Source organism: [Phormidium] sp. LEGE 05292 (assembly GCF_015207735.1).
Classification (GTDB): domain Bacteria; phylum Cyanobacteriota; class Cyanobacteriia; order Cyanobacteriales; family Aerosakkonemataceae; genus Floridanema.
Genome location: NZ_JADEWG010000020.1, coordinates 1 through 57671 on the forward strand (window position 1 = coordinate 1; position 57671 = coordinate 57671).

The 57671-nt window shown below is 40.6% G+C and carries 50 protein-coding genes, 2 pseudogenes and 1 CRISPR repeat array (1 of these 53 running past the window's edge); of the genes and pseudogenes, 18 read left to right on the forward strand and 34 right to left on the reverse strand.

The genetic code is table 11. From position 1 onward, the window contains the following. Positions 1-153: 153 nt before the first annotated feature. A CRISPR array of direct repeats spans positions 154-2090; the repeat unit is 37 nt; unit sequence GTTTCAATCCCATTACTAGGATTCATTAATTTGAAAG. A gap of 206 nt (positions 2091-2296) precedes the next feature. The 9 genes from cas2 to IQ264_RS08200 all read right to left on the reverse strand — a co-directional run bounded on the left by cas2 (position 2297) and on the right by IQ264_RS08200 (position 12448). Next, positions 2297-2596: a CRISPR-associated endonuclease Cas2 gene (gene cas2, locus IQ264_RS08160; RefSeq protein WP_193980263.1), complete on the reverse strand. Its 300-nt coding sequence runs from the start codon at positions 2594-2596 to the stop codon at positions 2297-2299. Beyond that, positions 2593-3570: a type I-D CRISPR-associated endonuclease Cas1d gene (gene cas1d / locus IQ264_RS08165; protein WP_193980264.1), complete on the reverse strand. Its 978-nt coding sequence runs from the start codon at positions 3568-3570 to the stop codon at positions 2593-2595. Before cas1d ends, cas2 begins: the two co-directional genes overlap by 4 nt. Positions 3571-3579: 9 nt before the next feature. Further along, on the reverse strand, positions 3580-4158 hold the full coding sequence (gene cas4 / locus IQ264_RS08170; RefSeq protein ID WP_193980265.1) for a CRISPR-associated protein Cas4: 579 nt from the start codon (positions 4156-4158) through the stop codon (positions 3580-3582). A gap of 20 nt (positions 4159-4178) precedes the next feature. Next, positions 4179-5003: a CRISPR system precrRNA processing endoribonuclease RAMP protein Cas6 gene (cas6, locus tag IQ264_RS08175; RefSeq protein WP_228061368.1), complete on the reverse strand. Its 825-nt coding sequence runs from the start codon at positions 5001-5003 to the stop codon at positions 4179-4181. After that, on the reverse strand, positions 4984-5760 hold the full coding sequence (gene cas5d / locus IQ264_RS08180) for a type I-D CRISPR-associated protein Cas5/Csc1 (protein ID WP_193980267.1): 777 nt from the start codon (positions 5758-5760) through the stop codon (positions 4984-4986). Before cas5d ends, cas6 begins: the two co-directional genes overlap by 20 nt. A 120-nt stretch (positions 5761-5880) precedes the next feature. Beyond that, complete coding sequence (cas7d, locus tag IQ264_RS08185; RefSeq protein ID WP_193980268.1) at positions 5881-6867, reverse strand: type I-D CRISPR-associated protein Cas7/Csc2; 987 nt, start codon at positions 6865-6867, stop codon at positions 5881-5883. Then, the gene (cas10d, locus tag IQ264_RS08190; protein WP_193980269.1) at positions 6864-9794 is read right to left on the reverse strand and encodes a type I-D CRISPR-associated protein Cas10d/Csc3; all 2931 of its coding nucleotides are present in this window, start codon (positions 9792-9794) and stop codon (positions 6864-6866) included. Before cas10d ends, cas7d begins: the two co-directional genes overlap by 4 nt. 2 nt (positions 9795-9796) lie before the next feature. Further along, on the reverse strand, positions 9797-11974 hold the full coding sequence (gene cas3 / locus IQ264_RS08195; protein WP_193980270.1) for a type I-D CRISPR-associated helicase Cas3': 2178 nt from the start codon (positions 11972-11974) through the stop codon (positions 9797-9799). Between the two features lie 186 nt (positions 11975-12160). Further along, positions 12161-12448, reverse strand: coding sequence for a hypothetical protein (locus tag IQ264_RS08200; protein ID WP_193980271.1), 288 nt, complete (start codon positions 12446-12448; stop codon positions 12161-12163). A 397-nt stretch (positions 12449-12845) separates the two neighbouring features. On the opposite strand from IQ264_RS08200, the gene IQ264_RS08205 reads away from it, so the two are divergent. After that, positions 12846-13826 (forward strand): helix-turn-helix transcriptional regulator, encoded by a 981-nt coding sequence (locus IQ264_RS08205; RefSeq protein WP_193980272.1) that lies wholly within the window; start codon positions 12846-12848, stop codon positions 13824-13826. A gap of 60 nt (positions 13827-13886) precedes the next feature. Here IQ264_RS08205 and IQ264_RS08210 read toward each other — a convergent pair whose 3' ends face one another. Further along, positions 13887-14396 carry an HAD-IIIA family hydrolase gene (locus IQ264_RS08210; RefSeq protein ID WP_193980273.1) on the reverse strand — a complete coding sequence of 170 codons (510 nt, stop codon included), beginning with the start codon at positions 14394-14396 and terminating at the stop codon, positions 13887-13889. Positions 14397-14551: 155 nt separating this feature from the next. After that, on the reverse strand, positions 14552-15157 hold the full coding sequence (locus IQ264_RS08215; RefSeq protein WP_193980274.1) for a helix-turn-helix domain-containing protein: 606 nt from the start codon (positions 15155-15157) through the stop codon (positions 14552-14554). 97 nt (positions 15158-15254) lie between these two features. On the opposite strand from IQ264_RS08215, the gene IQ264_RS08220 reads away from it, so the two are divergent. The 14 genes from IQ264_RS08220 (at position 15255) to IQ264_RS08285 (ending at position 23975) form a co-directional block, all read left to right on the forward strand. Beyond that, complete coding sequence (locus IQ264_RS08220) at positions 15255-15503, forward strand: hypothetical protein (protein WP_193980275.1); 249 nt, start codon at positions 15255-15257, stop codon at positions 15501-15503. Beyond that, a complete protein-coding gene (locus tag IQ264_RS08225) occupies positions 15475-16644 on the forward strand; it encodes a hypothetical protein (RefSeq protein ID WP_193980276.1) in 1170 nt (389 codons plus the stop codon). Before IQ264_RS08220 ends, IQ264_RS08225 begins: the two co-directional genes overlap by 29 nt. A gap of 39 nt (positions 16645-16683) precedes the next feature. Then, positions 16684-17496, forward strand: coding sequence for a hypothetical protein (locus tag IQ264_RS08230; RefSeq protein ID WP_193980277.1), 813 nt, complete (start codon positions 16684-16686; stop codon positions 17494-17496). 8 nt (positions 17497-17504) lie between these two features. After that, entirely contained in the window at positions 17505-17858 is a 354-nt protein-coding gene (locus IQ264_RS08235) for a hypothetical protein (protein WP_193980278.1), read from the forward strand. A 31-nt stretch (positions 17859-17889) separates the two neighbouring features. Further along, positions 17890-18189 (forward strand): hypothetical protein, encoded by a 300-nt coding sequence (locus IQ264_RS08240; protein WP_193980279.1) that lies wholly within the window; start codon positions 17890-17892, stop codon positions 18187-18189. A 70-nt stretch (positions 18190-18259) separates the two neighbouring features. Beyond that, a complete protein-coding gene (locus IQ264_RS08245) occupies positions 18260-18523 on the forward strand; it encodes a hypothetical protein (protein ID WP_193980280.1) in 264 nt (87 codons plus the stop codon). A gap of 1 nt (position 18524) precedes the next feature. Then, the gene (locus tag IQ264_RS08250) at positions 18525-19130 is read left to right on the forward strand and encodes a hypothetical protein (RefSeq protein ID WP_193980281.1); all 606 of its coding nucleotides are present in this window, start codon (positions 18525-18527) and stop codon (positions 19128-19130) included. Then, entirely contained in the window at positions 19114-19530 is a 417-nt protein-coding gene (locus IQ264_RS08255) for a hypothetical protein (protein ID WP_193980282.1), read from the forward strand. Before IQ264_RS08250 ends, IQ264_RS08255 begins: the two co-directional genes overlap by 17 nt. Positions 19531-19537: 7 nt before the next feature. Then, entirely contained in the window at positions 19538-19723 is a 186-nt protein-coding gene (locus IQ264_RS08260; RefSeq protein WP_193980283.1) for a hypothetical protein, read from the forward strand. A 20-nt stretch (positions 19724-19743) separates the two neighbouring features. Continuing rightward, the gene (locus tag IQ264_RS08265; protein WP_193980284.1) at positions 19744-20037 is read left to right on the forward strand and encodes a hypothetical protein; all 294 of its coding nucleotides are present in this window, start codon (positions 19744-19746) and stop codon (positions 20035-20037) included. 6 nt (positions 20038-20043) lie between these two features. Continuing rightward, entirely contained in the window at positions 20044-21102 is a 1059-nt protein-coding gene (locus IQ264_RS08270) for a hypothetical protein (RefSeq protein ID WP_193980285.1), read from the forward strand. Beyond that, positions 21062-21463, forward strand: coding sequence for a hypothetical protein (locus IQ264_RS08275; protein WP_193980286.1), 402 nt, complete (start codon positions 21062-21064; stop codon positions 21461-21463). Before IQ264_RS08270 ends, IQ264_RS08275 begins: the two co-directional genes overlap by 41 nt. Before the next feature lie 7 nt (positions 21464-21470). Continuing rightward, entirely contained in the window at positions 21471-21749 is a 279-nt protein-coding gene (locus IQ264_RS08280; protein ID WP_193980287.1) for a hypothetical protein, read from the forward strand. 36 nt (positions 21750-21785) lie between these two features. Then, complete coding sequence (locus IQ264_RS08285) at positions 21786-23975, forward strand: FtsK/SpoIIIE domain-containing protein (protein ID WP_193980288.1); 2190 nt, start codon at positions 21786-21788, stop codon at positions 23973-23975. A 315-nt stretch (positions 23976-24290) separates the two neighbouring features. Here the strand turns inward: IQ264_RS08285 and IQ264_RS33845 are convergent, their stop codons facing one another. The 22 genes and pseudogenes from IQ264_RS33845 to IQ264_RS08390 form a co-directional block, all read right to left on the reverse strand. Further along, positions 24291-24890 carry a class I tRNA ligase family protein gene (locus tag IQ264_RS33845; protein ID WP_413470338.1) on the reverse strand — a complete coding sequence of 200 codons (600 nt, stop codon included), beginning with the start codon at positions 24888-24890 and terminating at the stop codon, positions 24291-24293. Beyond that, positions 24867-25976 (reverse strand): annotated as a pseudogene (locus tag IQ264_RS33850) (class I tRNA ligase family protein); the annotation flags it as partial. The pseudogene IQ264_RS33850 and the gene IQ264_RS33845, both read right to left, overlap by 24 nt. A 47-nt stretch (positions 25977-26023) precedes the next feature. Beyond that, positions 26024-26713 (reverse strand): annotated as a pseudogene (locus tag IQ264_RS08295) (IS4 family transposase); the annotation flags it as partial. A 289-nt stretch (positions 26714-27002) separates the two neighbouring features. After that, the gene (locus tag IQ264_RS08300; RefSeq protein ID WP_193980289.1) at positions 27003-28019 is read right to left on the reverse strand and encodes a phage tail protein; all 1017 of its coding nucleotides are present in this window, start codon (positions 28017-28019) and stop codon (positions 27003-27005) included. A gap of 26 nt (positions 28020-28045) precedes the next feature. Next, on the reverse strand, positions 28046-30280 hold the full coding sequence (locus IQ264_RS08305; protein WP_193980290.1) for a putative baseplate assembly protein: 2235 nt from the start codon (positions 30278-30280) through the stop codon (positions 28046-28048). Then, entirely contained in the window at positions 30270-30701 is a 432-nt protein-coding gene (locus IQ264_RS08310) for a GPW/gp25 family protein (RefSeq protein WP_193980291.1), read from the reverse strand. Before IQ264_RS08310 ends, IQ264_RS08305 begins: the two co-directional genes overlap by 11 nt. A 58-nt stretch (positions 30702-30759) precedes the next feature. After that, on the reverse strand, positions 30760-31869 hold the full coding sequence (locus IQ264_RS08315; protein WP_193980292.1) for a YbjN domain-containing protein: 1110 nt from the start codon (positions 31867-31869) through the stop codon (positions 30760-30762). Between the two features lie 59 nt (positions 31870-31928). Continuing rightward, complete coding sequence (locus IQ264_RS08320; RefSeq protein ID WP_193980293.1) at positions 31929-32162, reverse strand: HEAT repeat domain-containing protein; 234 nt, start codon at positions 32160-32162, stop codon at positions 31929-31931. Then, positions 32134-32277, reverse strand: a complete 144-nt coding sequence (locus IQ264_RS08325) for a hypothetical protein (protein ID WP_193980294.1) — start codon at positions 32275-32277, stop codon at positions 32134-32136. The genes IQ264_RS08320 and IQ264_RS08325 overlap by 29 nt, the downstream gene beginning before the upstream one ends. A gap of 26 nt (positions 32278-32303) precedes the next feature. Next, positions 32304-32696, reverse strand: a complete 393-nt coding sequence (locus IQ264_RS08330) for a hypothetical protein (RefSeq protein ID WP_193980295.1) — start codon at positions 32694-32696, stop codon at positions 32304-32306. A gap of 13 nt (positions 32697-32709) precedes the next feature. Next, on the reverse strand, positions 32710-38088 hold the full coding sequence (locus IQ264_RS08335) for an eCIS core domain-containing protein (RefSeq protein WP_228061371.1): 5379 nt from the start codon (positions 38086-38088) through the stop codon (positions 32710-32712). Positions 38089-38131: 43 nt separating this feature from the next. After that, positions 38132-38629 (reverse strand): PAAR domain-containing protein, encoded by a 498-nt coding sequence (locus IQ264_RS08340; protein ID WP_193980296.1) that lies wholly within the window; start codon positions 38627-38629, stop codon positions 38132-38134. 18 nt (positions 38630-38647) lie between these two features. After that, positions 38648-40375 (reverse strand): VgrG-related protein, encoded by a 1728-nt coding sequence (locus IQ264_RS08345; protein ID WP_193980297.1) that lies wholly within the window; start codon positions 40373-40375, stop codon positions 38648-38650. Positions 40376-40484: 109 nt separating this feature from the next. Continuing rightward, a complete protein-coding gene (locus IQ264_RS08350) occupies positions 40485-41072 on the reverse strand; it encodes a hypothetical protein (RefSeq protein WP_193980298.1) in 588 nt (195 codons plus the stop codon). Between the two features lie 27 nt (positions 41073-41099). After that, a complete protein-coding gene (locus tag IQ264_RS08355) occupies positions 41100-45539 on the reverse strand; it encodes a hypothetical protein (RefSeq protein WP_193980299.1) in 4440 nt (1479 codons plus the stop codon). A gap of 32 nt (positions 45540-45571) precedes the next feature. Next, entirely contained in the window at positions 45572-46084 is a 513-nt protein-coding gene (locus tag IQ264_RS08360; protein ID WP_193980300.1) for a phage tail protein, read from the reverse strand. Further along, entirely contained in the window at positions 46084-46242 is a 159-nt protein-coding gene (locus tag IQ264_RS08365; protein WP_193980301.1) for a hypothetical protein, read from the reverse strand. The genes IQ264_RS08360 and IQ264_RS08365 overlap by 1 nt, the downstream gene beginning before the upstream one ends. After that, the gene (locus IQ264_RS33665; protein ID WP_193980302.1) at positions 46239-48701 is read right to left on the reverse strand and encodes a substrate-binding domain-containing protein; all 2463 of its coding nucleotides are present in this window, start codon (positions 48699-48701) and stop codon (positions 46239-46241) included. Before IQ264_RS33665 ends, IQ264_RS08365 begins: the two co-directional genes overlap by 4 nt. A 39-nt stretch (positions 48702-48740) precedes the next feature. After that, on the reverse strand, positions 48741-49070 hold the full coding sequence (locus IQ264_RS08375; protein WP_193980303.1) for a hypothetical protein: 330 nt from the start codon (positions 49068-49070) through the stop codon (positions 48741-48743). A 6-nt stretch (positions 49071-49076) separates the two neighbouring features. Continuing rightward, complete coding sequence (locus IQ264_RS08380; protein ID WP_193980304.1) at positions 49077-49568, reverse strand: phage tail protein; 492 nt, start codon at positions 49566-49568, stop codon at positions 49077-49079. Positions 49569-49728: 160 nt separating this feature from the next. After that, complete coding sequence (locus tag IQ264_RS08385; protein WP_193980305.1) at positions 49729-50190, reverse strand: phage tail protein; 462 nt, start codon at positions 50188-50190, stop codon at positions 49729-49731. 42 nt (positions 50191-50232) lie between these two features. Next, positions 50233-51888 (reverse strand): phage tail sheath family protein, encoded by a 1656-nt coding sequence (locus tag IQ264_RS08390; protein ID WP_193980306.1) that lies wholly within the window; start codon positions 51886-51888, stop codon positions 50233-50235. A gap of 306 nt (positions 51889-52194) precedes the next feature. On the opposite strand from IQ264_RS08390, the gene IQ264_RS08395 reads away from it, so the two are divergent. The 3 genes from IQ264_RS08395 (at position 52195) to IQ264_RS08405 (ending at position 56942) form a co-directional block, all read left to right on the forward strand. Further along, positions 52195-53466, forward strand: coding sequence for a DUF4255 domain-containing protein (locus IQ264_RS08395; RefSeq protein ID WP_193980307.1), 1272 nt, complete (start codon positions 52195-52197; stop codon positions 53464-53466). Further along, positions 53463-55415, forward strand: a complete 1953-nt coding sequence (locus IQ264_RS08400; RefSeq protein WP_193980308.1) for an ATP-binding protein — start codon at positions 53463-53465, stop codon at positions 55413-55415. Before IQ264_RS08395 ends, IQ264_RS08400 begins: the two co-directional genes overlap by 4 nt. 111 nt (positions 55416-55526) lie before the next feature. Beyond that, a complete protein-coding gene (locus tag IQ264_RS08405; protein ID WP_228061372.1) occupies positions 55527-56942 on the forward strand; it encodes a DUF4157 domain-containing protein in 1416 nt (471 codons plus the stop codon). Positions 56943-56990: 48 nt separating this feature from the next. On the opposite strand, the gene IQ264_RS08410 is transcribed toward IQ264_RS08405, so the two are convergent. Beyond that, on the reverse strand, positions 56991-57671 hold the end of the coding sequence (locus tag IQ264_RS08410; RefSeq protein WP_193980309.1) for a hypothetical protein. 2508 nt of this gene lie beyond the right edge of the window; 681 of the gene's 3189 nt are visible here — the last part of the coding sequence; the start codon falls outside the window, past its right edge; the stop codon is at positions 56991-56993.

A 57671-nucleotide genomic window follows, 5' to 3' on the forward strand; every position in this document is an offset into this window, starting at 1 on the left:
TTAATTTTCCCTAATCAGGAATATCAAAAATGAATTTACACCTAAAATAAGGCGGATAAAATAATTTTTTATAGTAAGTTTTTCAAAAATATTAGTAAATCTGAGTCATTTCTGCGGAATGTGGGTTAAAAAATAGATGCTGACTGTTCCTTAGTTTCAATCCCATTACTAGGATTCATTAATTTGAAAGCTTGCTTCTCAACCTTGTTTACACTTTAACCCCAAATGTTTCAATCCCATTACTAGGATTCATTAATTTGAAAGCTAACTGAAGTTGCAAGGAATTATTGGTTTTGTAAACGTTTCAATCCCATTACTAGGATTCATTAATTTGAAAGCTTTGAAGGTTAGTTATAGTTAGTTCCAACCATAAAAAGTTTCAATCCCATTACTAGGATTCATTAATTTGAAAGCTACAGAAACCCCAGCATCGAAAATATAGCTCTGTTTCAATCCCATTACTAGGATTCATTAATTTGAAAGCAGAAGATTTTTAAAAATGTTGCAGCTATAAAATGTTTCAATCCCATTACTAGGATTCATTAATTTGAAAGCGTTGTCGATAAATTTACTCAGCCTCGGATTCAATGTTTCAATCCCATTACTAGGATTCATTAATTTGAAAGTTTAATAAAGTAGCTTTGCCGTTGGTGTTAGGAATGTTTCAATCCCATTACTAGGATTCATTAATTTGAAAGTTAAAGAAAGCCTTACAACAACAGCAATTAGATGTTTCAATCCCATTACTAGGATTCATTAATTTGAAAGATTCTAGTTCTCTGATTTTATGAAGTAATGGGTCGTTTCAATCCCATTACTAGGATTCATTAATTTGAAAGCCGAAAATTTCCCCAGCGCCAAATGGCTTTATGCTGTTTCAATCCCATTACTAGGATTCATTAATTTGAAAGAACTAAGAAAGATGTTAGTCAATTAAAAAGTTTGTTTCAATCCCATTACTAGGATTCATTAATTTGAAAGGAAATGGGAAGAAATCACCAACAATCAAAGTTGGCAGTTTCAATCCCATTACTAGGATTCATTAATTTGAAAGTTTACACCTCAGAGTGAATTGAGGTGATAATATTTAGTTTCAATCCCATTACTAGGATTCATTAATTTGAAAGAAGTCAAACAGTTCTAGCTGCATTAATCTTTTAATGTTTCAATCCCATTACTAGGATTCATTAATTTGAAAGCTTTATGTTATGGCAGGTTCTATAGGTTCGGTATTTATGTTTCAATCCCATTACTAGGATTCATTAATTTGAAAGGAGAAGTCTGGACAGTAAAACGAGCACCTGACGGAGAGTTTCAATCCCATTACTAGGATTCATTAATTTGAAAGCAGGAAAGAGAGGAAAGGATACGATCGCGAGTAGATGTTTCAATCCCATTACTAGGATTCATTAATTTGAAAGTCGTCGATCGCGATGCAGGAATCTTTAGTAATGGCTAATGTTTCAATCCCATTACTAGGATTCATTAATTTGAAAGACGGACTAGGGGACATAAACAGAGAAGATATCCCTGTTGTTTCAATCCCATTACTAGGATTCATTAATTTGAAAGCCCTTTGCAATAGCTTTTCTTGTTCTGTCGCACAAAGTTTCAATCCCATTACTAGGATTCATTAATTTGAAAGTATCAATTACATCGCTAGTTGGGTGATTCAAGTACGTTTCAATCCCATTACTAGGATTCATTAATTTGAAAGAACCATCAAGAGGTATATTTAGTTCGTCGTAAACACCACCAAGTTTCAATCCCATTACTAGGATTCATTAATTTGAAAGTTCTGCACAAGTTATCGACTAGGGTGATTTGCGTGAGGTTTCAATCCCATTACTAGGATTCATTAATTTGAAAGAGTAGCCGTCATCGTCAATCGGGGAAGAAGTTGGGTCGTTTCAATCCCATTACTAGGATTCATTAATTTGAAAGTCCTTTTATATCGGAGAACGAATCATAATAAAAGTTTCAATCCCATTACTAGGATTCATTAATTTGAAAGGAGTACCTATTGGGGCGTGACTGGTCGTAACATTCATGCGTTTCAATCCCATTACTAGGATTCATTAATTTGAAAGCCTGCCTTCTGAAATAACCTGTATAAGAGATTTCCAGAACTGATTCTGACGGTTCCCAAATTTAGGAGGCTGAAATAGGGTAATGAGCAAAAGTTAAGAATTTCCCTAAAATGCTCAAATCTTTAATTTTCAAGGTTCTTAGCATTTTGACGGCTCTCCAGGATTTTCGCCCACGCTTTGACCCATCAAATTAACCCTACCTCCAATCATAAAACGATCGCCTGATCCTGTCGAGGCTTATTTCCGCCATAAGTAATTGTTTTGGGCACTGCACCTGCATCTAAGACATAAATACGCACGGAGTCTTCTGTTGGCTTAATTAATTCCTCAATCTTGACTTTGAGTTTAGCAAACTGCATCCCGGTTAAAAAACACTCAAAAATACTATATTGAGTCCAATTTCCATAACCACAGAGCAGATCGTGCAATCGTTTCCGTCGTTTATTTGCTGCTTTATTGTTAGGTAGGTCATAAACGATCAAATAAAATAGAGTTTGGCTGCTCATCGTAAACTCAGTGGTTTGTAAACTACACCTTCCTGTAAATGGCGACTTAACAATCGAGCTTGTAGCTCAACTGCACGACGATAGGTACAACGATAGCCAAAAACTGGATGCGTCAATTCAGAGTTCATTTTCCGCTCAAAGGCTTCCAGAAAGGTTTTACGCCCTGTCTCAGAAAGACGGTATGCGCCTAAACTCTCAGTAAAATCCTTTGGCTTCAACTCTTTGTGGCTGAATACCGAAAATACAAGACTATCTGCAATTAAAGGCCGAAATTCTTCCATCAAATCTAATACCATTGCTGGCTGACCGCGTGTTGTTTCGTGTAAGTAACCAATGTAGGGATCTAAACCAGCTATATGTACTGCTGCTGTCACCTGCACTCGCAACAATCCATATCCAAAACTCAATAAGGCGTTTACTGGGTCTGTAGGTGGACGGCGATTTCGACCAGTAAATGTCCAGTTGTCACCCAAAATAGCTGACCAACAGGCGAAGTATTCTCTAGCAGCTAATCCCTCAACTCCCCGAATTTCATCAAGAGTGGTCTGTTCTTTAACTAATTGTTTTCTTTGTTTAAGCGGGCTGTCCTTTTGACCGTAACGATAAAGAATTTGGTACTGATTGTGAATCTTAGTGGTAACGATCGCCTTAACTAATTCCAGCCTCCGTAAGCTATCCCCATAAACTTGATACTGAGCCAGTCTAAGCTGTCCATTACGAGAATAGCCGGGAAGGGCTGAACCCAAATACTTGCCAAAACAGGAAAGATAATGCACGGGCATCCCTAATTCCAAGGCATAAGCAAGAGCATCTCCCGTAATTTGAGGATTGCCCATCAAAACGATCTGGTCTACCGTTTGAGCAGGTATAGATTGTTTTTTCCACGAACCATCTGGCTGTTTCAAAGCCACTTTAAATGCTTCATGAGTTTTACTCAAAACTGCATCAGGTTGGGTAACATAAAGAACGGTCATAAATCCTCCTTAAGCACGTAATTGTTTCATTTCTTTGGGCAAACAAATATTCTGCAAACTGCAATCTCGACATTTTTTTGGATGGTCAATGGGTGCAGGCATAGAATTCATCACAGCAGCATGGGCAGCTAGAATTGATTGTTCCGTTGCTTGACGCAACTGTGGGGTAAAAGCAACTTTTTCACGACGGCGGTTAGCATGGTAAAAAATTTCTCCGTGAGAAATTGTTTTTCCCGTGCGTTCCTCCAAACACAAAGCTGCACCGCAAAGCTGGAAATGGTCGCTCAAATGTTGAGCCATTCGACCCTTTTTGTATTCCAGAGGGACAAGTTGACCGTTGCGTTCTTCAACCGCATCAATAATACCGTTGATTAAAAGCCGATCGCTCCACACCCACTGCTGACGATAAACTAAAGTATCGCCTTCCTGAGATTGACCCTCACAGTCCACATTCCGATGCAAGTGACGACCAATAATAATGTGTTCGTTATCGGCAGATTCTCCTAACTGATACTCCAAATAAAAGCGACGCGGACAATATTCCCAGGCATTCAAATAAGCCAGGGGGAGATAGTATTGTTCGTTCATATTAAGTAACGTGAATGAAACTATTTCCGAAATTTAGTGGGATGAGTAGTTAGCTGAGTCTGTCCCATTCCCATCGATGTTTTCCGACCCACTCCTGAAAAAAAGGCAAAATGCGCTAAAACTGTTGCTAACTTGGCTTGTTCGGCATCGGGAAAGTAATAGCGCACCCAACCTTGTGCGCCAATTTCTGAACCACCCTCCATTTTGAGCGCGTATGTTTTCAGTTCGTAGGCAGAAACTAATCCTTCCCATTCAACAGATGGAAAGTTAAGTTCTTCAAGAGCAAAAGCATTCCAACGTCGAAGCAAGCTGCCAAATACTAATTCCGGTAAAGGAAAAGGCTGGATGCCTCGACTTTGCTTAAAACTTGTGGGTGAAACAAAATTTAGTTCAATCTCTGCCGTCGTCTGAGTCGTCTGAGGTGTATTAGCAAGGAGCGTGTAATCAGCCGAGCCCGCAAAACGATGTGTACCAGGTAGAGTGTAAATGCTGCGGAGTGCAAAAGGAAATCGGCCTAAAACCAAGGGTTGCGTTCCCCATTTCTCTACACCCATCAACAAAGGTTCCATCAGACTACCATTGAGAAGACCGACTCGGAAGCAGAAGTTATCTCCGGCCTGAGTTCCTTTTGGGCGACGGTTTCCCAGCAAACCTGATAAACTCAAAGGTGATTCGTGGCTGGCGTGAATAGCTTCGGATAGCTGAGGGTCTCCCAGTTTTAACCAGTTCATTACCAAACCGTGAATTGCTCTGGAAAGAGTGGCTGGAATATTTCCTCGCTCGGCAGCAGCTAGCTCAACAACTAAGGAATAAAGTGTCTGGGATTTATGAGGCTGTAGCGACATGACTAGCTCCATAGAATGCCCCTCTGGGTAAACAAATACTTTCTGGTAACTCTGGAAATTGAGATTTAAAAGATTTCCACTCTTTGTCCTTCGATTGCCAAAACTCGCCCCTCAATTGAGCCTGACTGACTAAACTTACAGGCGGCATCACAATACGGTTGTACAGGAGTAGTCTGGTGTCTCTCGGTAAATCTAAAGGATTCAACGGATGTTGACAGATGTACTCTCCTGAACTGGGAGAAAGTACCGACTCAGGTATCGGTATCACTTCAACTTGAACTTTCGCTGCCCATTTTCCCAGCCGTATCCAACGGGGAATTTTTATCGTTTCAGGAGCAATAATATAAGTTCGATATTGACTGCCAACAGCCAGTTCTTTTGCTCGTCCGTAATTGATTGGATAATTGCGGTCTGCTCCCTTATCTCCAAACTGTTTTGATTTGCCGTAATAGGCTACTTGAGCAGCCTTAAAAGTATTAACCTGATAAGACCAATGCAAAGGTTGTGCGGGAAAAACGTAGATTTCTGCTTGATTAAGGTACAACAGATTTTGTTCGGAATTAGCATCTAAATAGCTGGGCTTTTGTGTTGCCTCTCCCTGTAAGCGATAAGGAACGGGGATATAGTCAACATTAAATAGTGCGTAGCTGATAGCCCAATTGTGCAGATATTTCTCCGTTTCATAGAGTATACCCATTTCCCTTGTGGCAAAAAATACATTATCGTGGAGTGTTAGCGTACAATGGTGAAGCGTCATTCGTTATTTCCTCAGAAAGAATTTCTGGAAGACATCTCCATGAATTTGTTTTTATTAGATTCAATGAATCCTATATAAAATTTCTTTGGAAATGTCTGCATTCAAGTAAAAAAACTGTGACTATTTCTTCCCTTTTTTCTTCAGAGCTCCGTATGTTTCGGAATAGGTTGTTGTTTGGTTGTAAAGGGTATTCATCATTGATAGTAATTGAGCTTCATCTTGATAGAGAGAGTTAACTTCATTAAGTAACTCTTCCAACTGCTCGCCAAGGATAACTTGAGTTTTACGAACAGGTTCGTTATTAAGTAAATTGTTAACCACTGTGCTTGCTTGAATCCGAATATCAGAGATAGGTGCATTGATGTCATCTTTTAAGGCATCATAAAGCACTTGGGTAAATTGTAAGTTACTGAAAATTTCCCCATCACACATAGCAATAGCTATTAAATGATTTTTCATTGTCCCCGTGCGAGATTCCTGTGCGCCGTAACGTCGAGTACGTAGCAAGTTTCCCAGCACGTAAATGAAACTTTCATAAGTAGGATCGCGCAGCGTTTCGACCGCAGGAAATGTTACTTCTGGCAAAACGTGATCGAGTTCATTAATTGCACTTCGCATCTCACCGCCTTCGCTCATCGTTCCTCCTTCAAAAGGAGCATTGAAGGTAAAACTGCGATGGGATTGCTCGTAAGATGAAAGCGAGAATGTTGAGTCTGAATATACTTTCGATCGCTCTGAACCACTATCACCAATAGCAAAACCATAAATGATGCAATCTGGGCATTTCTTACAAGAACCTTCGCCGTTATATTCGCAGAATTTATCCTTATTTTCAGCATCAGCACTGGTCAAATTTAATGAGCGCAGTAATTCTCGTCCAGTCAATCGTTCTGGTGTAGTTTGCTTGCGTTTAAACATTACCAAACGGCTCATATATTCGCGGTTTTCTAAACCTGCTTGAGTTCGTGCTGTGTTGAGAACTCCGTCTGTTTGAAAAACTGGAAAAGATTGGCTATTACGCAACATGATGAAGTGAACGTATTTGCCAGAAGCTAAACGAGGGAAAGCGGGTTGAAATTGTGGTTTTAATATATTTAAAACGCTCATGCGGCTTCTCCTTCTTTGTTAGTTTGATTGGATTTTTGTTGTTCGGATGAGGCTTGTTTTTCTTGCAAAGCTAACCAGCGATAAGCAAATTCAGCCCCAGATTTAATGCGGTTGCGATTTTCTTGGAGAAGGGCGCGATCGCCTTTACACATTCCGCCAAATAGTTCCTTAACACAGGTAGTCATAAAGGTGTGAATTGCTTCAAATTCTTGAGCTTGGCGAATTTCGTAAGGAACGGATTTATCCTTAATTAAGGGGCGCTTATAAACCTCTTGACGGTCTAAAGCCGCTTGTAGTTGTCCGGCACCTTGGAAAATCAACTCCTCCTCATCCCAATGTTCTGGGACGGAAAGAATTTCTTCTAAAGCTTTAGAAAGCGGTAGTAAAATAGCATGACTAGAATCATTCATGCCAACTTGATAAAATCTGCGATATTCGCTAACCAACCGTTTAGTAATTTTCAATTTGTCTTGCATATTAGGTTCTCCGTCTGACCAAATTTGAGCATAATTCCAGTAGAGTTGAATTTCTTCTGTGGTTGCTTCCCGTTTTTCCTCTCGTAATTTTTCATTAGCTAAAGCGAAAATATTTAAAACATCAGTCATCACCTCTCTCACAGTGCCATTAAATGCTTGCCAACGGGCATCAGGTCGATTACTACGAGTATCTAAATGCAGACTATAAGCGACTAAGACGTGCTTTAGCGCCCAATCTAATTCCTGCAATCGTAAATCGGTCTTCAATCCTAAGAAATTCCAAAATCCCGCAGTCCCATCTAACCTGACTGACTCTAAAAACTCTTTATCGCTGGCGTAGATGGGATCGGAGCTTGGTGTTGCTACCACTTTGACTCCCAGCAACATTGGTAAAATTAAAGCTAAAAATGCAGGTTCGACCCAGGCATCGGTATAGCTTTTACCTCGTGTTTCTGTATGAGTCATTGCCATGAATGGCAAATCCTTAGTCGAGTAATCTCTACCATACCGTTCTGTTTTTGGTTCTTTTTCATCCATCAGTAAATCTTGTAATGCTCGATAATTCATTTCTGCTTTTAACCATTGCTTACGAACCTCCCAAAGATTGATTTTTTTAAGTTTTTTCACCAATTGGCTGATGGCTCTAGCAATTTGAGGAGAATAAACATAAGCAGGAAATATGTAGAGAAATATGGGCTGCTTTTCCTCTAACTTACCCGCAGGAACTGCCCAGTAAGCTTGTCTAAGAATCATTTCTAATGACCAGAGTTTTGAAATCCCTCGCTTAATACGTCTTCCTCCCAAAGTGTTTTTGTTGCTATATTGCTGTGGTTTGAATAAAACAACCGAATCAAACTGGTCTTCGGCTGGAAATTCACCAGAACTCAAAGAACAAATCGCCTTATTTTTTACCTTTGATTCAGCATAAGCAGATAGTTCATTTGCAAATGGTGAAGAATCTTTATTCGATCCAGAAATCTCAAAATATTGGCACAGGTAATCACAAAAAACCTCATAAGTTTCGCTTTGATGACTGAGGAGGAAATTATTCTCGTCTGCCCAAGTTGCCAAACGTTCACCGAATTCTCGTAAAAACTCTGTTAACTCTTGTGACCCTGGATCGCGGTTTAAAGGAGTTTGAGCAATATAATGGGCTGCAACCTGATACCAACCATAATTAACCCCTCCTTTCTGGATTTTCGTTTGTTCGGGTAAGATTTCAGTCTGCAAACCTAAAGTCGTTAAAACCCAATTGTTATACTCTTCATTTTCTGCAAAAAACTCTTTTTGGGCTAGAATAATGAATTCTGCGAGCCTGTCTGCCCAAACATCTGCTCCTGCTTCTAAAAATTGGCGATCGCTCTCACTTAAATCGAGTTTCTCAAGTCGCTTTGGTGTGGCAGGGTCTTTGATATTTTTAACTGTCTGTATAATGACATTGGGCAGCAAACAAATGAGCTTCACTGGATTAAATAATTCTCTAGTCAAAGGAGCAATTTTTAGCCCTTTGCCATCTCGAATGAAACCGACATCACCATTACTAAAAAGTTCTCCTAGTCCTCGAAGATTCTTTTCTTCATCTCCTTGAATAATATTTTCCCAGACAAAGGATTGAATCTCATCTAAATTTGGTATATCAGACTCTTGAGGTGCAAGATAAACTGTTCCTTGAGCAAAATACAAAAATGGAAACCAATTTTGTTCTTTGGCAAAGTTGTCAACAGCATTGTGAATTCGATTGGTAAGCAATCCTCGACAGTCTCTTAGGCGATGATAAATCAATTTTCTGTCTTCATCTAGTCCTAAATCTGCTAGGATTTCTTGCAGTCGCTCACCACTTTTTTGAGTAACAATATCGCCTGGATCATTCATGTGAACGGCAATATCGCCAAAGGCTAGCAAATCACATAATCGATCTAGTTCTAGATAATCTAACCTAAGATTCTGTTCGTCATTTTCCCAGTTAGAAGCAATGCGATTACTCCCACGCTTGCGTTGGGTATTTTGTGCTAAAAAACAAATATCTAAACTATAGTCTCTCCAATCTTCCCAAAAGCCTGTAAAATTGAGTAATTCTCCAAGTTTTTGACAGCGCTGTACAATAGCTGAAACTTGATGTGCGCCTGGAGATTCTTCACCGCGATCGTGCAACCATTTATCATAGTCATGAAGCATAAATCCCAAACAAAGTAAACGCTGTTCAATTTCCGATAAAGAATCAGGTAATTCTTGACTTAAATTCCAAGCAACTAGCAAACCATTGAGAACATGAACAAGCAAACTTTGGTCAGGTTTATTGGCAAACTGGGGTTCTACTCCACCCAAAGCGGGAACCAGAGCAAAATGCTGTTCCAGTGGTGGTAAAATTATGTCAATTAATTTTCGCAATACTGACTCTTTCTCCTTTTTTGAGAGGGTTTCGATAAGCAGTCTTTGCAGTAATGTAGTCATGGTTAGTAAATGTAAGGTTTAGCTCGTTCGCAACGATTGAGTTTCCGTTTCAATGCTTCTAAAAGCAAAGCATCTTGATTAAAAGCACAAGCGTAATACTCACCATCAGCATCAGTAAGCTGATACAAGCCAAAGTTTGGGCTGAGATGAAGAATATTTCTTACATCCCAAATTGTGGGATGTCTTGGAGATAAGGGAACAAGAAAAGCCAGTAATTTTTGGCTATTGAGATATTTCCTCAGTTGGGGACTTTGGGGATGTCCTTCGATACTTACCTCATCAATCAGAGTTAAGGTACATAATTTGAGTTTATCTGTATCCCAATCGCAATCAAGTTCGATATCATCATATCTTTTGTCTGACCAGGATTGAATTTTTAAGTAAATTTGGATGTAGCGATCGGGAAATTCAGTTTCAGGACGGCTAAATTTTGCTGCTTCTTCTAAAAATGTTTGACGTTGAATAACTTCAACTTCTGCATAAGGAAGGAGTCGCAGCAAATCATAGGTATAAAAACGTGACTTATCAGGTTCCCAAACAGCCGCTTGCAAATCAGAACTACCACGAAAGCGCAATAATTCTTGTTGAATGGCTTGACCTGTTCCTGTTTTGTCTTGACTCAAACACCACCACTGTCCGTGTTTTTTATCTAGTTGTTCGCCATAAATTTGTCGGAGATCTTCAGTGATGCGATCGCGCAACGCCTGAGTTACTGCTAAACGTTCCTTTTTTTCCCATCCTTGGGAAGTTTTTCCACCAGTAATACTGAATAACATCCCTTGCACTTGTAAAGCACCCCAATAGCTGCGATATTGTTCGTACTCTTGGGGAGGATTGAAAACTTTCTCGATAATTTCTTCTCTAAAATGAGTGCGATCGACTTCTTTTCCTTCTCCTATAAGTTTTCGTAACTGAGGAACTATCCAGCGCATCCAACCAGGAATTAAAGCAAAAGCCTTGTAAAAGTTAAATCCTTCGTGACGACCTAAACGACCTAAGCGTTGAACAAAAGTAGCGGAATCACTTGCTTCAAAAATCAGCAGGTGAATATCAAAATCTACCCCCACATCAACGGCTGAAGTTGCCACAATCAAAACAGATTTGTTAGCTCTTTCTAATTTTTCTCGCGTAATTTCTCGTTCTTGGCGGTCAACGCGACCACTAATTTCTTCAACAATGACCTCATCTCCTAAAGAGTTTTGTAGTTGACTTACTACTCGGTTAACCAAAGCTACAGAATTCAGAATTATTAACCCCCGTCCTCGCTTTTTTTCTTGCTGAAGAATGTCTTTAATTAGCTTTGTCTGTTCCTTCAACCAAGCTAGAGAATCTGTTTCTTTCAATTCAACAAATTCTAGTTCAACAGGTTGAGAAATTTGGCGATATCCATCACAAGCTTGACTCGCATAAGATCCCGATATCTCCTGAACTCGAAACTCAGCTTCTTTGAGCTTGGCAATAAATTTAGGTTTAGGAGTGGCTGAGGTAAATAGAATCTTTAGAGGGTTATTCTTTTGTCGGGTATTACGAATCAAAATTAAACTATTGAGAATTGCTGTTTCCTGGTGTTCGCTAAAGATATGAAACTCATCACAGATGTAGAGGTGAGGATATTGCGCTAGGGCAAAAGGCAGTAAACCTTGCTCAGTCGCTGGATTGTAATACTGAAAGTGAAGAATAAGGTGAAAGATATCAGGGTTAGTGAGAATGAAATGATTCTTTTTTAGCGATCGCAGCAATTCTTTAAACTTATTTCCTTTCAGAGCTTTTTTTACTCTTTTGGCTAACTCAACACCATAAAGATTATCAACCCGCTTTCTGCTAGCTGAACCAAACCATCGCAAATACTTCTTTTTAATCTGATTTTCTTGGTCTGCAATGAGTTCAATAGTTGGGTACAGTGCAACAATACGAAATTTAGGATCGAGCAATCCTAGTAAGTAAGCAGCTAGAGATTTTCCACCTCCAGTTGCACATTTATTAAAGATGATCTCTACTTCACTTGAGAGCAAATGCGCGTAAGTTTGCGCTTGGTGAGAGTAAAGAGGACAAGTTTGACCTTTTAACGGAGATGCTTCGGTTTGTTGTTCGACAACACGACAAACGCGATCGCACCCCAATGGACAACTGCCAACACCCGCATTAAGCTGGGAGTATAGGGAACGTAGATGAAGTTTCATTATTACATCGCTGTGTTCGATATTCTCAGACTAAGACTCACTTCTCAAAAGTCGTAGTCAAATTTTGACAACATCTCAGTTGAGGGGTAAGGAGTCCTTTAGATATTGGATTTTCTGAAGTAATTTGCCGGGTGGGTTACAGCTGTGCCTAACCCACCGACCGCTATGTCGTGGCAAGTTCAAGAGTCACACCGAGGTATAACTCATAGGCGAAAATGCTACATTTAACAAATAAGGCTGACCTTGCTTACCTCGACGGGAAATGGTAAAAATCAAATTGCCGTGCCAATAGGGAATAGTAAAGCGACCTTCTTTAACACGCTCTAGAACATCATTGGGTGCAATTTCTTGGCGAGTAAGTAGTCTAATCAGATGGCTAGTATCGGTGGTTGTTAGATTCTCAGCACACGGAGATTGATATTGAGCTAGGTTCAGGTGAGATTGGCTGTTGCTCGGACTATAATGTTTTGACATGGGAAGTAACCTCCTGTAAATAAACATCAAATTGTGAGGCAGCACGATTCCCATTAATGATGCTGCCTAGCGATTGGTTACACGAAAGAGCGTCATAGGAACTGGAATTTCCTGTGGCGCTATTCGCTTTCTATATAGAATACACGACTCAGCGCCTAATTGTCGATAGCTGATATAAATATATCACTACCAAAAATTTTGAGTGCTGATATATGTATATCAGCTATCGACTTGCGCTATTCTTTAATAGTGGGGCAGAATATCTAGCTATAGCTAATGAAATGAATCCTGTTTGACGGGATTGAAATCTGATGTATCTTTATCGATATCGGCGCAATTCTCCCCACAGGCATTATTCAGGAGGTAATTTGGAACAGATCACACTCCTTCGGAACTCATGCCTTTAAGAACTGACTGTAGTTACAACCAAATCGCCTTTACCCTAGAAATCCTCAAACTCCTTGCAGAGAAACCAAGAAAGCGTGACGAGTTAGCAAATCTTCTCTCAGAATTTTTAGAACAGCACGGCAAACCATCAGAAGATGTGCTGCAAAAGCTCACCCGCACCATTCGCCAATTGAGAGACTCTGGCTTTGAGATCAAAAGCGCTCCTCATCATCCTTATGAGCTAGTAGAATCTAACTTTCCCGTCCTTCTCTCAACCGAACAACGCCAAGCGCTCAAAATGGCAGCCGACTTTTTGGACGGCATGGGATTTTCTGCTCAAGCTAGTCAAATTAACCGTATCGGTCAACTTACCCAAGCCGATCGATCCAACAACGTTAAAGTAGACTTTAGTCCTCCTGTTGACTATGGTGAAAACAAACTTGAAGCTATTATTCGCCAACTTCAAGAGCGATTTAAACAACAGTGCCGCTACACTATCCGCTATCAAAACCCTAAAGGAGAAGAAAGAACTTGGGATTTAGATCGTTCAGAATTGCGACTGCATGATGGTACTTTATATCTATTTGCTTTTGTTCCTGACAAACCTTTCCCCAACATCAAGAAAATATCTAATTTCGATAAAAACTCTCTTTTTCGTGTAGACCGTATTATAAGTGTTGGTGCTGCCTCTAATATATCTTGGGTTTTTACTTTTCCAACTCTAAAAATTCGCTACCGCTTGAGCGGTCAACTTGCAAGCTATAGACCCCGCCGAAGTCACGAGCAAGTACTGTATCGAGATCCCCAAGGTAAATTCGTGGATATTTTAACCGAAGAAGATTACCTCTTTTGGTTTCGCCAGAGAATTCTTAGATACGGTGCTAACGCTAAAGTCATGGAACCCGATTGGTTGGCTAGTGAACTTGAAAACGAGTTTAAACAAGCCTATCTCAACTATTGCCAAAATTCTTCTGAACAAACAAATTGCTAATAAATGTACGTTAGTTACCTTTCTTACACCATCAAAATTTAATAGCAAGATAGTTTGCGATCATGAATTAATCCAATCATCAACATTTAAGTAACTTACACCCACAGCAGCAGCGGCTTGTTTGTCACTATCCATATCCCCAACAAATAATACATCGGTATAAAGTCCCTGAAAAGTTTCCATCAAATGTTGAAGCATTCCTGGCTCAGGCTTTCTGAAGGGTCTAAATTTAGAAAACTTTTCCCGATTGAGCGTGTCAAATGTACCATCTGCCCACAACTGATATAGAATTCTTCCTTCATAATCTGGGCAAAAACAGGCTACCTTAATTTGAGGAAGTAATCCAAAAACCTCCATAAATTCAGCCTTAGCTGTATTTAGCGATTTATGTCCTTTTGAGATACCTGCTTGATTAGATGCGATCGCTAAAATATCTGCTGCTTCTACATGAGAATACAAGCGCTCTTTAACTCCAGAAATTAAACATTGATCGTTAAAGCTAGGAAATTTGGAGCCAGAAATACTTTGAACCAGAGTTCCATCTTTGTCCAAAATTACCAAGTTACTCATGTTAATTTTCTAAAATTCCTCCTAAAAATAAATAAATTTATAGATAAAAAATTTTTATTGCTATTTTCTAAGGATTGCTTAAAAAGTTAATATTTTTATTACACACCTCTGCATTTTAAGATAAGGAAATGATACAGCTTCAACCTACAAGAATACTACCTTTGAGCCTCTCGGTTTGATTCAGAAGCATCGAAGGGGAACTGAGACGATCGCACCTCCCACAATTGAGTCTCCTGCCAATGAGTGCCATTATCCTTAGTTAAAACAGAAGCCAACTTAATTAGTTCTTCATCGTTCGGAAATTCACCAGAATAAATAGCTTCTAACCGTTCCACTTCTAACCCAGCTTCAGTAGCCAAAGTCGAAAGTACTAATTGTTTGAGCAACCCCGGACGATTTTTGATTTCTAAGTCAATTAAGGTAGCGATCGTTGGTTTCCTCTGGCCCAACTGATAGCGACCCGTTTGCGGGTCAAGAACCTCAGCCGCAATATCAGAAAGCTCATCTTCCGTGAATGGCTGATTTGTCACCGGATGAAGCACAAACTTTAATTTGGCAAGTACAACCACTGTATTGTGAGCCGGAATTCGGATACCTCGTTCAAAATCACTCATAGTGCCACGGCTGATCGTATAGCGCCCTTGGTAAAGTTCGCCAGTTAACTTTTCGATATCACGTACAGTCCAGCCACGCTCTTCTCGCGCCTTTTTAACAACTGCTCCTAGTATTTTTATCCCACGGTTCGTCCAGAATTTAGTCAAATCAAATTTAGCTAATTGAGTACAGCCATTTCACCAACCAACAAAACAATTATGGCTATGCGTATGACTCCATTTAGCAATTAGCACGTCAAAATTTTTGGACAAACCCCTTGTCAAAGAATTTGGACAAAAGTATAGTGATAAACATCAGCCATCAGCAGCCGCCATGAGATATGCACGATGCACTAGCAAACATGATTCCTCATACGGTTCAACCACCGTGCAGTCTCTCCATGCTTGGGCAACAGCACCAAAATCAGTGCTGCCAGAGAACGCCCCCACAGCTGGCTACTTATGTGGAGGTGGCGGCATTTTCAGTGCAGGCTTCTGCATCGCATTTGGGTAATGGAGTGCCTTGTTTGCTGGCAACTGCCATTGCTAATGCAATTAAACCTTTACTCACTAAATCCAGCCAGGAGGAATCAACTCATGCCTCAGAGCAAATTCTTTTATCGAAGGAAGTAGAAGTGGCTCCTCTAATCTCAGAGGAGCCAACTTCAAATAAAACAAAAAAACCAACCAATACATTAACCCAAAATCAAGCCAATGGGAGCATTACTATGCCATCAACTACACAATTACAAGCAACGAATCTACTCCAAGACTTCTCCTTCACAGATTCGACAACCAACGATATCGTTGAGTTAGCTAAAGAAGTCATACAATTGGGAAACTCTCATACTGAATCTTTTGCTTACCTCAAAGAACAAGCACTAGAACTCGGTGAAAAACTCAGACAATTAGAAACAGCATTAGGCGAAACCGAATTTAAAAAACTACTCAAACACTGTTTTCCCAAAGAATTAGTACGTTACTTTCGCAATCTAACTGCTCAAGCCAAACTGATAGCGAAATTCCCTAACTTACAACAACATATTTTGAATCTGCCCATTTGTCATGCTGCATTATTGTTAGCTGGTAGTGAAAGTCAAGTAGAATCAATCCTCACCAGTCCAACCAAATGGACGATTTCGCTAATCAAAGAAAGATTAGCATCAACTAACGAACAAGCGATTGAAGCTACACTAACACCAGGCAGTCCAGTTGTCTTCCTCAACAAAATTGGATTGTTACTTAGTGAAGAAAACAAATTGCTGTCAATTCGTAGCTTTGGCGATGGAGAAATCTACCAGCAATCAGTTGAAGATGTTCGTGCTTTAGACAAAGATACTTTCGATGAATTCCTCAATCTGTTAGCTACAATTGCTGGATTAAACGAACAACTAAATGAAGCATTGTTAGCCAATGACGAACGTACTCGTAACGATATCGAAGCCAAACTAAGAAAGCTAACAAAATGCAAGCGTTCGCTGATGAATCAATCAGCATTAACTGATGAAAATATTAGCTGCTTAACAGCAGCAATTGATAAAAGTTTGTCCTTACGCTGCCTAGCCCAAGAAGACATTAACCGTGCCTTTCGCATCTACAATATTACCGATACTGATGCCGTACTAACCAAAGCCAATTTATTAGCACGCCTGTGAATCAAAGATGAACTAAACCCCCAACCAACGATAGCCGAATTGATTGTAGCGATCGCAACGTACTTGCACAAACCAACCACAAAACATGGTGGTGGTGGCATCCCCATTACTACCCGCGAGTATAACGAACTAATCGAACTCGTCCAACAACAAAACCAAACTATTGCTGCACTAAAAACTGAAATTACAGAAGCTCAAGAAAACGCTGCACCAATAGACACCAATGCTATAGCTGACGAACTAACTACCCTGCGTCAAAAGCTAACTCAATACCAACAATTAATCGCTTCCCAAGAACAACAAATCAAAGCACTACAAGAACGAGTCGAATCTTCAACAACAACTAGTGAAACCGTAACAACAGACAATACTAATACCATTGAACCAGGAACAGTAGTGAAGATTGTCAAACATCCGATTCATGCCGGAAAACTTGGCTTATTCACTGGTGCAACCATAGTTAATGATTGGCGATTTGCCGAACCAGTTGCAGTTGGTAAAATCGTGTTAATGCCGGACACTAAATGGCATTTTCCTTTGGAGATTAACAACTATAGTGAATGTATTGAACGCAGCAACCTAACGCTAGAACAATATCGTCAATTGGTCGAACTTGAATTAATTGCTGAGGAATGTAAAAAAGTAAAGGAAGAACTTAGTGGTAGTCAAGATGCCATTACAGAAACCGTCTATCAGCTAGGTAAATGTTTAGCTTTAGCCAACATTCCTGGGTGGGATGATTGCGGTAATTTCACTAATGAATATGGCAAAACTTTAACCGGAACAACTGCTTTGCGAACCTGCACTACAGCTATTACTCAACTGTTAGACGAACTGTGCTATCAATTTTAGGAAAGAAAATGACGCAATTACCATGTTGGTTCGATGAAAGAGCAACAACAGTAGCCAACGTTTTACTAGAACAAGGCTTTTGTTATTGTGGACTGGAAGAAGAATTTTGCGTAATTGAAGAAAACCTCATAAATGCTGGCGATTGGAAAATTGGTGGCACTTATCAAGACATGGGAATTGATGCCATTTATGATGGTGCATTATTTTGCTTAGACTTAACCGGAGCACCAGACGAATTAGATTTTGATACCGAACTAACTCGAATTAAACAACTAATAAAAACTACAGAAAAACAATTTGATTTAACTTTTGGAGGAGCAGGTATACAGCTAAGTTTGTTTGCAACAGAAGACCTCTCTTAACTAAAAATTCTCTAAATATAGTAATACCAAAATGACAAAACAATTGATTCCCGAAATCTATCCTGAAGTTCCGCCAAAAGTATTCCTCAAAGCATTTCCGTTCATTAGCAGACAACAATATGCTGCTTTGTTAGGTTACGATGTCGGTACAATTAACAGTTATTTCTGCAAACCCTATCCAAAATCTACACCCGGAAAACGAGGGAGAAGACGAGAAGTTCCTACCATTGTCAAACGCTACACCGGACGAATTGCACTTGACTTAATCGCTAGTGGAATTACACCAATTGACTCCGAAATTAATCAATATTTGTACCGAGTACCAAAATAAATCCCTTCAATTGTACCACGTACATATCAATATTTAGAGAAATTTCTTATGCTAAAAATCATGCAGAAATATGGTCGAAGCAAATGCAGTTAGTATGCAACCTACACAGTTGGAGTTTGGCATATCTCGAAAAGAAGCGATCTCCGTTTTATCCCGAATTCGTTATGGACAAGATAGCCAACGGATACTCAATCAATCAACAATATGGCGCTGGTGCGATGCGTTAGGAATTCCTTCTGGTACCCGTGAATTCTACGAATCAGAAGTCAATCAACTTAAAGCATTAGCTACCCATCTTCGTCGCGGTTATTTATTAAAAGATTTCGTGAGGTAATATGAACGTTATCGAATTATGGAAAGCAAGAAAAGTAGTATCTCAAGCTCGCGGACGTGCTATCTTTGCTGCACTAGGCATTGACGATGCCACGCCAGAACAAGTGGAATCGATCGCAGATATCGATCGCTTAATGACTGTCAAAGGTATTAAAGATGCAAGCGAAGCAGTACGACGTTACCAAAATGGCGAACGTGCGACTAACACACAACAAACTAACACTAATTCCCCGAATAATAGCAATAATTACACTGCTCAGAATGCTAAATCTACTCAGTTACAACTAGTGCAACGCAGTGCCGAAACTAAAGCAGCTGGATTGGAAATTACAGGTAACTTGTTAGCAGCTAAATACTTGACTGGCGAGATTGCATATAGCCCGGAAGTACAGCAAAAGGTAGACCAAAGTTACCAAGTTTTGGAAGCAGCATTGTATGGCATCAATCCAGATTACGATAGCGATAATTTAGTCACCGAAATAGAGGCACAACTCCCAAACGTACTAGGCGGTATCAACTTGAATATTACCGCCTTACCCACCAGCAAAGAAGTTGTCTCTACCAACAACAGCAACAACAGCAGTGGCAAGAATGGCAAACAATCATAGAAATTTCGATGAGGTAATTACAGATGTTTGGACGCTGGAAATGGGTATTACCGACCGATTGTTGGGCGATAGTATCCGAATTAATTGGCAGGTTATAGTGATGACAAAAACCAAAACAATTCGCTTACCAGTTCGTGTAGCTACTCCCGCCGCCATTGTCAGGCGATCTTACAGTTATACGGAGGATTATGCTACTAATAATTGTGCCAATACTGCATCAGAAAAGAACCATCTGCCTTTAATTTTTGGGTTGTTTATTGCTAGCTTGGTAATCTTTAGTATCGGCTACATTGTGGCACAAAATCAGCAGAATATTGCTCTAGAGAATGCTAGGAAAGAAGCTATAGAAGCCCAAAATAAACTACAGGCAGTTAAGCGATGTGTAGAAGCAATAAAGTGAACGACAAATGAAAATAAGACGCATTACCGCAACTATTCAATATTGCAATTCCGGTAGAACTGAAGAACGAACTGTTACTTGTTTGTTTGACGACATTAGCGAACAGTACGAACTAACTAAAGTTTTTGTTGTCGAGTTTAATCAAAGTCTCGTTTTCAGTAAGAACGATCAAAGTTTCTTGGTAAACGATTAAACAATTAAGGAGGTAAGAGCATGACTTTCGGTTCTACTTCATCGCCTCATCGAAATTATGGTTTAGCGATGTTGTTGAAAACGTTGTTGCTGCTTTCTGTACTAGGTGTTGGTATTTTCATTGGCACTAGGTTTGTGGAGGTTAGTAACTCCGATAGAGTACGTTCGTTAACTCGTAATAACCTCAAATTAGTAGATGATAATCGTTTATTGCGCGACCAAATCAAGCAAAATAATGCCCAACTCAAAGAGGTTAACACCAAGCTCGAACAGCTTACCAAATGTTTAGAAAATGCGGGATACAGCAAGAAATGAAAAACCATGACTAATTATCGATACACCAATTCTCAAGGTGATGAATGCACTTGTACTTGTCGCCATCATTCTCCTTCTCAAAAGTCATACGAAACTACGCTAACACCTCGTCAAATCGATGCTATCAAAAGCATTTGTAAACGACAGAAAAATCAGAATGAGATTGGTGGCATTATCCTCAAAGATGGCACGGTTAAACAATTACCAAACATTGCCAAAAATCAACGTGATAGGTTTGAATTTAGGTGGAGTGATGAAGCTGCGATCGCTATTTGGCATCGTCATTTAGAACATCACGAACCTTTCTTGTCTGATGACGATATCAAAGCAGCACAAACTAGCGGTTTATCCGTTTATATGTACCATGAAAGTGAGGATATTTTTGACGAATATCATCCTCATGGCACTCCCACTAACAAGCCAGTTCGTAATTATGAAATCTGCTTCTCTTGCCCACCAAGGGAAGTAGCAGCAAGGCGAGAAATCAATCATGCGTATCAGCAATATTTGGCAGATTTAGCAGATGTTCAAGCCGAACTAAAAGCAGGTAGAGAACAATTAGAACGGGAACGTTTGGAGGTATTGGTTCGCCATCAAGATTATCGTCAATTGTTTTTGGATGACTTAAATCCAAGGAATCCGAAGAACAGTTATCATAATTCAGAAATTGACTTTCTTCCACATCGCAACTATCAACCAAAGCCACTTAATGAAATGGTTGATGTAAATGCCACCATCAAAGGATTAAAGGCGAATATTGCCGCACATCGTTCGTTAAACGAACTGGATTTAGCTACTCGCAAATATGAAATTGAACAACTAAAGAATCAACAGACGATTAAACAAGGGAGGCAGAAATATGCACTACAGATCGATGAGTTAGCCAAACGACATCAAACTGCAACGGCATCATTGAAGCAATCTAATAATGCGAGTAATTCTGGTAGTTATACTCAAGCATTTCTATCAGAATTCGATGTCAAACAACTACCACAAAACACTAACCAAAACGAGGTGAAATTCAATGAGCGATCGGGGAATTTACGGGAACGAGTACTTTGCTGAAAACTGGGTAGAACCAGAATACATTAGCTTAGATAAAGAACAATGTCTTGCCGCAGAAGCACGAGCTAAACATCTATCAGCACTGGAGAAAACTACCAAAAAAGGATTAAAAGCTTTAGCGAAAGGTGATGCTTCAGAAGCTAGGATGGATGTCTATACTTCAGCTTACAATTTGGAACGAGCCAAGCACCAAACGATGTTAGTTGAAGGTCGAGAAAAAGCTGGTAAACGTATTAACGAATTAGCTGGTCGCCATGCTAAATCACGACATGGCTTGCGTCAATCTAATTCTCAAGCTAAACAAGTCGTTGGTCAATACACTGGTAGTTTTTTATCAGAATTTGGATTTTTCAACAACTAATTGCATCATGAATCGTCTTCTATTTGGATTATTTGCAGCCGGAATGTCCGGCTTTTTTTTACTTTCTTCAATAGCTAGAATAGCTGGCATTGATACGAGAATTGGCACAGTTTCCTTAATCATTCAAGGAGCGATTATTGCTTTGTTAGTGATAGCGTTAGCTAGTACGATCGCATTTCCGACAATCGTAGAGTCTGTTACTAAAAGTGACATTAAAGGGCTATTAGTTTTGATTGCTTTATTAGCTATCGCAGGCTTAATAGGTGTAATTTTAGCTTGGGTTTAAATGCAAAATTTGAATCTTCCCTAACCCCCTTAAAAAATGCGAGTACCTACTAACCCTCTAGACTTCTTTAACCCTCGAACTGATGATGAAAGAAAAACTCATTCTGTATGTTTGAGCGTTATTTCAATTGTTGGAGTGATTGTTGCTGCTTGTATTCCTCAAGGCGATACTTGGCAACCTGCTACTAAGTTAATTATCGCTATTGGTTGCTTTGGTGCAGCAATTAGAGCGATCGCTTTTTCAATTCGTATTCTTAGAGAAGCTGCTTATCAACGGGTATCGGAGAAAGCCAAGGCGTTCATTTATGCAAATTTAATGGATGCTGTCGTTAGCGGTCAAGCTATTATTGACCAACGCTACTATATTCCACAGTTTGAAAATGATGAAGAATTAGAAGAATTATCACCTAACGGTGACGAGCAGTTAAATCAGCAATATCAACAATCAGCACCACCACAGCCGCAAGAAGACCCAATCGGATTGATTGCTGCTTTAGCAAAGTTTGGTGTATCAGCTAATTGGATTGGTTCGTTAGTTGGTGCTAGTTTTGTTCGCTGTCATATCAAACTAAATCAATCGCTTAAACCACAAAGAATTAATACAGTTAAAGCATTAGCTGAGGATTTAGCAGCCGAATTAGCATTGAAGTATACACCATTTATTAGTAGAGATGGTGGTTATGTAGCGATCGACATTCCTAGAACTGAAAGACAAATTTTAGCTTTCTCTGATTATATAAGTTTTTGTCCTCAATTAGTAGAATCGTTGTTAATTGCTATTGGTGTTAACCTAAATGGTGAGTTAGTTTATGCCGATTTAACTAATACTGATACCTGTCACTTTTTGATTGGTGGTACTACCGGAAGTGGAAAAACTGAATTACTAAAGGCGATTATTGCTAGTACCATTTGGTCTTATTTACCACAACAAGTGCAGTTGATTATTGTCGATCCGAAACGAACTAAGTTCAATCAATTCGCTAACTTACCTTGGTTACATTGTCCGATTATCAAAGATAGTAAATCGGCTATTGGTATTCTAGCTGATATGGCGGAAGAGATGGAATCTAGGTACGAATTGTTTGAAGCCAATGGTTGTGAAAATATTGAGGAATATTTGCAAATTACTGGTAACTTATTACCGAGAATTATTGTAATTTATGATGAATTCGCTGATTTCATGTTGGTTTCAGCTGATAAAGCAGCTATCGAATCTAGTTGTAAAAAGTTGGGTCCGAAAGCTAGGGAAGCTGGCATACATTTGATATTAGCTACTCAACGACCTGATAAGGATATTGTTACACCAATATTACGCAGCAATTTACCAGGCAGAATTGCATTGAAGGTCAAGAGCGAAGGGGATAGTAAAATTCTTCTCGGTGCGGGTGCTAACGCTCATCATTTACTTGGTAGAGGTGACTTACTTTATCAAGATGCTAGTAGTATTGTCAGACTTCAATCGTTGCTTTTAGATGATATTTTCCCGGCTATAGAATGGAGTAAAAGTAATGGTGGAACTGGTGGGAATAATAGCAATTGTTCTCCAGTTACCCACCAGTCCTCCACTGCAACTCCACCAAACCTCCACCAGCTTCCACCAGCAGTACGCAAGGGTTCCACCAATTCCACCATCTCCACCACCACCGAGATTGATACCCCTGATTGGGCGGAACAACTGCTAAATGAACTTGGTGGAGTTAAGAAAGCTAATTTGTTTTCTAATCGTTCTCAAGCCGAAAACTTGCACTTATTTAAAACTATGAAAAAGCGCGGATTGAATAAAACACAAATCATCCTGATTGGCTGGGGAATTACTAAGAGTGGAACTGATGCGCGTTATCAAGATGCTTCGGTAATGTATGAAGATATGTTAGCTAAAATTAATAGCAGTTCTGAGCTGGGAAATTTCTTGCGTTCTTTGCCTGCTAAAGCTTATGACAAGCGACAATGGCTATCGCATAATCCAGGAGTTTATTTAATTTTTAGTGGCGATTATCGAAGGTTGTTTTATGTGGGCAGGACTGAGGGTGATACGACAATCAATTTGCGAATAAATTCTTCACGCTATCCGCATCATAAACTGGCTAATATTGAAGAGGCTTTAGTAAAGGGAATTGAAATTTATATTGGTTGGATTGTTTGTCTTCAGGAAGTCGATAGGATTAAGTTAGAAGATGATTTGATTAGGCAGTGGGAACCAGAATGGAATAATGTTGGTAAAATTTGATTAGCAGTTTGCATAATTCTTTCTAGGCATACGCACTCGCGAATGTACTTATATCCATCCGAAAAATTAGTCGGACTTTATCTCTAAAATTAATCAGGAGTTGATGATGCAGAATCTTCTTTCTCTAGATTATTGGACTTTGGAAAAAGATTAAACTTTGAAAAAAAAAAAGTATTTCGCGACGAATTTGCGCGAAGTAACTTATTGTTTAACAAGCTTTAATGTCAAAAAATGTCAAAACGTGGGGTTAGAAATTCAGGAACTAATCAATCAAGCTTATCGGGAATAATTTCACTTTCACTGTCATAATACAAGTCATTGATTAGCAAAATTTATCAACCTAAGTACGGAAGAGCCAACCACACGACGAACTTCTGGCTCGTTAAGATAACGCTGCAAGGATTGTGACTGTTTTGCCAACGCAACCGCCTCTTCCTGGGAGGCATCAGGAGCAAGCTGGAGCGTGGTTCGAGTCCGTCCGTTGATTTGAACCGCAATTGTTACTTGCGCTTGTACAAGAAACTTTGGATTAGCTTGAGGGAATGATTGTTGATGAATAGAATAAGATTCACCCATACGACTCCAAAGCTCCTCGGTAATGTGGGGTGCAAAGGGAGCCAACATCAACAAATATGACTTGATTTCTACTTGAGAGAGATATTCTTTGGCTTCCAAGGTGTTGAGATAACTCATCAAGGAAGCGATCGCAGTGTTATACTTCAAGGCTTGAATATCTTCTCTCACCTTGTAAATGGTTTGATGCAAGTCCTCTTGGGATTCGACATCCAATTCATCGGATGGGAGCGAGTCTTGATATTTCATCACCAATTGCCAAACCCGATTCAAAAAACGCTGTATTCCTGCAATCCCGCGCTCCAAGAAGACACCTCCTTGGTCATAAGGACCCAAAAACATCAAATACGTTCGCAATGTGTCTGCACCGTATTCCTCAATATACTGGTCGGGATTCACCACATTCCCTTTAGATTTACTCATCTTGGCTCCATCTTTGGTGAGCAAACCATGAGCGCGGAAGCATCGAAAGGGTTCCGCAAAGGGAATGTATCCCAAATCGTGCAACACCATTGTGATGAAGCGACTGTACAACAGATGCAATACTGAATGTTCTGCCCCACCAATGTACATATCTACGGGCAACCAAGTTGCAGTAATTTGTGGGTCAAACGGAACATCCGAACAATGGCTGGAGGGATAACGCAAGAAATACCAAGCCGAATCCAAAAAGTTATCCGACACATCAGTTTCACGTCGCGCCGCACCATTGCAGCACGGACAGGTTGTATTCACAAATTCAGGAATGTTTGCCAAGGGAGAATTGCCTGTTCCTTTCGGCAACCAGTCCTGCGTTTGGGGCAACTCAACGGGCAATTGGTCTTCTGGAACCGGAACCACACCGCAAGTCTGGCAATAGATAATTGGAATTGGCGGTCCCCAATAGCGTTGCCTAGAAATCAACCAATCCCGCAAGTGATAGTGTACTGTACCGTCATGTTCAGAACGACCGATCCAGTTACGCTGTGCTGTTTTTACCCGTTCTGACCAGTCCAAATGCTCCAAATTATCCAACAAGCGTTGAGCATAGCGGGTAATGTTGAAAAACCATTGCTCCAACTCTCGCTGGATAACGATCGCACTACAACGTTCGCATTCCCCTGCGATCGCTTGCTCATCCGCCAATACGGTTTTGCAGGACGGACACCAATTGACCGATGCTTTCTTGCGTTCGGCTAATCCGGCTTTGAACAACTGCAAGAAAATCCACTGCGTCCACTTGTAATATGCCGGACTGGTGGTTTGAACTTCGTGATTCCAGCAGAAGCGATTGCCAATGCGCTTCAACTGGGTTTCTCGAAATCGTTCTATATTCCGTGCTGTCAATTGTTCGGGATGAATCCCTTTCTTAATCGCAAAGTTCTCGCTGTGAATGCCGAAAGCATCAAACCCCATCGGCTCAAAAACATCCCTACCGTTCATCGCCATAAAGCGACCGTAGATGTCCGCTCCCGTGAAGGCATACACATTTCCTACGAATAATGTGCTAATAACCAACCATAAATCTCTTGTACCACTAAACGAGGTTTAAGAGAACGAATCAGAATTTTTCGACCCAAAAGGTGAGTCTTCAATTCGTCTAAAGTATTTTCCGCCTCCCACCGAGAATGGTATTCTTGAGCTAAGACTAAAGCTGGAAACAAAGAGATATCCATTAAATCAGTAATCAAACGGTAAATTTGCTCTCTGCCATTCTCTTGAATTACATACTCAATTACTCTGACTCTCATCCGGGTAGCCCCTTTTTTTTGAGATTCTCGGTCAGGTGCAATCCAACTAAGATATGAACCATCAGCCAGAACTTTCACCACTTCAAACTTTACCTGCGCTGGCACTCGGCCTAGAATATGACTACCACGAGCTAAAGTAGCTTTGACCATCTTAAAAGAATGCAATCCTCTATCCCACAGTAAAAGCATTCCTTCCCCCACCGCAGTGAGTAACCCTCTAACTCGTTTTCTTTCTCCCAGACGATAGGGGCTCAATAGTGCATGACAAATGGCATGAGTTCCTAATTCGACTAAGAACACCAGCCGGACTTTGGGAAAAGCCGCTTGTGTGCCAGGTTTAGTTCCGGGATAACCAAAAACTCTGGCATTAGCTGCGGTATCCGGGACATCAAAGACAGTACCATCAATGGCCATTAATCTAAGACCACCTAAAAATTGGACTTTGGACAAAAGAAAAGTTGTTTTGCGACTCCCGCATTTCTCACAAATTGTGCGATCGCTAATACCCGCATTTCTCACAAACTGATTCAAGAAGCTGATTTGGGGATGAAAAGTTGAACTTTTTCAAAAACCAAAGATAGGGGAACAGTCGAAAGAGAAAATTTTAATTGAAATTCAGCAAACCGTTACTAAATTGTCGGAAAAATCATAGCTTTCACAATTGTTTGATTAGCTCTTAACTTTAATTGGCTATTAGTTGCCATAGCTATCGCATATTCAACGTTTATATAAGCTCAAGATCGTAAGTACAAAAAGCTGGTTTTTCTCGTTCAATAATATCTCGAACTAATTGTTCATCTATTTGCTCTGGACTATCAGAACGTAACCGCACAATAAAGTGAAAAGGGCGTGTACCTCCCAACATAGAATCCTGACCTATAAAAGTTTTTCCCAAAACGAAACCTTGACTAAATATTTCTTCTATACTTATATGTTTTTCCGATTCTGGTAGGTCTTCATTTAAAGGTAAACCTGTATAAAGATGTAAGTAATAACGCAAACCTCTGCGCGTTCCATGCCAGCGATAAAGAGTTACGGCATTGCGAATTAAACGACGTTGCTGTTTAGAATCCCAACGTTGTTCCATAGGCCAAGCTACCCAATTTGCAAGAAAGGGAAGCATTGCTTCTGGTGCTGTCAAAGGGTCTAAGTATGCCCAGAGTACATCTATTGTTTGAACTGCGGGGTCAAATGCTTGCTCAAAAATAGCAATAAATCGCCCCATAAAGTCTATTTCACGATAAATTGTTGGCAGAAAATTTAGGTAAGAACTATTAGGGCGAACACAAAGATTGAAAACTCGATAACAAATTAATTGTTGTTGAGTTTCCTCTTCTCCATAAACATAAACTTGAGCTTCATAGTTAACTTGTAATCGTGCTTTCCTACCGAGCAAAGCAAATTGATTCTCAAAAAAGTCTTCTGGAACTTGAAAGGACAATTCTCGATCTATTTTTTGGCTAGGAGCAATTTCTTCTGCTTCTTCTTGATGCCAATTACACCAATTGTCGGGAAAGTCTCCCTCAATTACTAATTTCCACCTTAGTGGGTGAGAACCCAAGTTTTCCAATTGTACTAACATTTCACCTGGCTCTCCGGGATGTAATAGCAAGTTGTGGGCGATCGCTTCTTCTTTATCATTTCCCGCAAAGCTTGCTAATGCTGAGGTATCAACTGCCTCTGGGGGTTGCATGGAGGCGAGTTTTAAAGCTAAAGTTGGACGATAATTTGCTTGGGTCATTCGGCCATCTAGAATTTAATTGCCCACTATAAATATAATTCAATAACATGACCAGATTGCAGTCCATTGCCTTCATCTGCCCAAGAACAAATCAACCCTAAAGAACCTGGATTAACTATTGATTGTGGTTCATCTGTAACAAACCAATTTGTCCCATACTTACGGATTTCAAATAGTTCTACAGTTCCTAAATACCGGACACCAGGAATTTTTTGACATAAGGCAATAATATCTGAGGTATACAAGGGGCGGCCTAAATCCCAACCTTTGCTTTCTACGCCACCAATGAGAGGATTTAAAAAGCGATATAAGTTAACCAGCAATGTAGATCGCATTTCTTCTTGAGCACGAGGATTATTATATTTTGGATCTATGGTTACTTCCGTTCTGACACTTACTCCCACATATTCAGGTTCTTGTAATTTCACTTGTACTCCTAAAGGTTTGCGGTCTTGCATATATTTTAAGATTTCTGTTGATAATTGCGTATTGAGAGTAAAGTATTCATCAGGGTTCATTCCGCGCCGAAAAGAAAATGTGTCTGTATTAACTTTTGGTACTATTAGTAATGGTACAATTCCCGGTGTGGCAGTGGCTGGATCGGTAATACAGTGAGCGCGAGCTATTGTCCTAGATGCTGCTTTGGCTACGTTTTCAAAATCTTCGGGAGTGACAGCACATTCACGAGTTCGCAATATTTGTGGTACTCGAATAACGGCTTCATCTAATGACTCGGCATCAATTCCTTCCCTTGCTGGTTCATAATTGATGACGTTTTTAATGTAGGGAATTGCTTGTTTGACAACGGAGAGTTTTTCGGCTTGAACGTTACCGCGACTACCTCCTCCAGTGCGGTAAGCAACCATATAAATTTCTGATCCTGGAGGGGGAACTTTGCCATATTGTCGCTCTAATGCTTCACTGGCTAAAGATGATGGTTGTATGATCGCTAAATTTCGCACTTCTCTACTGTCTCGCCTCACTATTCTTCCCACTGGTTGAATTTGCGATCGCTGTTGGGTTTGTTGTTTAATTTGTGCTGGTTCTCGAATCAAAGGGCCAAATTGAATTACACCAGTTTGGGAATCAATTGTATAGTGTCGATCGTCAGGTGTAGAGTCAGCAAAATCGGCAACTTCTGTCCAAATTTCCAGTCCGCCATTAATTGGTTTAACTGCAATACATTCGCCTTCTTTACGTTCTAAAACTGGTTTTCCTTGCAGTTCAAATGCTTGTCCTGGTTTACCATCACTCACCCCTAAAAGTTCGTTTTCAATTCGCACGCATTCGCTAGCATTAACTGCTCCGCCGATCGATCGGACAGCTAAACCAACTATACTGGGAGAACTGCTATAACTTGGTTGTATTTCTCTCGGACGGGTGTAGACGCAACGTATCCAATGACCGCTATAACCTGTGCCAAAATCTGCGATCGGCCATTGTTGGGGTAAGTGTAGCACGACATCGGCTCCATCATTCAAGGAATTAGTTCCTTGTTGCGCTAATCTGTCAAAACTAAAACCTCTAGTTTTATCATCTTCTCTTTGGCGCAAAATTGTTGATTGCCAATTGCTACCATTCCAAGCTTCCCACTTTAGCGGGGGATCGTCTGGGTTAATTCCGGTAGTTCTAGCTGCTTCTCCTTTAAAGGTAATAGCTATGACATTTCCGATAATTGGACTTTCTAAATCTTCTTCAGTTAAAACCAAATAAAAACAATTATTAAAACTAGATTGCTCAAATAAAAGTGTTTCTTCTAGGTTCCACCATTGGTTGTTTGTAGGAGTGCGATCGCTTAAATTTTGCGGTGTATCTTCTTCAGTTACAGCTGTGAGAAAATGCCTAATTTTTGGATTGCCAATGATTAATTCGCGATCGGTACTAAATATCACCGCTTCTTGGGTTTCCGTCCGCACTGTAGCAACTTCCGTTGAATAAGGAATTACAATTGCTTGAGACTGAGCTTTGCTGAGGTAAAAGGTAAGTTCACACCAAGCTGGTGCTGGTGGTAAGAGGCGAATACCCAGCAATTCTAAAAAAGCGACATAATTTCGTCGAGGAACTTGATTGAATCTCAATAACATTTGGTCAGTTAACCAAGCAAACAATTCAATCAAAGTAATTCCCGGATCTCCTGGGTTATGATTCGTCCATTCTGGACAATAGCGAGGAATGCGAAGAATACATTCTTCTACTAGGTCATTAAAAGTTCGATCGTCCAGATTTGATTTAGGTAATTCTGGTAAAAAGTCAAAATTCACGGGCGTTTTCCCCTACAGGCGATAGATAAAAGGGATAAACTAAACTACGAGTATCAGGGCTATCTTTGGGTTGATATTCAATAATGATATCTACTTTACCTCTGATAGGGTCAGGATCGGCCCTTACTTCTTTTAATGTAATGCGGGGTTCCCACATTTCCAAAGCTTCTTCTACGTATAAACGAATTAATAGGAGAGTTTGAACGTTCATTGGTTCAAACACCAATTCTGAGAGGCGCGAACCAAAGTTTGGTCTGTAAACTCGCTCTCCTAAATCCGTTCGGAGGATAATGATTATCGATTCTTCAATATTGGGGGTGCTAGAACTAAGTTGAATACCACCCTGTACATTTATTTGTAACGGGAATGCCAATCCTGAACCGATGTAATCATTTTGTTGATAATAATATTCTTCGGGCATAATAGATATTTTTGCAGATTATATATTTTATCATTTAGTTAGGTGAAAAAGGAATGGGTTAAGTTTCTATTTTTGCGATCGCCTCTCCTGCTTCTGCTTCCCCATAAATAATCGACATAATCCCCGGTAAATATTCATCCATCATGGTAACATTGGCATAAACCAACCTTTTGATTAAACCAAAACTGAGTCGATCGCCTTCCACATCAATGCTAGTTTTATAGCGAATTTCCCCATCGCTGAAATCTAATTCAAAATTGCCAATAATCATCCCATAATTAGCTCTAGTAATAAATTCTGCTACAGCCAGTCGCTTATTTTCGGGAATATTTACGGGAAAAATAGAGTAAAATACCATTTGCTGTTGTTGTTCTCTGGCTCTAGCCAAACAAGTCCATTTACCATTATCACCTTGAAAAATCATTTGTAAAACAGGCAGTCCTTCAATTTGGTAAAAAGGCCATTCATCTTGTTGGAAAAAGTTAACCATTTCCCCAAAGATCTGTCCGTCGATAGTGGTGGATTGAGCGATTGTATCCACAGCAACATCAGCTACTTCTGCAAAAAAATTGACGATTCCCTCAAGTATTTCAGAAGTACCTGTCTGAGTCATTGCCGAGAGATTTGCTTGTGTCCATTCTTTGAAGAAATTGGCGATCGCATCCCCAACTTCTTCGCTATTAATTCCACCAGAAGCCAGAGCAGAAGGATTAATATAATTCCAAAAAGTAGTGTAACCAATTTCGCCTGATTCCTGTTGCTGTTTGACGGATAACCCCAACCAATTTTGTGTTGAAAGTAGGGGCTCGTCGGGTTTTTCAGTGCTTATATTGAGGAGATAGTTTGCAACTTCGTTAGGATTTGCGGCGTGTTCTACCAGGTGCGGTAGTAAGTCGGGTTTTAAACTAATTTCGATAAAGATGTCGGGTGAAGGTAGGAATTCGCTTTTTAAAGCGCCGCGCAATTCTGACTTAAGGTTGAATAAGGATTGAGTGTCGATGCGTTGGTAGAGTTCTGGGTTGACAGAGAGGGTGAGACGACATTCGATTAGTTGGTCTTCTTGTTTTGTTAGGGATAGATTTGTGGCGCGAACGGTTAGGGGGGAGTCGGTGCGATCGTGCAACGTTAAATCGCTGTCAGGTTGGTAATTTTCCGTCTTTGTCATCATGTATGGTTATTTTGTAATTAATTATTTTGCTTGATAATTCAACACATAATTCTAAATTTTCATCCCCTAACCTTTATTAATTCTTCATGGTTTTGTAAATTCTGAAGTGCTTTATTTGCTATTTCAATTATGTAAGTGCTTTCATCCTCCAAAGCTTGTTTCCAAACTTCAAGTAGTCTGGGACGATTTAGTGCCAAAAGCGAGTCAGCTGCAAAAATACGCACATAAACATCTTCATCTTCCAGAAGCAGAGTAATTAATGCCTCAACTTTTCTCCATTGCGTCTTTGACATTGTTAGCTTGCTTACTAATTTTTTTCTTGGAATTTTGCTGAATCATTTCTGCAACTTGTTCGGGATTGTATATTCTGATTTTACCTTCAGTTTCTAATTGTTGAAGCGCTGACACAGCAACTTTTAAAAGTTTAGAAATGATTAATCTAACTCTATTAAACGCGAAATATCTTTGTCATCAACACCTTGAGTAATTAAATCAAAACATCGTTCAATAACAACACGAATCTTCTCCCGCTCCCTTGATTCAAATCTCAGTACCACATTATTCCAATCTTCTCGAAGCAGTGTGAGACGGTAACAGCCTTGCGGATCTGATTCAGGATACCAGCCAAGATCTAGTATGTGTCCCTTCTGAGCCGTAACCCAATCTGTTCCATTGAACTGAAGACGTTCTATTGATAATAAATCCTCGTTATAAAATTCATCATTAATAACAGACCCATTACGAACAACTGGATCTTCGTCTCCAAAAGAATTATGAATAACAGCCCAACCACCAGGTATTTTGAGCGGAACTAATTTCGTGTACATAAATTACCCATTGCTAACGTGGATGAGAATGAACAGTTGGTGCGCCACTCTGTGCGCCAGTCAACTCAGCCCGAAGAGTGTAGGAATCTACTCCGTTGGTATAGCCGATTTTTTGACTGAATGTCTTAAATGCGTGATAGGTGCCACCACCCTTATCCGTAACTTCACCTGTAAGCAACGTTTCCCTCTCTAACTGCTTAACATCATCAGCTGTCATTGAGTATAGGAATTGACCAGCACCTCCATTTGCGCTGCTGTTACGGCGCTGATCTTCCGAATTACCTGTCCAATGTTTACCCCGAGAATATCGAGCTGGTGGGATATGAGTTGCTTTGTCTACAAGAGTTCTCCATTCTGCCTTTTTATCCTCTTCCTGTGTTGGAACTTTTGTTTCAAGTTGCTTTAATTTCGATTCGGCTTCTTTTACATCTTTTTCCAAGGAAGCCAAATCATCCCCTGAAGGATCATTCCCTAATAGACTTTCCAGCGTATCAAGTTTTTGTTTAATATCCTGTAATTCTGCTAACAATGACCATTTTTGGGAATTTTCATTTGGTACTTTATTTATCCGTTCTTCCAGCGTATAAGCACGAGCTTTCAGGAGAGGTATGGGATTATGTCCACCCTCTCCATCCGGTACCTCTGCCTTTGTTATTTCGTCATCTTTAGGATTAACTTCACCATGAATCCCCCAATATTTACCTTTTTCTACTGGCTCTAGTGACTTCAGCTTATAGGTGTTTTTTATAAGATCCAAGTTTGGCTTAATTGTCTTTTTATCGACTTTTTTGCTGCTAAATCCATCCAGGTAAGCCTGAGCTTCTGTCATGGCTTTGTCAAGGTCAGCTTGCTTCTCCTCCTTGGTGCGCTTATCAGATTTACCGTCGTCTTTATTACTTTTCCTATCCTTGCCAAGCCCAAGCTTATTGCCAATCTTCTTGGCAAACTTGACAGCTTGAGCAATCACCCAATCGATCGCCTTTTCAATCGGCTGTCTTACCCTCTTAATAATGTCTTGAATCTTGCCAGTAATACCGCCCAAGCCCAACAAACTCGCCATAAAGCCGATGACTACGGGTAGCGCTTTAGACATGGCATTCTCGATCGCCTTTGCCGCCCCACCAACTGCACCGTTGGCAATAGCCGTCACCGACTCAATCACGGCGTTCACTAACTCGATAATCTGACTTCCCCGTTCAATAAAGAACATGATGATGTCAATAATTGCCTTGCACGCCCTGACGAACGCACTAGCCGGATTCAATAAGCTAAGAATCCACATTATCCCCTGCTTAATCACCGTCTCGATGACGAAACTCTTGATGGTATCAATCACCATCGACTTCAGATCGCCAATCTTATCCTGTATAAACTGCCACAGACCGCCCACTCCTTCATTCTTCAAGATTACAAACATCTCGAAGTTCGATTCTAAAGCGCTGACAGACTCCTCTCCGTTCTTGCCGATCGCCTTCACTGCTCGCGGTCTGATAGCCTGATAAGTGGTTCCTAGTACCTGTGTCACCAGGCTAAAGATGCCCTTCATATCAAAACTATCCGGCATCTCCAGCCCCGTTGCAGCCAAAGTACCCGTCAGCCAGCCTACCATCCCCTTTTGGAGATGCTCCCCAATATTCGACTGAAAGTTCTGGAAGCCTTGCTTCAGACCGCTTACGAGATTGCCCAGAAAACCAATTGGGTCGAGGATAATCTTTTCAACTGCACCCGCTGCTTTTGCCAACACGCCCATCAGCAGGTTCTTCATTTCGAGGATGGTTTTGATTACCCCACCCATCGCGTCCATAGCTTTGTCCACTAGACCGCGATTGGCTGCCTTCATTTCATTAATCCGGCTATCCAGCGCTTGCAGATTCTCGTTGTACTTCTGCGCCAGCGAGTCAATTAACTCATTTTGCTTGTTATCGACGCTTTGCTCTAACTCATCAAACTTACCTTGAATATTCTGTGCTGCTTCTTGCCCGACTTGCCGTAGAGATGGGTCTAAAGAAGCAACGTATTTCTGGATTTCCTGCCTACCCTTGGCAATTTCGGCTTTAGCTGCATTCAGCTTGGTGGCAACATTGTTGGCAATCTTGTCGATCGTTTGGCCCATGTTGGCAAGGAACTGATTCTTGCCTTCCTGGTAGAAGGCGTTTACCTCACTAGGCATACCGAACAGTTTGTCCTTCACCCATTTGCCCTTGCCTATTACACCACTGTAGCGATCGTCTTTGTAACGCTTCATCCGCTGGTCAACGTAATTCTCAAACTGCGTCTTAGCAGCAGCAGCACCGGAGTCGAACTGTTGGTTAACTTCTCCATCCAGTTGACTGAGTGCCGTTTCAACTCTCTGTTTAGTATTGTTGTAAATTCCTTGAATATGGTTAGCAACTTGGGAGCGTTTTTGCTCGTCTTGTCCCTTAGTATCAACCTGAAGTCCAACGACCTGAGTTAAAAGTTGCTCTTTCTCGCCGTGCATTCCCTGCAATTGAGTTTGCGCCGTCGTCTGCGCTTGCGCTTGCGCTTGAGTAACTATCCCTTGCTCTTGCTGGCGATAAGCGTTTGGTGCTGTATTGGCGTGAGTCTGGGCTGTTTTCTTAGTTTCTAATGCTGTCTGGAATTGCGGTTCGTTGGATTTCGCCAGTTGTGGTTCGGTAATGTCGGCATCTGTCATCTGCTTATCGATCGATTTACTACCCTGTTGCAGGGAAACTTCAGATTCCGACTTGGGCTTAGGCGCAGCTTTATTAGCACCGATATTAGACGGTGCTTTACCTGCTTGTTTTGGTGGTAGCGGAGTAACGGGTTTAGGTGTTATACCGCTAGTATCTGGCTGTTCCTTAGTTTTCTCTTCGATGGGGTCAGCAGCTTGCTTCTTCTCCTCTCCTACTTGCGAGGACAAGTCACCCTTCACCGAGTCGAGTTTATTTTGGTCTTTGAATTTATCTGCTTCTTCGAGAGTTTGGGGAGTAGAGGCAGCAATTTTTTCCATCAGCGCCGCTTTGAAAGCACCAGCATTGAATTGTCCAGGTTGCTGCTGGTTCATTTCCTGAACCTGCTTGTCTTGGGCTTTGCTTTCTACCTCGTTGGCGGGAGATACGGCAGCTGCTTGCGCTTCGGCTGATTTTGTCCCTGCTGGGGGATGATTTTTTTCCTGAGTGGCGACACTCTTAGAGCTATTTACTACTGCCTGAAAGCCTGGGTCACTTTGAGCCGATTTGGGTGAATTTCCGCCACCCCCAGATGCACCACCAGATGATGCCCCAGCCGCACTACCCCCACCACCTCCATCGGGTGCGGCTGGCCCTCCTGCATCGCCGCCTGCTGCTGGCTTCTCAATGGTTTTAGTTTGGCTACCTCCCGGTGCTGACTCTGCTTTTGGTGAAGCTGCGGGAATTTGGGGTGCAGGCGTTGCCACTTTAACTGCTGCTGGCTGTGCTTGCGGGTTTTCCTTCCTCTGAATTTTTGGTTCCAAAGCTGTCAACTGGATAGTATCTGCTTTCGCTTGCAGCTTGTTTTCCTTCTTTTCTTGCTCTGTAACAGATTTAGTCCGAACTGCGCCACCCTGCTGTACGGTATGCGTCAACTCATGGGCTGTCAACTCATCTTTACCAGGTAATTTCCCCGCCCCGTAGTAAATGTCGCTACCATGAGCAAATGCTTGTGCCCCCAAATCCTTGTTCATTTGGACAGCACTGGAGTCGGTATGCACTCTTACTGAGCTAAAATCAGCACCAAAGCGTGGTTCCATGAACGATCGCACTTCTTCCGGTAACGGACTTCCCCCATCTTTGCTATTAGCGAGGTTGTTTTCTATGCTAGGGGAAGCTTGGCAAGTGTTATTTGCGGCTCTTTGTAGCCCCAGTTTCATCTGTAATTCTTCAGAATCTTCTGCTGTTTGACGCTGCACCAATCGAGAAATAGAATTACTTAGCAAAGAAGGCCGATCTTCCTCTTTTAATTCATCCGTTTGTCGCTGAATCGCTGAGTCTGGCATAGCCATCACTTTCGCCGCCATACTATCAGCTTCCTGTTCGTATTTATCCCCAGGTTTACCAACAGTAACTTTAGTTTGAATTGGCTTTAAGTTAATGTCTTCTTGTGGTGTTTCCGCTGAGGGAGAATTATTTGATTCTTCATATTCCTGGTGCAACGGATCACTCGTGTAGGGTCTGGCTTTTTGAGAGTTATAGCTTTGTCCCTCTGGTTGTAAATTCTTTAAATCTCTATACCATGTTTCTGCCTCGTTCTTACTGATAGCCGATATCTGTGTACCGTCGTTTTCGACTGTGAAAGTACCCCAATCAGCATTATTAAGTATGTGAGATCGCCACTGAGTTTGGTGACCAATAGTTGCTACGTCTTCACCTGGCTGTGCATCTCCGCTTCGGGGCAAATACTTTGTTTTCTTGTTAGCTCCGACTATACATTCATATTCCTTGCGGTTATTACGTTGTGGATTCAATTGGTGAGGAACATTCTGCCAATAGTTCTCCTCAAAATCATTTCCCCAAGGGAGGCGATCGTTTCCATTCCACAACTCTTGCCCATTGATATCTTGCTTATATGGTTGCTGTTTCAGGTTTCTTCTTGGCGGTTGTACTGCTAATTCGTTTAATTCTCTTGTGCGCTTTGTAGATCTCCGAGTTCTTGATAGAGGGTCAATCGTACCCGATGTGCTGTTTAAAGTACTTGTTCGGGTTGCTTTTCGGTTACTTCTTCGTTCAGGCGATCGCTGCACCAGTGGCGTGATAAAGTTAGCCAAAGGTGAAGTTTGGATTTCTTTTTTTTCGTCATCAGTTTGACGTTGAATTGCTTCTTCAACGGCTGAGTCTGGCATAGTCATCACTTTCGCCGCCATACTCTCAGCTTCCTGTTCGTATTTATCCCCAGGTTTACCAACAGTAAGTTTAGTTTGAATTGACTTTAACTCAATGTTTTCTTGTGGAATTTCAACATAGGAAGCATTATTTGATTCTTCTTCTTTTAACTGAACATCTTGGTTTTCATCTTTCTCTTGTGCAACTGAAGCAGTGTTATCTAATTCTTCTTTTAACTGAACATCTTGATTTTCATCTTTCTCTTCTTCGACTGAAGTAGCGTTATTTGATTGTTCGTTTAATTGAAAGTTTCCTTGTTTTTCTTCCTCCTGACGCTGAATATTTTCTTGCTGCATATTTGCCCCTGATGAAGGAGCAAATATTGGCATATTCAGCAAATTAAAACTAGCACGGGCAATGTTTGGTTGTGGTGGCGAGTCTGCTGTAATAGTTCCAGCACTAGCAACAGTTTGATATCTCTCATCAGTAAAAGGTCGTTCCTGAAATTGGGGTGATGCTGCCATTTGGGATGGCGCAGATGAGTTTTTCTGAACTTGTAGTCTGTCGCTCATTGCCTAATTCCTCTGGCGCTTTCCCTAGTATTAAGAAGACTTTTTACCCGCCAATCAGTACAGTAGAACAACCCATCACAATTTTATTTGGAGGGCCAAGTGCTTCCACAATAGTATCTCCCATTCGACAAGCAGGAAGCCCGTTAATTAACACCGTAATGCTACCATCTATGACAACACCTGGGCCGTGTGGTGGTAAAGGCAAAGGTGTAGCACAATTATGAATGTCTGCCCCACCAGCAGTACTAGTAATCGTACTGCTCATACTGGCTGCCGCTGTAGTCTTTGTGGTTTCTTCAGTGGCTTTTACTGCTGGCAGTCCAGGTGTACCTGCGGCTGCGGCTGTAGCTGCTTCTGCTGTGGTAATAGCTGCGTCACTGACTTTTTTTGCTGGTTGGATGACTGCTGCTCCCGCTGCTGGTATGCCTCGCCAAGCTGGTAAACCGCCTATTAGTACGGTAGGACTACCTGGTCCTCCAGTCAAGACGGGCGGTAGAGGATGGGCGACACGATCGGTAATTCTAGCGGCGGGTTTACCCATAAGAAATATTCCTGAGTTTTAGTTAAGTTTAATTATGCTACCTCTAACATTAATAATACCATTAGCCGTGATATCAATATTAGTTTGAGCTTCTATTCTTATACTGCCAGTAGAATTCATTGTAATACTACCATCACTGTCATTCAATCGTAATCTATGACCTCCTGATGTCTCAATTTCTACAAATCTTTCGCTATCATTAATACGTAATTTGTGACCGCCTTTTGTTTCAATATAAGCTCCTGCTTTACTACTACCTTTATCTTCTTCCACAAACTGCATTTTATGTCCGGTGCGGGTTTGAAATGTTCGCAATCGCACCTTGCCATCTTGAACGTTATCTTCTACCGAATTTGGTGGTGCGTCTTTGCCATTCCAAACTGCACCAATGACATAAGGGCGATGAATATCGCCATGTTCAAATGCTACTAATACTTCATCATTTATTTCTGGTAAACAATCAAATCCTCGCTGATTTCCAGTGCCAATTGCTACTACTCTCGCCCAATTACTAGCGTGTTCTTCTGTGAGTGTAGGAAACTTAACTTTAACTCGCCCCCAACCTTTTGGGTCTTTATTATCAGTGACAATTCCTACTAATAAAGTTTGCCCTGGCTGCAAGTGAGATTGGGGAGAGAGTGCGGTTAAAAGATTGCCCCCCCGCAAACCGCGCACGCAGAATTCTGTGGTGTAAACTCTTTCTTGGTAAGAGTGACGAGTTTCAGTGACGTAGTATTCGCCACTGTGCTGTCCCATATCTTCTAATTGAACTACACGCCCTGGTCTAATTTGAGTATTTCCTTCTGCTTTAGCATCAGCGTAGATAAATTGTCCTCCTAATTCATCACATAAAGCTTGTGCCATAGTATCAGCTTCTTCAGCATTAAAGAGGGGTTGATCTACTAAAATCATTTTGGGTGTGGGCGGTTGTCCTTTAAATTTATTGCTGGTATCGCTGCCTTTGCCGTTTTGAGTTTTAGTAATTATCTGTTCTTGGTTTTTGGTGGATACAACTGCTCTTTTTTGACTGTAATCCCAGGCTCGAACTTCAACGGATTTAACTTGTTCGGAACTGCTGACTCGAATTCGGAAACTATGCAGATCTGTCAACCATTTTAAAGTGATTTTATCTGCGTCCGCTTTTGGTTTACGAAAGTTTAATTGATTATCTTTTACGAATAGTTCAAAACCTATTCTAGCGGCTCGTTGCCGCAGGAATTCCATGTTGGTTTGGTTTTCTTGAAAAACGTAGTCATGGGCGACACCACTAGCATCAATTGCCCCTGGCTTTATGCCTACTTCTTGAATGATTTTTTTCACGATGTCGCTATCTGTCATGTTTTGAAAAGAACGATTATAGTGCCCTCGATGTAGGCGGTGACTAACATCATAACCTTTGATTATTACTGGAGCTTGAGATTTTTCACTAAAAAAGGTTTCAATTCCTGTGATTTCGGCTTCTATAATATTATTATCGTTTTCTTTGTTATAGTCTTTGGATTCGGTGGTACTGGAAGTAAAACCAATTTTAACGGGTTTGCCAATTTGTAATATATCTTGGTAGCGCCATTTTTGATCTTGGGTTCTACCTGGAAAGTAATCATTTTGAACTGCCAAAATGAACATTGCTGGCTGATGTATACTTTCTTCTACATATATTTCCAGGATATCTTCCATCAAGCTAAGAGAGGCTTTTTTACCATCTATTTCTAATTCCGGTAGGGCGCGATAATGAACTCCAGTCATAAGAGTACCTCGTGGGATCTTGGAAACTTAGCACTTCTCTATTTAGTTAATTAGGGTAATAAAAGTTGGGAATTGTTTATCTTTGAAGATTTGCGATCGCTCATCCTATCTATTTGCCGCTCGATTTAGTACGGAACTTGGATACCACGTTGCTCATACTATATTTTTGGCGATCGACTTGTGCTGGAGGTTGAGCGCCCAGTGGTGCATTTTCTTTTGGTTCGTCAGCTTCTTTAAGAGTCAGGCTGTCGATCACAGCACGTACTGGAGTTCCATCAGGCAAAAACATGGTTAATTTATAGTTAAGTTTTTCCACAAAACAACGCCGCAAGTAAACTCGTTTACCCCACATAAATTGATAAATGGGCGGACGTTCTTTGCCTTGGACAAACTCAACTGCTGTTCTGAATCTATTAATGTATCTTTGAACAACATCTTCTCCTGATTCGTAAGTATCAAACAAAATTTTATTAATTGTAACTTTGTAAGCTTTTACATGAGAAAAACTCACTTTAGGTTGTCCTTTTTCTTGAGTACGTGCCCCAGGGCTTTCGGCTGTTTCAACTACGCCCTCAAATACTAATTCGGTGGGGTTAAACATAAATTCGATCGCAGGTACACCATCATTTGAAATCAGTGTTGCTTTGACGAGATTCCCGGATTTATCTGATATTGGCGTAGTTTTGCTTGGTAACATACATTCTCCTAAATCATTGTGTAACTTTTACCTGTTTAATCGTCCTGCATAATAGCGTCCTTGACGCTCTCGTTCTATCTCTAACCGCTGTCGAATTAAATAATAGACTTCTCTGGTAAGGATTTGCAACTTATTATCAACTGCGGAAACTTCGCCAGTTTCATCTGCTGTGCGCGATCGCGGAGTTGATTTTTCAGCTAATTTGACTTTAGCAGAAGTTCCAGATGATGAGGTGATATTGCCTAACCAAATGGGATAGCCTACGCAACTTTTACCCAGACGCTCTTGTTCGATTTCTAGCCTTTGTCGCAATAAAGTATAAACTTTTTGAGCCAGCATTTCTAATTGTTCATCAGAGATAGAGGAAGCTTTGCTATAGATATTTACTGTTAGCTGTTGCTGAGTTTCTTGACTATTTCCTAATGTAGAAAGCTCGAAAGTGGCAGAAGAATCAGAGTTAGCGATACTGGGTGAGGAAAGAGTATAATATGACTGCGGAGATTCTAGTGTAAATTGCTCGTTTATATCTGGTATTCTTGGAGAATTTTGGCCTAACAATTCGGATATATTTGACCATGAATCTGGTACATCCTTAGCAGGATTATAATTCATGGTTTGCGAAGTTTGTTGATTATTATTAACTGTCTCGTCTACTTCGGGAGTTAAAGCTAATTTTGGCAATATAAAATTATTTTGATTGCTGAGAAGTTTAGAAAAACCTAAAGGATTGAGAGGAAGAGAATTTTCTGTAGTTTCGGTGGGATTTTCACCGAGTAATTCGGAAATACTTGACCATGAATTTGGTATATTATTAGCAGTTTGGGAATTGATTTCTGGCGATTTTGTTTCTGTTGGACGGGAGATATTAGGTATGTTTTCTTCGGAAAATTTTGAGATTTTTACAGGAGAATTACTAGATGATGTTGGTGTTTCTTGGGAAGTGGCAGATGTATTTATAAAATCTGTGATTAATCCTGAAGTTAGAAAGTCAGATTGTTGAATTAAAGGTTTGGATAAACCCAGAGGTGGGAGAGATTTTAAACTTTGACCCTCTAGGTATGGTTGAATTATGTTTTCTTGAGATGATGCAAGAATTGGTTCTGATGGATTTGATAATGTAGTTGTTTGAGATGGTGCAAAAAAGTCTGTTTTATTTAAAGCAGAGGTTTCTTTAGTTGATGGGGTGACATTGGTGGTGTTTAAACTTGGGGAGATGGCATCAGTGTTAATTGCGTCGTTGGTTGTAGGTGATGAAGCAGCAATATTTGATTGATTGTCTCTCTCTGTTTCTGATTGTGGAGTTACATTTTCGGCATCAGTAGTGATTTCTAAACTTGGGGAAATTAGATGGGGTCGGGAAATGGCATCACTGTTAATTGCGTTGTTATTTTCAACATCAGTAGTAATTTCTAAACTTGGGGAAATCCGATGGTGTGGGGAAGTGCCATCACTGTTAATTACGTTGTTGGTTGTTGGTAATAAAGCAGTGATGTTTGATTGATTTTGTGCCAATTCTTCTGATTGTAGAGTCTGATTTTTGCTATTGGTAGTAATGTCTAATTTTGGGGAAATTAGATGGGATGAAGAGGTAACATCACTATTAATTGTGTCGTTAATTGTTGGCGATGAAACAGCGATGTTTTGTTGATTTTCTGCCAATCCTTCTGATTGTGGTGTAATATTTTCGGCATCAATAATGGTGTCTAAACTTGGGGAAATGCGATCGCCGTTAATTGTGTCGTTAATTGTTGGCGATGAAACAGCGATGTTTTGTTGATTTTCTGCTAATTGTTCTGATTGCGGCGTAATATTGTTGGCATCAATGGTGGTGTCTAAACTTGGGGAAATGCGATCGCCGTTAATTACATCGTTGTTTGTTGGCGATGAAAAAGCGATGTTTTGTTGATTTTCTGCCAATCTTTCTGATTGTGGTGTAGTATTTTCGGCATGGGTGGTGGGTTCTAAACTTGGGGAAACCAGATTTGATGGAGAAGTGGCATCGCGATTAATTACATCGTTGGTTGTTGGCGATGAAAAAGCGATGTTTTGTTGATTTTCTGCCAATCCTTCTGATTGTAGAGTCAGATTTTCGGCATCGGTGGTTTCTAAACTTGGGGAAATACGATCGCCGTTAATTGCATCGTTACTTGTTGGTGATGAAACAGCAATGTCTGGTTGACTTTCTCCAAATCCTTCTGATTGTGGCGTTTCAGTGGAGGTGTCTAAATTTGGGAAAATTAGATTTGATGGGGAAGTGGCATCACCGTTAATTGTGTCGTTAGTTGTTGGTGATGAAACAGTGATGTCTGGTTGATTTTCTACTAATCCTTCTGATTGTGGCGTAATATTTTCCGCAATAGATGGGGTGATATCGGTGGTGGTGTCTAAACTTGGAGAAATGCGATCGCCGTTAATTGTGTCGTTAATTGTTGGCGATGAAAAAGCGATGTTTTGTTGATTTTCTGCCAATCCTTCTGATTGTAGAGTCAGATATTCAACATCGGTGGTGTCTAAACTTGGGGAAATACGATCGCCGTTAATTGCATCATTAGTTGTTGGTGATGAAGCAGTGATGTCTGGTTGATTTTCTGCCAATCCTTCTGATTGTGGTGTAGTATTTTCGGCATGGGTGGTGGGTTCTAAACTTGGGGAAACCAGATTTGATGGAGAAGTGGCATCGCGATTAATTACATCGTTGGTTGTTGGTGATGAAAAAGCGATGTTTTGTTGATTTTCTGCCAATCTTTCTGATTGTGGCGTAATATTTTTGGCATCGGTGGTGTCTAAACTTGGAGAAATACGATCGCCGTTAATTACATCGTTGTTTGTTTGCGATGAAACAGCAATGTCTGGTTGATTTTCTTCAAATCCTTCTGATTGTGGCGTAATATTTTCAGCATCGGTGGTAGGTTCTAAACTTGGGGAAACCAGATTTGATGGAGAAGTGGCATCGCGATTAATTACATCGTTGGTTGTTGGTGATGAAAAAGCGATGTTTTGTTGATTTTCTGCCAATCTTTCTGATTGTGGTGTAATATTTTCGGCATCGGTGGTGGGTTCTAAACTTGGGGAAATGCGATCGCCGTTAATTGCATCGTTGGTTGTTGGCGATGAAACAGTGATGTCTGGTTGATTTTCTGCTAACCCTTCTGATTGTGGCGTAATATTTTTGGCATCGGTGGTGTCTAAACTTGGAGAAATACGATCGCCGTTAATTACATCGTTGGTTGTTGGCGATGAAACAGTGATGTCTGGTTGATTTTCTGCTAACCCTTCTGATTGTGGCGTAATATTTTCAGCATCGGTGGTGTCTAAACTTGGGGAAATACGATCGCCGTTAATTGCATCATTAGTTGTTGGTGATGAAGCAGCAATGTTTTGTTGATTTTCTGCCAATCCTTCTGATTGTGGTGTAGTATTTTCGGCATGGGTGGTGGGTTCTAAACTTGGGGAAACCAGATTTGATGGAGAAGTGGCATCGCGATTAATTACATCGTTGGTTGTTGGCGATGAAAAAGCGATGTTTTGTTGATTTTCTGCCAATCTTTCTGATTGTGGTGTAATATTTTCGGCATCGGTGGTGGGTTCTAAACTTGGGGAAATGCGATCGCCGTTAATTACATCGTTAGTTGTTGGCGATGAAACAGCGATGTCTGGTTGATTTTCTGCCAATCTTTCTGATTGTAGAGTCAAATTTTCGACAGTGGATGGGGTGACATCGGTTGTTGTTTCTAAACTGAGATTGATTTCTGATGAGGATTCTATTGATGGTATTCTTGTATTTTGAATGGTTGTAGCAGGAATTTCTGTCTCTACATTAGACTGAATAACCGGGGGATTTGATGGTAAAGTGGATAAGGGTACGTCCATAGCCGCACCATCACCCACATTTAATTCTTGCCAATCTGCTTTCACTACATCTGAATTAAATGTTTCCTTACCACTTATCTGCGGTTTGTTTAATGATTCAGCTACAGATCGAGAAATCAGAAAGTCTGACTCTTGAATTAAAGGTTTTGATAATCCTAAAGGTTTGAGACTGGCTATATTTTCTGTTTGACTTGTTTGACTGTCTAAAGAAGCTGTTAGCAAAACAGAATTTGATTGTTTATTTTCGCTATTTTCCGATCGTCTAATAATTGGTTGTTGAAAATTTTCCTGTGATGATTCTGATAAGTTTGATTTAGTAGCAAATTCAGTAACCGGAGTTGAAAATTGATTATCAAAAAAATCATTGGTTAAATTAGAAAAAATTTCCCCTCCCCAATTTCCCATATCCCTTTGTTCACCAATATAAGCAGTTTCTTGCAATGAGAATTGGAGAAACTGACTTAGTGGCGTTAAATTCTGTGCCACTGAAGTTACAGATTGACCCAAAGGACGCAACGATTGTAACGGTTGAAAACTTCCTCCTAAAGAACTAGGTACAAGTAAAGGATTTGGCAAACCAAGAGGCTTTAAAGACATGAATTATTTCCTCCAATAGCTTTACCTGATAGTTAGAGGAAAAATCCTGAAGCATGGCGACCTGAGTTAAGTGTAGTAGCACCACCACCTTGGGATTTAGCGATTTTTAATCCTTCATAAGCTAGAGTTAATTCTTCAATAGCAACTGTGTTGGAATTTGCTTGTAATGCTGGCGCTTTCCAACCAACGGGAACAGCACCAAGTAGAGTCCAGCATTGCATGGTTTCCCCTGCTTGATTAAACAGTAAAATATTCACATTTCGCCGTTCTTTTTTAGGCCCACTCAAGATGTTTGTTACCCAATCCCAAAATACGAAATCGTCAGTTAGACCACGTTTTAGGGTGACATCTGTATACTCAGCTTGACCTAATATTATTCTTTGTTGGTCGTTAACTCCGCCTTCAAAATAAGCTTCGCGTTTAATTTTCACCCCCAAACCTGAACACTCACTGAAAGATGCGGTAATACTACTTTCCATTTCTACGTAAAAGCGATTTGCTGTTACGTAATTGAGTTCGTGAGTGATGACACCATTTTTCGACATTAAAGTAACCCCTTGTAGTTGCAAGAGCGATCGCGTTGATTGCGTAAATCTTCTAACATTAATTCATAAACTCGGTTGCTCAATCTCCTCAATAATATCGGATCGAGCGTAATTTTCTCGACTAACTGGGAAATTTCTGGCTTTTCATTTTTATTCATCTTTTATCTATTAAATAACTTTCCAATGGCACTAATCCAGCTTCCAGTAACAAACGTTGACCTTCTTCGGTTTTTAGTAACTCAGCAAATTTTTTCCCAGCTTGGGAACGATTTTTGTTTTTGGGGTAGACTACTACTAACTTATACATTAAAGGATAACTTCCTGACTCGAAAGCTTTAACGTTAGGCCAATAGCTTCCTTTATCATTACACAAATCTGTTGTTGGTTCTATAGGTTTGACATCATTTTGCATCTGTCGGACTAAAGGCTGAATTTCTTGGTTTTTTTCTCCCACTGCTAAAGGATAAACTGAACATTGACCAAAAATTCTGCTAAGAAGACCAAAACCAATTCCCACTGTCTTTTTATTTTCAAAATCATTTAAAATCTGCTCCAAAGTATAAGTTTCATCATTTTTTCGGTCATTAATCTTTTTGGTTAAGTCCGAAATTGCTTGACTCCATTTTCTATAGCCTATAGCATAGCGTTTTTTGTCGATTTCTACTCTTTTTTCCGCTAGTAGACGTTGTTTATTTTCTAATTCTTCTTTTTTGTTTTTTTGTTTTAGTTGCTCCAATTCTTGCGGTGGTTTATCTTTGAATACTAACTTCTCAAAAAGTTGTATTGCCAGAGGATTATCAGGAGGTAAATAAAGTTTAATATTATTAAATCCTTCGGGTAAAGACCAGTTAGAAATTTCCCCTTTTGTGTATAATTCGCGTAATTGATCTAAGGTAATTCGACCATCTAAAGCATTAGGAATATTTTCTTTTCTTTTGTTGTTACTAAAAGCTACAAATACTACTAATCCGTCATAAGCAACTACCTGCTGTTGCAAGTCACTAGGTAAATTGTCAACATAAGTAGTCAGTGCAAAGTCTGCTTTCCCCGATCGCACTTCCTCTATTAAATCCCCAGATGAATTATTAAGTGTATAATTTTGTAATCTCGCTTCACGATTTTTGATTTCTTCGACCAAAGTTTTTGTATAAGAACTTAAGCTGGAATTGTTCAGGATATAATCCCATGTTCCGTCAGCTTCTGTAACGTATTTAGTCTCTCCACTCGGAACTTTATCCACTTTGGCAAAACAGCAGGGATGAGAAGGAGAACCAATAATTGGTAAGGGAATTTCATCTGCATTACGCAAAGTTAGCCAAATAATTCTTCCTAAAACCCCTGCCAATATTGCTAATACCAGAGCCATCAATAGGGTTTTTACAACTCGCCAATTTTCGTGTTCTTCTTTGTCAGAATTTTCTATTAATACAACAGAAGTTTGTTCTTCAATTTGTTCCTTTAATGGTAATTCTAAAAGTGCTTGACGAGCGTCATAAGCACTGGCAAATCGCTTATCTATCCCTAAAAGGCGATGAATAAATTTTTTAAGTGGTGCATCTTTAATCGGAAGCCAATGTTGCTCAATTGTAGGATCGAGAGGTTGTCCAAAAATTCGATCGACAGTTCCCCCTGACAGCAGATAAAAACAGACATATCCTAAATCTTGTAAATCTTTCTCCGGTGAATGAGTAGGGATTTTAGTATTAGGTGGTTTAAATAGGTCTTCCCACAAAGCTAAATCCGATACATAAATGAAAAATTGTGGTTCATCGATCGTATTTTGATTATTGGTTACAATCAGCAAACTGTCCAAACTCAAATTACCATGAGGTAAACCTTGCTGTATTTCATCCGCAGAAAACCGCAATCTTTGGCTATGAAGAAACCAGAGAGTTTGCAGGATTTGATAGAGAACTTGCCGCACTTGTTTGCCAGACATGGGGCCATTATTAGCCAAATACTCTCTGAGTATTGTGCTATTATTAATAGTTCGATCGAGAATTAAATAGCAACTTCTTTCATTAGTTGAAGCTACCGCATCCCAAGGACTAATCAAGCGAAAATCCTGTCCGCCTCCATTTTTTAAGTTTATCCTAGCAAGCCGATCGAACTTTTCCTTACGTTCCTTAGCTTCTTTTTTATTAAATTCGCGATCGGATAATAAATATTCTTTTATAATAACTGGTTTATTATTAACAACTTGCACTCCATTATATAAACGTACTCTTTCGCTGTCTTTAACTAAATCATCAATTCGATATCTTCCTCTCCGACCACCACGAATCTCTTGATTCTTTGGCAAAATTGGGACAATATCTCCACGATAAGGCTGTCTTTTAGCCAATCTTTCTGCAATAGCTATTTTCATAGCATTTGCTGTCTCTTTTGGTTCGATAACTGTTACTGAACTCTCTACCTGTCTGGCATTAATTGTTGGTACTGAAATATCTTTGTCTTTATCTTGACCTCTTTTATTCTGACCTATTTCTATGTTTTCATAAATATTTTGGAAACGGCGCATAGCCATTCGAGAGGCATTTTCCACAGGGTAACGAATGAATGTTGTCACCTCCCGGACGCGGATTCCAACAGAATTAATTAAATCGGTGAGCTTCACCCTTATTCCTCCCCAATTGGTAATTTTTTACTCCTTAATTTATGAGGGTTTTGTAGATTTATCTGACTCTACATTTGCCTCTTCTAATTCATTTATTTGACGATAAAATTGATGCAAATAGTTGAGATCGCAGGCAAAAAGATCCTCAATTGTTGCCGGAGTAACTTCCTCTAATGCCCCTAATTTAGTAATTACGCGAGAGAGGATTATTACCGTAGAATAAGCAGGATTTGATTTAACACGGGGGTCGCGCAAAGGAACAATTTCATCTATTGCTCTGGCTAACCGCATCACACCTTTACGATGCAAATTCCCTTCCGAGTCAAGATACCCTTTGGGTAAAGTAAACTCAAATTCTGTTTGAAACATTTAAACTTACTTTTCCCGTATAAACTCTTCAACAGCCACTTCCATTTCTTCTATTTGCAACTCCCCACCACTGGAATTCAAATCAGAAGCGATATAACTGGTAGGCCAAGCTCCTTGAAATTGAAATATTGCTTGTGGATTCCCAGCTTGATCGTAAATAGTTAAAGAACCATCTCGACGTTGTTTAGCCCAATTTCCTTCTTGAACAGCATTGAACCATTGCCACAAGGTTGAGGATTTAGTCATACCTCGACGCAGAGTTATATTGTTAGTTTTAACATTTCCTGGAACTTTAGTGCGAACAACCTGACCTGATTTAGCTTCTCCCCATCTCCGGGGAGTTACTTCACAAACTTCGATCGCTTCTTGAGTGCGCTTAAAGCCTTTACATTCAAGAAAATAGGCATCTACTGGTTCAGTGCTACCATCCAGTTTTAGTTCTATATAAAAACGACAATTTGTGAGAATTTCGGGAAAGTCATTAATTAAATTTGCCATTTTATCTTTTTAGTAATTTGTAATTAAAAAGGGGAATCTTGATGGGGATTTACAGGATTTATAAATTTACTAGATTTCTTGAATTAATCCTGACCATCAAGTAAATCCATAAATCCTGACCTTAGAATTGCCTATTCCCCAAACCCTATTCCTCAAATAGCTACTGCACTCGTTTAATCCCTTCATGGACTAGAGTTAGAGTTTCGTTAGCCACGTCATTTGCTCCGGCTTCCAGCTTTGGCCCTTCATACTTTGTGGGGTAAGCATTTTGCAATTCCCAACGGGCTTTCATGTCTCCGCCTTGATCGTAAACTGTCACCGAAGCGGCTTTACGATTTGCTGACCAATCTGACTTACCGCCGTCATTTTTGTTGCAATCTTCATACCACTTATAAAGGTCTTTATTTGTGGTAGCTACAACTTTGACAGTAACAGGTGTAAATTTGACTCTGGTAGGCGCAGCTTGACGTAAATTCATGGCGTTTTTACCTGAACCTAAAACTTTGTCGCCGCCTGCGGCTGGGTTTTCTGCACTTAAGCCGGAAACTTCGAGAATTTGCTTATCTGTTAAACCGTCAGCTTCAAAGTAAAATCTACAACTGACTAGTAATTCATCTGCCATTATTCAACCTCTTTGCTATAAATTACTGTTTGGAAAAAAGTTTTATTGTTCGTCTTGTCCACTCCACTGACTGATGCGGAAGATCACAAATTCAGCTGGTCGAACTGGACAAACTCCTACTTCGATATACAATCGACCTAGAATCATTGTGTCAGGAGTGTTGAGAGTTTCATCGCATTTAACATAAAATGCCTGTTCAGGCGATGCTCCAAATAAAGCTCCTTCTCGCCAAAGTCGTTCTAAAAAGTTGCTGACAGTACGACGCACTCTTGCCCATAAGTCTTGATCGTTTGGCTCAAATACAACCCATTGAGTACCGAGTTCGATCGACTTTTCAATATAACTCATCAAACGGCGCACACTGATATAACGCCATTCCGTTTTTTCTGGTTCTACTAAAGTTCTAGCTCCCCAAATTTTAATCCCTCGGTTGGGGAAGGTACGAATACAATTAATACCTTTGGGGTTTAATATTTCTTGTTCCCGGAAGTTGCAATCGTAGGATAATCCAATTACGCCGCGCGGAGTTTCGTTTGCTGGTGCTTTGTAGACACCCCGCGTTTCATCTGTGCGCGACCAAACGCCCATCATGTGTCCGCAAGGAGGTACTAAAATTGGCTTGCCAGCATTGCGGGGATTGGGTACTTTAATCCAAGGATAGTAGAGTGCGGCGAACATAGAACGACGGTTGAAGTCGTTATCCAGCCAATTAACTACTTGTTGGGGCTTAAGGCGATCGGGCGGCGTATCCAAAACTACCATGCGATTTGGAGGATTGGGAGCAGAATTTTCGCACAAACTCACCATTAACTCCATTAAACCGTGAACTTGATCCTCGTTGAGCAAGCCTGCTTGATAAGCTCGCATTAAGTCGGGACAAGCCACCATTGTTACTTCGTCAATCTCGAAGAGTCCTTGGATACCGCTGCGATCGTCCCGCACTCCCTGCACATATCTAGCTAAGTTTTCTTGGGTAGGCAAAATCGGGGGAGGACTGACTTCAAATAAACCATCTGCTGGTCTTCGGGCTAAGGGCAAACCCTTTTGTGTCAGATCTGTTACCAATATATACTGAGATTCTTCCAGCTTGGTAGCTACATAGTCTCCGACATCTGCCTGAACTTCCCGATCCATTGTCAGGTTTTCGTACCTTTCCAATTCTTCTCCATCTCGTTTGATAACTACTGAGAAGAATTCTGCTGGTACTGGTGCGGGAACATTTGGGTCTTCTGGGTCAGATTTGGGTTCAGAAGGCTGAATTTCTACAGTAACCGCCCCATTTTCTGCTTCTTCCGGTTTGAGGATAAATTGCAAAGATTCCCGCTTGCCATTAGTTTTGATGGTCAAAGCAGTTGATTCAGTATCGGGTTGAATAGTTTCCTCAGATGTTTTAGGCAGTGAAGTGCCAATACTAACTACCCAACACCTAGCCCCTCCATTTAAAAACCAGCCATTGACAGCAAAGGGTAAGTAAGCATGAAAATCTGTAAATCCATCAGAATTTTCCCTGGCAAAGTATTCCATGTACTGGTTCCAACTGGTTACCAACATCGGCTTGCCCAGTTCGGCTCCGTTACGTATTGCTTCAGTAAAGCCGATAAAGCCAGCAATGTTAGTCTGTACACCTTCGATCGGACGACTACCCCTGTCAATTTCTTCGACATACACGCCAGGGGCAAAGTAATCTAGTCTCGCCATAGATAATTTTCCTTAAATTGGGAATTAGGCTGGGTACGGAGAAATTCGGAAATCTAAGTTTAAAACCTTAATCTAACCCAAAAACAATTCAGTGTCATTATATATTTAAGTTAAAATCCCCTGGAAAATAGCTAATGTCAAATGTAAAATTTTGTGTATAAATAGGGCATTATTGTACTTAAGTACAATTTAAAAATTGATATATCAATACGCCAATTTTTCTTTTTATCAAAACTAAAGTGATTTTTGTAATAAAAATTTTTATTTGGCGATTGATAGTGAAAAGTAAAAGTAAAAATAAAATATATGAGTAATTATTTAGCGATCGCTACTGTCACAGCTACTCTGCAAAGAATTCTGCAAGCCGCTGTCCAAATCGATGTTCCTGGTGCTAGAGTCACCACAGTTCGCCCCGACGCTTCTGGAAGTGGAACACCAGAGGTAGGAGTTAACGTATATTTATACCAAGCTACCCCGAATCCAGCTTGGCGCAATGCCGACTTACGCACTCGCCGCCCCAAAGGAGATTTAATTAAGCAAGCGCAAGCGGGTTTAGACCTTTATTACATCATGACTTTTTATGGCAATGAGGTAGAGTTAGAGCCTCAACGTTTATTAGGTAGCACAGTGCGAACTATTGTTGACCAGCCAATCTTAACGGCAGAAATGATTCGTGACACGATAAATAATCCAACTTTTAGTTTTTTGACTGATTCTAGTCTTGCCGAACAAGTAGAGCGAGTCACTATTGTTCCTTCACCCATGACAACGGAAGATTTGTCAAAAATCTGGTCTGTGTTTTTTCAATGTCCTTATGTGCTTTCCTTTGCTTGCCAAGGTAGTACAGTATTAATTGAAGGTCAAAGAACTAGCGGCAGAGCGTTACCAATACGCAGTATTGATTATTACACTACGCCTAATCAACCTGCGATCGAGCAAGTAACGGGAGAAGCTGGCTCGAATCAGCCAATCGTAGCTAATAGTATCTTAGTTATTCGTGGTAAACAGTTACGGGGAGAGCTAACTCAGGTAAGGATTGGCGATGCTAAATTAACGCCGCAAAAGTTGACGGAAAGGGAAATTCGGTTGGATTTGGCTTCATTACCAAGCTCAGAAACTGGTAGTTTGCGGGCTGGTGTACAGAGTTTGCAACTGTTGCATCCAATACCAAAACGTAAATCTTATGAACCCGATCGGGCTGTCGGATCTAATGTAGTACCATTTGTGTTATGTCCGACAATTACAGCCGATGTAGAAGTTTTGCAAGCGACGGATAATGGGGATGAGTTGTACTCAGCAGAAGTGAGAGTGCAAATTGATTTAACAGTTGGTAGAGAGCAGAGAGTGTTATTGTTTTTGAATGAGCGATCGCTCCTCATCCCAGCAGCTTATATCTTTGCCGCCAAACCCCGCAATACTAATACCAATTTAATTGTGTTTGCAATTTCAGATGTTAAACCAGGAGAATATTTAGTGCGAGTGCAGGTGGATGGTGCAGAAAGTCTCTTGCGAGTGGATACCGATCGAGAAAGTTCAACTTATGAGCAGTATATCAGCCCAAAGGTGGTGATTCCATGAATACAGGAAGTATTGATTGGCAAACAGCTAACTGGAACTACCTTTCCACAGCTTTAAGCTTGGTACGTCAGGCGTTGGAACAAAGGAGCGGGGGAGCAGGAGAGCAGGAGAGCAGGGGAGCGGGGGAATATGAAGAGATTTTTAACGCTTCATTTGCGTTAGAGCAGCTTCGCAGTAAATTTGGTTTATCGGGTTTTGAACGAGATTTGCTGTTATTGTGCGCTGGCATGGAATTAGATGCAGGTTTTGCCAGTTTATGTGCTAATGCTCAAGGAGATCGGCAATTAAGCTATCCTACTTTTAGTTTAGCAATGTCGGCTTTATCAAAAGCACATTGGAGTGCGATCGCACCGCACAGTCCGTTACGCCGCTGGCGACTAATTGAAGTTGGCGGTGGTAAAACGCTGATGACCAGTCCCTTGCGAATTGATGAGAGAATATTGCATTATTTAGTAGGAGTAGATTACCTAGACGATCGCCTAAGAGGAATAATCGAATCGTTATCAGCTAACGAATATCTCGTACCATCGCAACAAGAAATAGCTGAAAAGTTAGCTGGTATATTAAACAATTCCGTTTCTAATTCTCCAATTTTACAATTAGTTGGCGAAGAAGTAGCGAGTAAAAGAGCGATCGCTCAAATTGCTTGTAGCATCTCAGGAGTAAAAATAGCAGTGATCTCTGCCAATGCAATTCCAAATACTACCACTGATTTGAATAATCTGATTTTACTTTGGCAACGAGAAGCACAATTAAATCGAAGTGTTTTATTGTTAGATTGTGATGAGTGGGGAGGAAACGATCCAGCCAAAGAAAACGCACTGGTTCAGATGATAGAAAATATTAACACACCATTGATGATTACTAGTCGCGATCGTCGTCGTGCAGGTTTACGTCCATTAATCACTTTTGAAGTAGTAAAACCCATCAAACAAGAACAAATTGCCATTTGGGAAAACGCTTTGGGCGACATTGCACCCGGTTTAAACGGACAAGTAGAAATATTAACATCCCAATTTAATCTTAGCGCACCCAGTATTTATGCAGTTTGTACAGAAGCTAAAACTCAACTAAAAGGTAACGAAAATCAAATTGCCAATTCCTTATGGAATATGTGTCGCACTCAAGCTCGTCCTCATTTAGACGAACTAGCGCAACGTATCGAACCTGCTGCTACTTGGGATGATTTAGTATTACCAGAACCGCAGTTACAAGTGTTACGAGAAATTGCTGCTCATTTACGCCAACGTACCAAAGTTTATGAACAATGGGGATTTGGAAAAAAGGGAGCAAGAGGATTAGGAATTAGTGCTTTATTTGCAGGTTCTAGCGGTACTGGTAAAACCATGTCAGCGGAAGTTTTAGCTGGAATTTTGCAATTAGACCTTTACCGGATCGATTTGAGTTCTGTTGTTAGTAAATATATTGGAGAAACCGAGAAGAATTTACGGCGCGTATTTGATGCAGCAGAAGGCGGCGCAACTATATTATTATTTGATGAAGCGGATGCGATTTTTGGCAAACGTTCCGATGTGAAAGATAGTCACGATCGCTATGCAAACATGGAAGTCAGTTATCTATTGCAACGGATGGAAGCTTATCAAGGGTTGGCGATTTTAACTACTAATTTGAAGGATGCGATCGATACAGCTTTTTTGCGAAGAATTCGGTTTGTAGTTAAATATCCTTTCCCCGATGCACAACAAAGAACCGAAATTTGGCGGCGCATTTTCCCCAAGAATACACCAACGACCGGGTTAGATTTTAACAAATTAGCGCGGTTAAATGTTGCAGGGGGAAACATTCGTAATATTGCGTTGAATGCAGCTTTTATTGCTGCTGATAGCGGTGTTCCTGTGATGATGAAACATTTATTAGAATCCGCTAAGAGTGAATATATGAAATTGGAAAGAGCTATAACTGATCCAGAAGTTAAAGGTTGGGTATAACATTTTATGATTACAGTCAAGTTAAGAATTGTTTAGAATAAATTAATAACTTATAAATATGTAAAAATGAAAAAATTACTGAACTCTAAGTATTTAGTGTAGAGGCGGAGTATGAGTATGCGATCGCAAATCCAGAAAAAACCCGTATCCAGTTCTTATTCTCCGCCTGCACAGAAAGAGAGTTCTTGGCAGCGACCTTTTAGCGACCCAGTTCACGATGCAAAACAAGACGGAACAGTACAATCAAAAATAGCTCCTGGCGCTGGCTTCAACTTAATGCAGATGAAGTTATTTCCCGATACCCCAACAGCAGTGCAAGCAAAGCTGAGTGTAGGCGCACCAGGAGATAAGTACGAACAAGAAGCAGACAGCATGGCTAGTAAGGTAATGACCATGCCTGCACCGGAAAAAGAGGAACCTATTCAGCGAGAAGTACTTCCAGAGGAAAAAAAAGAAGAGGAAGTTCAAACCAAGCCTTTAACAGCTACAATTTCGCCATTGGTACAACGAGAAACTGCACCCGAAGAAGCGAAAGAAGAAGAGGAAGTCCAAACTAAAGCACTCTCCAATCCTACTATTCAGCGAGAAACTACTCCAGAAGAACCTCAAGAAGAAGAAGACTTGCCAGTACAAGCTAAGGCTGAGTCAGAGGGAAAGTCTTCCCATAACAGCAATTTAGAGAGTCAGTTGAATGGAAGTAAGGGAGGTGGAAGCCCTTTACCGGATGAGGTGAGAGCCTTCATGGAACCCCGCTTTGGTGCCGATTTTAGTGGTGTGCGAGTGCATACCGACGGTGCAGCAGTGCAAATGAACAAGGAATTAGGCGCTCAAGCTTTTGCTCACGGTAGCGATGTTTACTATGGTGCGGGGAAATCTCCTGGTAAAAATGAGTTGACGGCGCATGAGTTGACCCATGTGGTGCAGCAGACGGGTGGGGTGCAGAGCAAATATTCAGCCGATGAAGAAAGGTCACTACAGCGATCGTTCGATGTGTCATCAGCCTCAAGAGTAATTCAACGGGACGGGGAAGATGGCAATTTAGATGGTGGTTACAGTCGTGCCGAGCGAAGTGACTTGGACGGTGGGCTTACACCGAATCCAAATGCAAAAAGCACTCGGTGGTCAGTGTCATCGGGTATCTCCCTTGGTGCTAGTATTGGCCCTGCTGGAGGACAAGGCTTGTTGCTAAATTTGAAGAACCTAAATAATGGGTATAGTTATCCTTTGACTTTTATGAGTGCTGGCCTTGGTGGTGGATTGAAAGGGGGTTTCAGTATTGCGACTCCAAGCGAAACTGAGTTTACAACTCCACTCATCGGGGTTGATGACTTCAGTTGTTTTGGTAGCCTCAAGACGATCGATCTCACCCCAGGAATCGGTGCATCAGAGGCTTTCATCAACTTATGGGGTGTCAATACTAGTCCCAACCAGATCGACATCGGTGGGATGCAGGTTGGGGTGAGTGCTGGAGGCGGGGGTTTCATCGGAAGGTTTTCAGCTTGGAAGTCTTTCGGGAAACCATCTTAAACTTAGGACAAATTTGCATCAACTTAGATAACAAAGGAAGTTAAGACATCAATCCGGTTTAGGTGGCACTTCAATGGGTGGCAATTGCTCTACATTGGAAGGTGAAGGTGAGGTGCTTCCTGGTGAAGTTCTTCCCGGTGAAACTCCGGTTCCAGGTGAAACTATTCCAGGTGAAATTGTTCCAGGTGAAATTGTTCCAGGTGATGATGTTTGAGGTTTGCTTAAACTACTTGGTTCAACTGTTTCGATAACAACTGATTGGGTTTTTTCCTCACCAGCTTTATTCCTCACTTTTAAGGTGATTGTTTGACTGCTGGGTGGTTTACTTAAGGGATAAGAAAGATCTCCTTGAGGTTGAACATTACTTCCTAAAAGTTCAACTTTAATATCTTCACCTGACTCTACTTTCCAAGATAAAATCACATTGGCTTGTTTTCTTTCTTTGTTGATCGGAAAGATTATTTTTCCTTCTTGATCGACATCTCGACCATTTACTTTAAAGTAGACAATATTAACAGGTGTGGGGGGAATGGGTTTAATTTTGATAGTGGGTGTATTTTTATTAATTTCTGGTTCTGGTGTTCCTTGCTGGGGAATAACTGTTAGTTTGAAAACGTAGTCACCAGCTTGTCGAGCATCTGTCGGGACGTTTTTACAAAGTAAATTTGTTGTCAATGTACATTTAGTAGGTAAGTTGTTAGTTGAGTAACGTTTTAAGGGAATTGCGAT

Bases quoted from the DNA above. Each gene is read 5' to 3' on its own strand.
- cas2 (WP_193980263.1), bottom strand. From the start codon at position 2,596: ATGAGCAGCCAAACTCTATTTTATTTGATCGTTTATGACCTACCTAAC.
- cas1d (WP_193980264.1), bottom strand. From the start codon at position 3,570: ATGACCGTTCTTTATGTTACCCAACCTGATGCAGTTTTGAGTAAAACT.
- cas4 (WP_193980265.1), bottom strand. From the start codon at position 4,158: ATGAACGAACAATACTATCTCCCCCTGGCTTATTTGAATGCCTGGGAA.
- cas6 (WP_228061368.1), bottom strand. From the start codon at position 5,003: ATGTCGCTACAGCCTCATAAATCCCAGACACTTTATTCCTTAGTTGTT.
- cas5d (WP_193980267.1), bottom strand. From the start codon at position 5,760: ATGACGCTTCACCATTGTACGCTAACACTCCACGATAATGTATTTTTT.
- cas7d (WP_193980268.1), bottom strand. From the start codon at position 6,867: ATGAGCGTTTTAAATATATTAAAACCACAATTTCAACCCGCTTTCCCT.
- cas10d (WP_193980269.1), bottom strand. From the start codon at position 9,794: ATGACTACATTACTGCAAAGACTGCTTATCGAAACCCTCTCAAAAAAG.
- cas3 (WP_193980270.1), bottom strand. From the start codon at position 11,974: ATGAAACTTCATCTACGTTCCCTATACTCCCAGCTTAATGCGGGTGTT.
- IQ264_RS08200 (WP_193980271.1), bottom strand. From the start codon at position 12,448: ATGTCAAAACATTATAGTCCGAGCAACAGCCAATCTCACCTGAACCTA.
- IQ264_RS08205 (WP_193980272.1), top strand. From the start codon at position 12,846: ATGCCTTTAAGAACTGACTGTAGTTACAACCAAATCGCCTTTACCCTA.
- IQ264_RS08210 (WP_193980273.1), bottom strand. From the start codon at position 14,396: ATGAGTAACTTGGTAATTTTGGACAAAGATGGAACTCTGGTTCAAAGT.
- IQ264_RS08235 (WP_193980278.1), top strand. From the start codon at position 17,505: ATGACGCAATTACCATGTTGGTTCGATGAAAGAGCAACAACAGTAGCC.
- IQ264_RS08240 (WP_193980279.1), top strand. From the start codon at position 17,890: ATGACAAAACAATTGATTCCCGAAATCTATCCTGAAGTTCCGCCAAAA.
- IQ264_RS08245 (WP_193980280.1), top strand. From the start codon at position 18,260: ATGGTCGAAGCAAATGCAGTTAGTATGCAACCTACACAGTTGGAGTTT.
- IQ264_RS08250 (WP_193980281.1), top strand. From the start codon at position 18,525: ATGAACGTTATCGAATTATGGAAAGCAAGAAAAGTAGTATCTCAAGCT.
- IQ264_RS08255 (WP_193980282.1), top strand. From the start codon at position 19,114: ATGGCAAACAATCATAGAAATTTCGATGAGGTAATTACAGATGTTTGG.
- IQ264_RS08260 (WP_193980283.1), top strand. From the start codon at position 19,538: ATGAAAATAAGACGCATTACCGCAACTATTCAATATTGCAATTCCGGT.
- IQ264_RS08265 (WP_193980284.1), top strand. From the start codon at position 19,744: ATGACTTTCGGTTCTACTTCATCGCCTCATCGAAATTATGGTTTAGCG.
- IQ264_RS08270 (WP_193980285.1), top strand. From the start codon at position 20,044: ATGACTAATTATCGATACACCAATTCTCAAGGTGATGAATGCACTTGT.
- IQ264_RS08275 (WP_193980286.1), top strand. From the start codon at position 21,062: ATGAGCGATCGGGGAATTTACGGGAACGAGTACTTTGCTGAAAACTGG.
- IQ264_RS08280 (WP_193980287.1), top strand. From the start codon at position 21,471: ATGAATCGTCTTCTATTTGGATTATTTGCAGCCGGAATGTCCGGCTTT.
- IQ264_RS08285 (WP_193980288.1), top strand. From the start codon at position 21,786: ATGCGAGTACCTACTAACCCTCTAGACTTCTTTAACCCTCGAACTGAT.
- IQ264_RS33845 (WP_413470338.1), bottom strand. From the start codon at position 24,890: ATGTTTTTGGGTCCTTATGACCAAGGAGGTGTCTTCTTGGAGCGCGGG.
- IQ264_RS08300 (WP_193980289.1), bottom strand. From the start codon at position 28,019: ATGACCCAAGCAAATTATCGTCCAACTTTAGCTTTAAAACTCGCCTCC.
- IQ264_RS08310 (WP_193980291.1), bottom strand. From the start codon at position 30,701: ATGCCCGAAGAATATTATTATCAACAAAATGATTACATCGGTTCAGGA.
- IQ264_RS08315 (WP_193980292.1), bottom strand. From the start codon at position 31,869: ATGATGACAAAGACGGAAAATTACCAACCTGACAGCGATTTAACGTTG.
- IQ264_RS08320 (WP_193980293.1), bottom strand. From the start codon at position 32,162: ATGTCAAAGACGCAATGGAGAAAAGTTGAGGCATTAATTACTCTGCTT.
- IQ264_RS08330 (WP_193980295.1), bottom strand. From the start codon at position 32,696: ATGTACACGAAATTAGTTCCGCTCAAAATACCTGGTGGTTGGGCTGTT.
- IQ264_RS08335 (WP_228061371.1), bottom strand. From the start codon at position 38,088: ATGAGCGACAGACTACAAGTTCAGAAAAACTCATCTGCGCCATCCCAA.
- IQ264_RS08340 (WP_193980296.1), bottom strand. From the start codon at position 38,629: ATGGGTAAACCCGCCGCTAGAATTACCGATCGTGTCGCCCATCCTCTA.
- IQ264_RS08345 (WP_193980297.1), bottom strand. From the start codon at position 40,375: ATGACTGGAGTTCATTATCGCGCCCTACCGGAATTAGAAATAGATGGT.
- IQ264_RS08350 (WP_193980298.1), bottom strand. From the start codon at position 41,072: ATGTTACCAAGCAAAACTACGCCAATATCAGATAAATCCGGGAATCTC.
- IQ264_RS08355 (WP_193980299.1), bottom strand. From the start codon at position 45,539: ATGTCTTTAAAGCCTCTTGGTTTGCCAAATCCTTTACTTGTACCTAGT.
- IQ264_RS08360 (WP_193980300.1), bottom strand. From the start codon at position 46,084: ATGTCGAAAAATGGTGTCATCACTCACGAACTCAATTACGTAACAGCA.
- IQ264_RS08365 (WP_193980301.1), bottom strand. From the start codon at position 46,242: ATGAATAAAAATGAAAAGCCAGAAATTTCCCAGTTAGTCGAGAAAATT.
- IQ264_RS08375 (WP_193980303.1), bottom strand. From the start codon at position 49,070: ATGTTTCAAACAGAATTTGAGTTTACTTTACCCAAAGGGTATCTTGAC.
- IQ264_RS08380 (WP_193980304.1), bottom strand. From the start codon at position 49,568: ATGGCAAATTTAATTAATGACTTTCCCGAAATTCTCACAAATTGTCGT.
- IQ264_RS08385 (WP_193980305.1), bottom strand. From the start codon at position 50,190: ATGGCAGATGAATTACTAGTCAGTTGTAGATTTTACTTTGAAGCTGAC.
- IQ264_RS08390 (WP_193980306.1), bottom strand. From the start codon at position 51,888: ATGGCGAGACTAGATTACTTTGCCCCTGGCGTGTATGTCGAAGAAATT.
- IQ264_RS08395 (WP_193980307.1), top strand. From the start codon at position 52,195: ATGAGTAATTATTTAGCGATCGCTACTGTCACAGCTACTCTGCAAAGA.
- IQ264_RS08400 (WP_193980308.1), top strand. From the start codon at position 53,463: ATGAATACAGGAAGTATTGATTGGCAAACAGCTAACTGGAACTACCTT.
- IQ264_RS08405 (WP_228061372.1), top strand. From the start codon at position 55,527: ATGAGTATGCGATCGCAAATCCAGAAAAAACCCGTATCCAGTTCTTAT.